55 protein-coding genes and 2 tRNA genes (1 of these 57 only partly in view) are annotated in these 55,305 nt (G+C 66.9%); 18 read left to right on the top strand and 39 right to left on the bottom strand.

The window, feature by feature from the left end:
• The 10 genes in view from FG323_RS01780 to FG323_RS01740 are tightly spaced (at most 22 nt apart) and all read right to left on the bottom strand, a layout consistent with a single transcriptional unit that may run on beyond the window.
• Nucleotides 1-188: the 5' portion of an acyl-CoA thioesterase gene (locus tag FG323_RS01780; protein ID WP_141452718.1), read on the bottom strand. The gene continues 235 nt to the left of window position 1, outside the view; 188 of the gene's 423 nt are visible here — the first part of the coding sequence; it begins with the start codon at nt 186-188; its stop codon lies off the left edge, out of view.
• Nucleotides 175-1,734, bottom strand: coding sequence for an aromatic amino acid ammonia-lyase (locus FG323_RS01775; RefSeq protein ID WP_141452717.1), 1,560 nt, complete (start codon nt 1,732-1,734; stop codon nt 175-177). Before FG323_RS01775 ends, FG323_RS01780 begins: the two co-directional genes overlap by 14 nt.
• Nucleotides 1,712-2,665, bottom strand: a complete 954-nt coding sequence (locus FG323_RS19585; protein WP_181444050.1) for an acyltransferase — start codon at nt 2,663-2,665, stop codon at nt 1,712-1,714. Before FG323_RS19585 ends, FG323_RS01775 begins: the two co-directional genes overlap by 23 nt.
• Nucleotides 2,662-3,414: a glycosyltransferase family 2 protein gene (locus tag FG323_RS19580; protein ID WP_181444049.1), complete on the bottom strand. Its 753-nt coding sequence runs from the start codon at nt 3,412-3,414 to the stop codon at nt 2,662-2,664. The genes FG323_RS19585 and FG323_RS19580 overlap by 4 nt, the downstream gene beginning before the upstream one ends.
• 3 nt (nt 3,415-3,417) lie before the next feature.
• Nucleotides 3,418-5,091 (bottom strand): AMP-binding protein, encoded by a 1,674-nt coding sequence (locus FG323_RS01765; protein WP_141452715.1) that lies wholly within the window; start codon nt 5,089-5,091, stop codon nt 3,418-3,420.
• Complete coding sequence (locus FG323_RS01760) at nt 5,084-5,638, bottom strand: hypothetical protein (RefSeq protein WP_141452714.1); 555 nt, start codon at nt 5,636-5,638, stop codon at nt 5,084-5,086. The genes FG323_RS01765 and FG323_RS01760 overlap by 8 nt, the downstream gene beginning before the upstream one ends.
• Nucleotides 5,639-5,656: 18 nt before the next feature.
• On the bottom strand, nt 5,657-5,911 hold the full coding sequence (locus FG323_RS01755; protein ID WP_141452713.1) for an acyl carrier protein: 255 nt from the start codon (nt 5,909-5,911) through the stop codon (nt 5,657-5,659).
• Nucleotides 5,912-5,933: 22 nt separating this feature from the next.
• On the bottom strand, nt 5,934-6,194 hold the full coding sequence (locus tag FG323_RS01750) for a phosphopantetheine-binding protein (protein ID WP_141452712.1): 261 nt from the start codon (nt 6,192-6,194) through the stop codon (nt 5,934-5,936).
• A complete protein-coding gene (locus FG323_RS01745; protein ID WP_141452869.1) occupies nt 6,181-6,996 on the bottom strand; it encodes a lysophospholipid acyltransferase family protein in 816 nt (271 codons plus the stop codon). Before FG323_RS01745 ends, FG323_RS01750 begins: the two co-directional genes overlap by 14 nt.
• The gene (locus FG323_RS01740; protein ID WP_249887933.1) at nt 6,962-7,708 is read right to left on the bottom strand and encodes a beta-ketoacyl synthase chain length factor; all 747 of its coding nucleotides are present in this window, start codon (nt 7,706-7,708) and stop codon (nt 6,962-6,964) included. Before FG323_RS01740 ends, FG323_RS01745 begins: the two co-directional genes overlap by 35 nt.
• Before the next feature lie 138 nt (nt 7,709-7,846).
• Between FG323_RS01740 and FG323_RS01735 the strand changes: the two genes are divergently transcribed.
• A tRNA-Ala gene (locus FG323_RS01735) sits at nt 7,847-7,922 on the top strand.
• Nucleotides 7,923-7,980: 58 nt separating this feature from the next.
• Nucleotides 7,981-8,056: transfer RNA gene (locus FG323_RS01730), tRNA-Glu, on the top strand.
• Nucleotides 8,057-8,282: 226 nt separating this feature from the next.
• Here the strand turns inward: FG323_RS01730 and FG323_RS01725 are convergent.
• Together FG323_RS01725 and FG323_RS01720 are read right to left on the bottom strand one after the other, a co-directional pair.
• Complete coding sequence (locus FG323_RS01725; protein ID WP_141452711.1) at nt 8,283-8,771, bottom strand: DUF1249 domain-containing protein; 489 nt, start codon at nt 8,769-8,771, stop codon at nt 8,283-8,285.
• A 130-nt stretch (nt 8,772-8,901) separates the two neighbouring features.
• Entirely contained in the window at nt 8,902-9,741 is an 840-nt protein-coding gene (locus FG323_RS01720) for a pyruvate, water dikinase regulatory protein (RefSeq protein ID WP_141452868.1), read from the bottom strand.
• A gap of 129 nt (nt 9,742-9,870) precedes the next feature.
• Here FG323_RS01720 and ppsA point away from each other — a divergent pair, with 129 nt between their 5' ends.
• Both ppsA and FG323_RS01710 read left to right on the top strand, forming a co-directional pair.
• Nucleotides 9,871-12,261 (top strand): phosphoenolpyruvate synthase, encoded by a 2,391-nt coding sequence (ppsA, locus tag FG323_RS01715; protein WP_141452710.1) that lies wholly within the window; start codon nt 9,871-9,873, stop codon nt 12,259-12,261.
• A 10-nt stretch (nt 12,262-12,271) separates the two neighbouring features.
• On the top strand, nt 12,272-13,219 hold the full coding sequence (locus tag FG323_RS01710; protein WP_141452709.1) for a mechanosensitive ion channel domain-containing protein: 948 nt from the start codon (nt 12,272-12,274) through the stop codon (nt 13,217-13,219).
• 308 nt (nt 13,220-13,527) lie between these two features.
• Here the strand turns inward: FG323_RS01710 and orn are convergent, their stop codons facing one another.
• Nucleotides 13,528-14,088, bottom strand: a complete 561-nt coding sequence (gene orn / locus FG323_RS01705; RefSeq protein ID WP_141452708.1) for an oligoribonuclease — start codon at nt 14,086-14,088, stop codon at nt 13,528-13,530.
• A 95-nt stretch (nt 14,089-14,183) separates the two neighbouring features.
• On the opposite strand from orn, the gene FG323_RS01700 reads away from it, so the two are divergent.
• Nucleotides 14,184-14,636, top strand: a complete 453-nt coding sequence (locus FG323_RS01700; protein ID WP_141452707.1) for a DUF2721 domain-containing protein — start codon at nt 14,184-14,186, stop codon at nt 14,634-14,636.
• Between the two features lie 18 nt (nt 14,637-14,654).
• Here the strand turns inward: FG323_RS01700 and tadA are convergent, their stop codons facing one another.
• On the bottom strand, nt 14,655-15,134 hold the full coding sequence (gene tadA / locus FG323_RS01695; RefSeq protein WP_141452706.1) for a tRNA adenosine(34) deaminase TadA: 480 nt from the start codon (nt 15,132-15,134) through the stop codon (nt 14,655-14,657).
• Nucleotides 15,135-15,526: 392 nt separating this feature from the next.
• Here tadA and FG323_RS01690 point away from each other — a divergent pair, with 392 nt between their 5' ends.
• The 7 genes from FG323_RS01690 (at nt 15,527) to FG323_RS01660 (ending at nt 22,158) form a co-directional block, all read left to right on the top strand.
• Entirely contained in the window at nt 15,527-15,823 is a 297-nt protein-coding gene (locus FG323_RS01690) for a hypothetical protein (RefSeq protein ID WP_141452705.1), read from the top strand.
• Nucleotides 15,820-16,122, top strand: coding sequence for a hypothetical protein (locus FG323_RS01685; protein ID WP_141452704.1), 303 nt, complete (start codon nt 15,820-15,822; stop codon nt 16,120-16,122). The genes FG323_RS01690 and FG323_RS01685 overlap by 4 nt, the downstream gene beginning before the upstream one ends.
• Before the next feature lie 57 nt (nt 16,123-16,179).
• On the top strand, nt 16,180-18,939 hold the full coding sequence (gene mgtA / locus FG323_RS01680; protein ID WP_141452703.1) for a magnesium-translocating P-type ATPase: 2,760 nt from the start codon (nt 16,180-16,182) through the stop codon (nt 18,937-18,939).
• 34 nt (nt 18,940-18,973) lie between these two features.
• The gene (locus FG323_RS01675) at nt 18,974-19,711 is read left to right on the top strand and encodes an MgtC/SapB family protein (RefSeq protein ID WP_141452702.1); all 738 of its coding nucleotides are present in this window, start codon (nt 18,974-18,976) and stop codon (nt 19,709-19,711) included.
• Nucleotides 19,712-19,802: 91 nt separating this feature from the next.
• Complete coding sequence (locus FG323_RS01670) at nt 19,803-20,858, top strand: ATP-binding protein (RefSeq protein ID WP_141452701.1); 1,056 nt, start codon at nt 19,803-19,805, stop codon at nt 20,856-20,858.
• A gap of 10 nt (nt 20,859-20,868) precedes the next feature.
• Nucleotides 20,869-21,513: a response regulator transcription factor gene (locus FG323_RS01665; RefSeq protein ID WP_141452700.1), complete on the top strand. Its 645-nt coding sequence runs from the start codon at nt 20,869-20,871 to the stop codon at nt 21,511-21,513.
• Between the two features lie 219 nt (nt 21,514-21,732).
• Nucleotides 21,733-22,158, top strand: coding sequence for a DoxX family protein (locus FG323_RS01660; protein ID WP_141452699.1), 426 nt, complete (start codon nt 21,733-21,735; stop codon nt 22,156-22,158).
• Nucleotides 22,159-22,174: 16 nt separating this feature from the next.
• On the opposite strand, the gene FG323_RS01655 is transcribed toward FG323_RS01660, so the two are convergent.
• From FG323_RS01655 to folD, 4 genes are all read right to left on the bottom strand, one after another.
• Nucleotides 22,175-22,603 (bottom strand): YciI family protein, encoded by a 429-nt coding sequence (locus FG323_RS01655; protein ID WP_141452698.1) that lies wholly within the window; start codon nt 22,601-22,603, stop codon nt 22,175-22,177.
• A 139-nt stretch (nt 22,604-22,742) separates the two neighbouring features.
• Complete coding sequence (guaA, locus tag FG323_RS01650) at nt 22,743-24,308, bottom strand: glutamine-hydrolyzing GMP synthase (protein WP_141452697.1); 1,566 nt, start codon at nt 24,306-24,308, stop codon at nt 22,743-22,745.
• 89 nt (nt 24,309-24,397) lie between these two features.
• Complete coding sequence (gene guaB / locus FG323_RS01645) at nt 24,398-25,855, bottom strand: IMP dehydrogenase (protein ID WP_141452696.1); 1,458 nt, start codon at nt 25,853-25,855, stop codon at nt 24,398-24,400.
• A gap of 73 nt (nt 25,856-25,928) precedes the next feature.
• Nucleotides 25,929-26,795, bottom strand: coding sequence for a bifunctional methylenetetrahydrofolate dehydrogenase/methenyltetrahydrofolate cyclohydrolase FolD (folD, locus tag FG323_RS01640; protein ID WP_141452695.1), 867 nt, complete (start codon nt 26,793-26,795; stop codon nt 25,929-25,931).
• A 115-nt stretch (nt 26,796-26,910) separates the two neighbouring features.
• Between folD and FG323_RS01635 the strand changes: the two genes are divergently transcribed.
• Nucleotides 26,911-27,207, top strand: coding sequence for a DUF1244 domain-containing protein (locus FG323_RS01635; RefSeq protein WP_141452694.1), 297 nt, complete (start codon nt 26,911-26,913; stop codon nt 27,205-27,207).
• The gene (locus FG323_RS01630; RefSeq protein WP_255469969.1) at nt 27,200-28,045 is read left to right on the top strand and encodes an alpha/beta fold hydrolase; all 846 of its coding nucleotides are present in this window, start codon (nt 27,200-27,202) and stop codon (nt 28,043-28,045) included. Before FG323_RS01635 ends, FG323_RS01630 begins: the two co-directional genes overlap by 8 nt.
• Here the strand turns inward: FG323_RS01630 and FG323_RS01625 are convergent.
• From FG323_RS01625 to FG323_RS01610, 4 genes are all read right to left on the bottom strand, one after another.
• Complete coding sequence (locus FG323_RS01625; RefSeq protein WP_141452693.1) at nt 28,020-29,858, bottom strand: monovalent cation:proton antiporter-2 (CPA2) family protein; 1,839 nt, start codon at nt 29,856-29,858, stop codon at nt 28,020-28,022. The two genes, FG323_RS01630 and FG323_RS01625, sit on opposite strands and share 26 nt — an antisense overlap.
• A 60-nt stretch (nt 29,859-29,918) precedes the next feature.
• Entirely contained in the window at nt 29,919-31,115 is a 1,197-nt protein-coding gene (locus FG323_RS01620) for a low temperature requirement protein A (protein ID WP_141452692.1), read from the bottom strand.
• A 20-nt stretch (nt 31,116-31,135) separates the two neighbouring features.
• Nucleotides 31,136-31,387 carry a hypothetical protein gene (locus FG323_RS01615; protein WP_141452691.1) on the bottom strand — a complete coding sequence of 84 codons (252 nt, stop codon included), beginning with the start codon at nt 31,385-31,387 and terminating at the stop codon, nt 31,136-31,138.
• Between the two features lie 125 nt (nt 31,388-31,512).
• Entirely contained in the window at nt 31,513-32,283 is a 771-nt protein-coding gene (locus tag FG323_RS01610) for an SDR family oxidoreductase (RefSeq protein ID WP_141452690.1), read from the bottom strand.
• Between the two features lie 104 nt (nt 32,284-32,387).
• Here FG323_RS01610 and FG323_RS01605 point away from each other — a divergent pair, with 104 nt between their 5' ends.
• Nucleotides 32,388-33,308, top strand: coding sequence for a LysR family transcriptional regulator (locus FG323_RS01605; protein WP_141452689.1), 921 nt, complete (start codon nt 32,388-32,390; stop codon nt 33,306-33,308).
• A gap of 48 nt (nt 33,309-33,356) precedes the next feature.
• Here FG323_RS01605 and moeB read toward each other — a convergent pair whose 3' ends face one another.
• From moeB to ndk, 9 genes are all read right to left on the bottom strand, one after another.
• Complete coding sequence (gene moeB, locus FG323_RS01600; protein WP_141452688.1) at nt 33,357-34,493, bottom strand: molybdopterin-synthase adenylyltransferase MoeB; 1,137 nt, start codon at nt 34,491-34,493, stop codon at nt 33,357-33,359.
• A 44-nt stretch (nt 34,494-34,537) separates the two neighbouring features.
• Nucleotides 34,538-35,764 carry a gephyrin-like molybdotransferase Glp gene (gene glp, locus FG323_RS01595; RefSeq protein ID WP_141452687.1) on the bottom strand — a complete coding sequence of 409 codons (1,227 nt, stop codon included), beginning with the start codon at nt 35,762-35,764 and terminating at the stop codon, nt 34,538-34,540.
• Nucleotides 35,765-35,775: 11 nt separating this feature from the next.
• Nucleotides 35,776-37,176, bottom strand: coding sequence for a ribosome biogenesis GTPase Der (der, locus tag FG323_RS01590; RefSeq protein WP_141452686.1), 1,401 nt, complete (start codon nt 37,174-37,176; stop codon nt 35,776-35,778).
• A 184-nt stretch (nt 37,177-37,360) separates the two neighbouring features.
• Nucleotides 37,361-38,686 (bottom strand): outer membrane protein assembly factor BamB, encoded by a 1,326-nt coding sequence (bamB, locus tag FG323_RS01585; protein ID WP_141452685.1) that lies wholly within the window; start codon nt 38,684-38,686, stop codon nt 37,361-37,363.
• Complete coding sequence (locus FG323_RS01580) at nt 38,683-39,318, bottom strand: tetratricopeptide repeat protein (protein ID WP_141452684.1); 636 nt, start codon at nt 39,316-39,318, stop codon at nt 38,683-38,685. The genes bamB and FG323_RS01580 overlap by 4 nt, the downstream gene beginning before the upstream one ends.
• Before the next feature lie 60 nt (nt 39,319-39,378).
• Nucleotides 39,379-40,200 (bottom strand): RodZ domain-containing protein, encoded by an 822-nt coding sequence (locus FG323_RS01575; protein ID WP_141452683.1) that lies wholly within the window; start codon nt 40,198-40,200, stop codon nt 39,379-39,381.
• The gene (pilW, locus tag FG323_RS01570; protein WP_141452682.1) at nt 40,197-41,015 is read right to left on the bottom strand and encodes a type IV pilus biogenesis/stability protein PilW; all 819 of its coding nucleotides are present in this window, start codon (nt 41,013-41,015) and stop codon (nt 40,197-40,199) included. The genes FG323_RS01575 and pilW overlap by 4 nt, the downstream gene beginning before the upstream one ends.
• A complete protein-coding gene (gene rlmN / locus FG323_RS01565) occupies nt 41,002-42,228 on the bottom strand; it encodes a 23S rRNA (adenine(2503)-C(2))-methyltransferase RlmN (protein ID WP_141452681.1) in 1,227 nt (408 codons plus the stop codon). The genes pilW and rlmN overlap by 14 nt, the downstream gene beginning before the upstream one ends.
• Before the next feature lie 7 nt (nt 42,229-42,235).
• Nucleotides 42,236-42,661, bottom strand: a complete 426-nt coding sequence (ndk, locus tag FG323_RS01560) for a nucleoside-diphosphate kinase (RefSeq protein WP_141452680.1) — start codon at nt 42,659-42,661, stop codon at nt 42,236-42,238.
• A 215-nt stretch (nt 42,662-42,876) separates the two neighbouring features.
• Between ndk and FG323_RS01555 the strand changes: the two genes are divergently transcribed.
• From FG323_RS01555 to FG323_RS01545, 3 genes are all read left to right on the top strand, one after another.
• On the top strand, nt 42,877-43,509 hold the full coding sequence (locus tag FG323_RS01555; RefSeq protein ID WP_141452679.1) for a TetR family transcriptional regulator: 633 nt from the start codon (nt 42,877-42,879) through the stop codon (nt 43,507-43,509).
• A gap of 26 nt (nt 43,510-43,535) precedes the next feature.
• The gene (locus FG323_RS01550; protein ID WP_141452678.1) at nt 43,536-45,908 is read left to right on the top strand and encodes a 3-hydroxyacyl-CoA dehydrogenase/enoyl-CoA hydratase family protein; all 2,373 of its coding nucleotides are present in this window, start codon (nt 43,536-43,538) and stop codon (nt 45,906-45,908) included.
• A 155-nt stretch (nt 45,909-46,063) separates the two neighbouring features.
• A complete protein-coding gene (locus FG323_RS01545; RefSeq protein ID WP_141452677.1) occupies nt 46,064-47,269 on the top strand; it encodes an acetyl-CoA C-acyltransferase in 1,206 nt (401 codons plus the stop codon).
• A gap of 78 nt (nt 47,270-47,347) precedes the next feature.
• Here FG323_RS01545 and FG323_RS01540 read toward each other — a convergent pair whose 3' ends face one another.
• The 8 genes from FG323_RS01540 to rpsA form a co-directional block, all read right to left on the bottom strand.
• Nucleotides 47,348-47,683, bottom strand: coding sequence for a tRNA-binding protein (locus tag FG323_RS01540; protein WP_141452676.1), 336 nt, complete (start codon nt 47,681-47,683; stop codon nt 47,348-47,350).
• Nucleotides 47,684-47,690: 7 nt separating this feature from the next.
• On the bottom strand, nt 47,691-48,590 hold the full coding sequence (gene galU, locus FG323_RS01535; protein ID WP_141452675.1) for a UTP--glucose-1-phosphate uridylyltransferase GalU: 900 nt from the start codon (nt 48,588-48,590) through the stop codon (nt 47,691-47,693).
• Nucleotides 48,587-50,503, bottom strand: a complete 1,917-nt coding sequence (locus FG323_RS01530; RefSeq protein WP_141452674.1) for a nucleoside-diphosphate sugar epimerase/dehydratase — start codon at nt 50,501-50,503, stop codon at nt 48,587-48,589. Before FG323_RS01530 ends, galU begins: the two co-directional genes overlap by 4 nt.
• A 17-nt stretch (nt 50,504-50,520) precedes the next feature.
• Nucleotides 50,521-51,462 (bottom strand): glycosyltransferase family 4 protein, encoded by a 942-nt coding sequence (locus tag FG323_RS01525; protein ID WP_255469968.1) that lies wholly within the window; start codon nt 51,460-51,462, stop codon nt 50,521-50,523.
• Nucleotides 51,463-51,485: 23 nt separating this feature from the next.
• Nucleotides 51,486-52,664 (bottom strand): lipopolysaccharide assembly protein LapB, encoded by a 1,179-nt coding sequence (gene lapB / locus FG323_RS01520; RefSeq protein ID WP_141452672.1) that lies wholly within the window; start codon nt 52,662-52,664, stop codon nt 51,486-51,488.
• Between the two features lie 3 nt (nt 52,665-52,667).
• Nucleotides 52,668-52,952: a LapA family protein gene (locus FG323_RS01515; protein WP_141452671.1), complete on the bottom strand. Its 285-nt coding sequence runs from the start codon at nt 52,950-52,952 to the stop codon at nt 52,668-52,670.
• A gap of 121 nt (nt 52,953-53,073) precedes the next feature.
• Nucleotides 53,074-53,379: an integration host factor subunit beta gene (locus FG323_RS01510; protein WP_141452670.1), complete on the bottom strand. Its 306-nt coding sequence runs from the start codon at nt 53,377-53,379 to the stop codon at nt 53,074-53,076.
• A 95-nt stretch (nt 53,380-53,474) separates the two neighbouring features.
• Nucleotides 53,475-55,154 carry a 30S ribosomal protein S1 gene (gene rpsA / locus FG323_RS01505; protein ID WP_141452669.1) on the bottom strand — a complete coding sequence of 560 codons (1,680 nt, stop codon included), beginning with the start codon at nt 55,152-55,154 and terminating at the stop codon, nt 53,475-53,477.
• Nucleotides 55,155-55,305 lie beyond the last annotated feature (151 nt).

Raw genomic sequence — 55,305 nt, 5'->3', positions numbered from 1 at the left:
TCCACCACCGGCCACAGGAAACCGGAAGCCTGCATCTGCGGATAGTCGTAGTCGAACCGTTGCAGCAGCGTGCAGCGGGCGATTTCCAGGAACTTGAAATAATTGCCATGCCAGACCACCTGCATCGGATCGCAGTCGTGGAAGGCCGGCGACAGCGCGATCTCGCAGGACAGGTCAGGCGTCGGCATACAGGCCCCAGCGCCGCTCGCGCACGTCCTCGCACAGCGCGCGCAACTCGTTGTCCAGCGCGCGGTCCTCCACGACCAGGGCGATGCGGCCGCGCAGATCCGCGTACATCGCCGCCGCCTGCTCGCCGAACACGGCCGAACCACCGGCGCGCGCGCGCAGTTCCACCGCCTGGCGGGCGGCGATCAGCATGGCCGCGACCACCTGTTCGGTCAGGGTGATCACGCGCAGGCAGTCGCGGGCGGCGATCGTGCCCATGCTGACCTTGTCCTGGTTGTGGCATTCGGTCGAGCGCGAGAACACCGAGGCCGGCATGGTCAGCTTGAGCGCTTCGGCGGTCCACGCGGACACGCTGATCTGCAAGGCCTTCAGGCCGTGGTTGATGGCCGCGCGCGGGCCGGTCGCGGCGGACAGGTTGGATGGCAGGCCGTGATTGAAGCGGGTGTCCACCAGCAGCGCCAGCTGGCGATCCAGCAGATCGGCCAGGTTGGCGACCGCGTTCTTCATCGCGTCCATCGCGAAAGCGATGTGGCCACCGTAGAAATGCCCGCCATGCAGGATCTGGCCGCGTTCGGGATCGATCAGCGGATTGTCGTTAGCGCTGTTGAGCTCGGTTTCGATCAACTGGCGGAAGAACGGCAGCGCATCTTCCAGCACGCCGATCACGTGCGGCGCGCAACGCAGCGAATAGCGGTCCTGCAGGCGCTGCTCGTTGCGTGGCGGACGATCGCTGTGCAGATCCTGGCGCAGGCGCGCGGCGGTCCGCGACTGGCCCGGATGCGGCTTGGCGTCGAACAGCACCTGGTCGAAATGGTGCGCGTTGCCGTCGCTGGCCAGCACATTGAACGCGGTCAGCCGGGTCGCCAGCCGGCCCAGGTAGTCGGCGCGCTCCCAGGCCAGGCAGGCCAGCGCGGTCATCACCGCGGTGCCGTTCATGATGGCCAGGCCTTCCTTCGGCCGCAGCTTGAGCGGGGTCATGCCGATCTCCGCCAACGCTTCGGCCGCGGGCCGGCGCACGCCGGCGTGGATGACGTCGCGTTCACCGCACAGCACCGCCGCCACGTAGGACAGCGGAGTCAGGTCACCGCTCGCGCCCACCGAGCCTTCGGCCGGAATCAGCGGCAGCACGTCGTGCCGGAGCAGGTTCTCCAGTCCGTCGAGCAGCCCCTGGCTGACGCCGGACATGCCGCGCGCCAGCGATGCCAGCCGCGCCGCGAGGACCGCGCGGGTCTCGCCGGCGTCAAGGAACCGGCCCAGTCCACAGCCATGGTAGGTGTAGAGGTGGTGCGGCAGTTCGGCGACCAGTTCCGGCGGAATGTTGACCGTGCAGGAATCGCCGTAACCGGTGGTTACGCCGTAGATGACGCCGTCCTCGCGCAGCACCCGATCCAGGAAGTCGGCGCCGCGCGCGATCCTTGCGCGGAAACCGGCGTCGTCGGACAGGCGCGCCTCGCGTTGCCGGCGCGCCAGCGCCGTCACGTCCTCGATGCGCAGCGGGGCATCGCCGAACCGGACCGCGCCGGCATCAGTCTCGTGGGGAAGCGTCATGCGGAACCTGATCCCAGAAGGGAAAGAAATTGAACCAGTCGTAAGGCGCGCCGACCAACTGGCGCTCCAGCCATTGTGCGAACCGCCCGGCGTGTTCGGCCAGCGCCGCGTCGCGCGAGCCGCGCGGCAGGCGGATGTTTTCGGCAAAGGGTTCGAAGCGCACTTCGTAACCATCGCCGGCGTGGGTGCAAGCCATCGTGAACACCGGGCAGCCCAGCGCCGAGGCCAGTGCATAGGCGCCAATCGGGAACGGCGCCGGATGGCCCAGGAACGGTACCCGCACGCTGCGCCCGCCCTGCAGGGGCACCCGGTCCCCGGCGATGGCGACGAACTCGCCGGCGGCAATGCGTTCGGCCAGCACCGTGGCGGTGGCCGGCCCCAACTCGGTCACCTGCATCAGGCGCACGCCGTTGGCCGGGTCCAGCCGATCCAGCAGGCGGTTGAAGCGGGCGGCGTGCGCGGTATGCACCAGCGCGGTCAGGCGGAAACCCGGCACCCGGTCGGCCAGTGCCTGGCACAGTTCCAGGCAGCCGATGTGGGCGGTGATGATCAGCCCGCCGCGGCGCTGCGCGACCATCGCCATCATCACGTCGCGATGGGTGATCACTTGCTGTTCGGGATAGCGGTGGCCCATCGCCAGGATCTTGTCCAGCAGGGTCTCGGCGAACATGAAGAAATGGCGCAGGCTGTGCCATGCACCCGGTTCGCCTCCGAACACGCCGCGATCGTGCGCGTGCAGCCGGCGCAGGTACTGCAGCGACGCCGCACGCGCGGTGGCGTTGCCCAGCCAGTGGAAGAACACGACCGGATAGGCGCACAGCCGGAACGGCCAGCGCCCGAGCCAGCGGTGCACGCCGCACAGGAAGCGCACGCCGGCCACCGAGGTGGACTCGGCGATGTCGGCCCAGTGCGGCTGTCCGGCGGCGCTCACGCGGGCACCGCCCGTCCACGCAGCAGCCAGCGCGGCAGGCGCCGCAGCATGCCGAAGAACAGGCGCGCGTGCATGCGGCTGATCCGGACGTTGTCGCGCCAGACATCGAAATGCGAGACGCCGTCGCTGGGATAGGTCACCCGGGTCGGCAGGTTGATCACCGCCACGCCGCGCCAGAACAGCCGCACGATGATCTCGATATCGAAATCCATCCGCCGGCCAATCGGCTCCTGCGCCATCAGCGCCAGCACCGGCGCCAGCGGATAGACGCGGAAGCCGCACATCGAATCGCGGATGGCGAACGACAGCGTGTTGATCCAGACCCAGACGTGGGTCAGGTAGCGGCCATACAGCCGTCCTTTGGGCACGCTTTCGTCGTATTCGGGCACGCCGCAGATGATCGCCTGCGGTCGCTGCCGCGACGCTTCGGCGAAACGCGGAATGTCGGCGGGATCGTGCTGACCGTCGGCGTCGATCTGCAATGCGTGGCTGGCGCCCAGCCGCGCGGCTTCGCGGAACCCCGCCATCACCGCCCCGCCCTTGCCCTGGTTGTGCGCCAGCCGCAGCAGCCGCACGCGCGGCGCATGCGCATCGGCCAACGCATCCAGCACCCGTGCGCAGGCCGGGCCGGATCCGTCGTCCACCAGCAGGCAGTCCAAACCGGAAGCGAGCACGCCGGTGACCATCGCGCCAATCGCGTGTTCGTGATCGAACACCGGGATGATCACCATCAAGCGATCGGCCGACATGGCTCAGCGCCCTTCCTGCGCCGCGAACACGACCCGGCCACTGGCATGCGGACCATGCGCGGAGGTGTACTGGAATGCCAGCGTCGATTTTTCCGCCGCCCATTGCAGGTGCAGGCGGATGCGATCGCCCGGACGCGCGACGCGCTGGAACTTCAGGGCTTCCATGCGCAGGAACCGGGGCGGCAATGGAAAGGCCTCCCGGCCGAAGCGGATCGCCCAGTCGAGCTGAGCGACCCCCGGCAGGATGGTGGCTTGGGGGAAATGACCGTCGAATACCGCCAGATCAGCGTCCAGATCCAGTTCCAGTTCGGCCGCCAGCGGTTCGCGTACCCGCCAGTGCGGTTCCGGACGTTCCGGCCGGAACAGCGCGGTCAGCGCCCGCTCGGTGACCTTGCCCTGCGGATTGACCGGCAGGGCGACCGCGTAACGCCAACGGCGTGGACGCACGACCGCGTCATGGCGCCCGGCCAGATGTTGCGACAACTGCTGCGAGAGCGCGCGGCGACCATGCCCGCGCAGGTAGTCCCAGCCGGTCTCGTTGGGCACCACCACCGCCACCAGCGCGTCGCGTGCGCCGGGCAGCACGCAGACGCGGGCTTCGGCGACCTGCGGATGGGCGGCGATGTCGCGCTCCAGGCCGTCCAGCGACACCCGGCGCTCCTCGATCTTGACGATGCGATCCGCGCGCCCCAGCAGGCGGAAGCCGTCTCCGTCGGCGCGTACCCGGTCCTCGCTGGTCCACCACTCCTGCGCCTGCGCCAGATGCGGCGAGCGCACCTGCAGGCGTTCGTCCTGGACCCGCCAGGTCACCCCGGGCAACGCGCGCCAGGCCGGTTGCTCGTCGTCCCAGCGCCGCCATGCGATGCCGCCGGTTTCGCTGCTGCCGTAGATTTCGGTCGGCGCCACGCCCAGCCGGCGGCGGGCTTCCAGCGCGGCCTCGGCCGGCAAGGCGCCACCGGAAGAGAACACCGCCCGCAATCGCCCGCCCAGCGAGGCCCAGTCCAGTTGCTGCGGCAGCCGCTTCAGGTGCGCCGGGCTGGCCACCAGCAACGCCGTCTGTCCGGCCAGGGCGGCCAGCAGGTCCTCGTGGAAGAAGGTGCGCGGCGCGATCGGCCGGCCGGCGGCCAGCGGCCACAGCACGCGGAACAGCAGCCCGTAGATGTGCTGGTGGGACACCGTGCCATGCACCGTCGCCGCGCCGAGGTCCGCGCCGAAAGCGGCTTCCAGCGCTTCCACCTCCCGCGCCAGCTGATCCAGCCGCTTCTCGATGGCGACCGGCTCGCCGGTGCTGCCGGAGGTGAACACCAGCAACCGGGTTGCGGCCTCGTCCAGCGGCGCGAGGCCCGCTTCCGGCACCATGCCGGCCGGCGCCAGGCCGCCATCGGGGAAGTCGCCTGCAAAGCCATCGACCTGCCCAGCCAGCCGTTCACGGGTGGCCGGCAGGTTGTCGGCGCACAGGAATACCCGCTTGCCGGCGTGCCAGGCGCCGAACAGGGCCGCGGCGAAGGCCGTCGCGTCCTCGAAGTACAGCGCCCAGTCATGCCCCCCGGCCCCGGCGAACGCCGCCCGCCAGGCCAGTACCCGGGCCCGGAACGCCGGGTGGTCGCAGTCCGGCCCGACCCACCGTCCCATCCGGGCATCGACCGCGACGCGGTCCAGCGGCAACCACTCACTCATGCCGGTGCGCCGCCCGCACGCGCTGCCGCACCAGCCACTCGCCGGCGAACAAGGCGCCCATCAACAGGTAGGCGATGCCGCCGTTGTAGAGCGCCCAGACGCGATCGGTGGTCCATAGAGCCGTTGCCAGCGCCAGTGCGCCATTGAAGATGAAGAACACGCACCACACCTGGGTGACCCGGCGGGTATAGACGACCGCGCGCGCCGGCAGATCCGGCTCGCTCACGCGGGCGATCCGCTCCACCACCGTGGGCGGGAAGCGCAGGCTCACCGCGAACACCACCAGCATCACCGCGTTGACCAGCGCCGGATACAGCTTCAGCGGCAGCGCATCGTTGAACACCGTGGTCAGCGCGGCCAGGACCGCCGCCCCGCCCGCCGCCGCCAGCCACACTGGCTGGCGGGTCGCCAGCGCGCGCAGCAGCGCCAGCGCCATCAGCAGCAGTGCCAGCCAGCGCGGCTCGAACCGGCCCAGCGCCAGGTAGACGACCAGCGGATAGGCCAGCGACAGGGCAATGAACAATGCCGCGCGGACCCGGTTCGCCATGAGCGCGCCGCGCCTTGATCAGGCGGCTTGGTCGCGGATCAGGCCATACAGCACGTCGACGACGTCCTGCACCGTGCGGACGGTCTTGAACGCGTCCGGTTGCAGGTTGCGGCCCAGCAGCGGCTTGAGCTGGACGATCAGATCGACCGCGTCGATGCTGTCGATGTCCAGGTCGTCGTACAGGCGCGATTCCGGCGTGATCTTCGCCGGATCGATTTCGAAGGTGTCGTGCAGGATCGTGGCGATCCGGTCGAATAGTTCGTTCTTGGTCATTTCAATCCCCTCGCCGCGCCCTTCACGCCGCCCGCTGCGACGCAACGAACTCGGCCAGCGCGCGCACGCTGGAAAAATGCTTGCGGGTTTCCTGCGAGTCCGCCGACAGGCTGACGCCGTAGCGCTTCTGCAAGGCCAGGCCCAGTTCCAGCGCGTCGATCGAATCCAGCCCCAGTCCCTCGACGAACAGCGGCGCCGCCGTGTCGATGTCATCGGGACCAATGTCCTCGAGGGACAGGGCGGCGATGATCAATTCCTTGATCTCGTGCTCAAGTGCCTGCACGCGTTTCCTCTCCAGAAAAATAATGCGTCAAATAATCGGTGAGCCGCCTGGCGGCTGCCGCGTCCCCTCCGGTTCCGGACTCGGCGGCGTTCAGGAACCGTGCGATCGGCAGGTCTTCCTGAACGTCCACCACCACATGGAACCGGCGCGTGGGCACACGATACCATTTCTCCCCTTTCCCCAGCGTCATCGGCGTGCAGCTCAGCCTTACCGGCGTGATGTCCAGGCGGCCGCGGACGGCGATGTTGGCGGCCCCGCGCTGCAGCTTCGGCGGTTGCCCGCGCACGGTCCGGGTGCCCTCCGGAAAAATCACCAGGTTGCCGCCCGCCTTCACCGCCGCGATGCAATCATCCACCAGCCCGGCGCCATCGTCGTTGGATACGTAACCCGCGGCCCGGACCGGCCCGCGCATGAACGGATTGCGCGCCACCGCCGACTTCACCACGCAATCGGCGTTGGGCAGCAGCGAGACCAGGAACACCACGTCGATCAGGGTCGGATGATTGGCCAGGATCAGCAGGCCATCGCGTTGCAGGCGCTCGTGGTGGCGGACTTCGTAAGTCAACAGGCCCAACCGGCGCATCAGTTCCACGTGCGCGGCGAAACTGCGCTGTACGGTGCGCCGGACCAGCCGCCGCCGGCGCGACGGGTCGCGCACGAACCATTGCATCGGCGGGAACACCAACACCCTCAGCACCAGCCCGCCGACGCCGAAGGCCAGGAAACTGAGGCCGGTCCCGAATACCCGCCACAGGTGGTCCAGGCGGTCACCCACCGTGGTGCCACTCCCATTGCCGCCCATCCGCCACATGCCGCAGCGTGCCGGAACCGGCCAGCAGGAACCGCAACACATCCAGGCTGTGCGGCAGATTCGCGGGTTCCGGTTCGCCGGCCTCCGCTGTCGCTGCGCCGCAGCCTAGGCCCACGGCGATGCCGTCACCGCGATCCGTCGGCGCGACCCGCCAGCACCAGGCATGGAAAGGATCCGGTTCGTCCCTGAAATCGGCATAGACCTCGGGCAGCGCGGCGTCGTAGACCACCACCAGCACTTCGGGCGAGCCATCCCCGAGCAATCCCGCCGCCTCCACCAGCGCCGCTTCCGGCGTGGCGTGTCCGGCGGCGAGCGCCAGATAGTTGCCACGCTCGCCGCGCACGATCGAATACAGCGCCGCGATCGCGTTGTGCACGGAAAGGCCGAAACTGGTGGGCGAAAGGGTTTCGCGACGGCTCAGCGATTCCAGCAATTCCACCGAGCAGGCCACGTCGCCGTGCCGCGAGGCGAACACGAACGGAATGCCTTCCGCTTCCGCGCGCTGGCACCAATAGGCGGTCTGGATCGCCATCCGCCCCAACCGATCGATTCGCCGCCGCTGCATTGGCGGCACCTCGCCCAGTGCCGGCGTGCCCTCGCCGTGGGGCGGAAACGGCTGGCGCGCCCATGCCCGCCAGGCATCGGCGGTTTCCAGCCCGGGCGCCCAGGCGGCCCATTCGGCGATGGTGAACTGAATCCTCACGATGCTGCGGTCCGGCCGGTTTCTGCGAGCGCCCTATTCCACCGGATGCGTTCCGAATCCGCCACCGTGAAATTTTTTTTTCACAGATGCTTGCAAGTCGGCAAAGCCCCCCCTACAATTTCGCTTCTCCCGCCGCGTGGGGCCATAGCTCAGCTGGGAGAGCGCTTGCATGGCATGCAAGAGGTCGCCGGTTCGATCCCGGCTGGCTCCACCAACTTTCCAGGCATTAGGCCGTCTGGAAAGAAAAATCCAAGCGGCAAAGTTTCAAACGCGTCCCCATCGTCTAGAGGCCTAGGACATCACCCTTTCACGGTGGCGACCGGGGTTCGAATCCCCGTGGGGACGCCAATTTTGAAGAAGCAATCAGGGCTCGGGAAACCGGGCCCTGATTGTTTTTGCGTTGCCGGAATAACGGGAAACTGGCTACGGAAAGATTCTGCACGGGCTGACGAAACCCGCTTGGTTCCTGCTACGCGGATGCGTGTTGTCCAACTCGTGATTCATTACCCGCGCAAGCGTTCATCCCGCCTCGCTCCACCTGCTCGCCCGCGCAGGAATCGGTTTCGATGTGCGGCTAAGCCGCGTCGAGCGCGGCGGTTTCCACCGCCTTCAACGTCGCCACGCCATGTCCCTGGTCGGCCAGGTATTCCAGCCATTTGCCGAGGAACGTATTCATGCGCATGCGGTGGCTGATCACTTCCGCCGGCGGCGGATACAGCCCGATCACGTCTTGCCAGCGACGGCCCACGTAGCAGTGCGTGGCCTCGGCCTGATGCGCATCGCGGTACAGGCGCACGAACGCGGATGGATCCGGTTCGCCGGTGAGCGGATCGCGCAGATCGTAGGTGAGCCGCAACTCGACCGTGTAGCGGTGGGTCTCGATCACTTCCAGGCGCACGTCCAGGCCGTCGCCGACCGAGGAAATGTAGGTTCCCGCGGTCAGGTGGTCCGGCGCGAACAACCGCATCAACCGCACGTGGTTTTCCGCATACAGCGCCATCAGCCAGCCGAAGCGGCTGAGCTTGGGAATGCGTGCCTGGCGGTCGGTGGCGGGAGGTTGCATGGAGCCGATGCTACACGCTGGCCGGCGCCGGCGGCAGCATTGACGGCATCGCCCGGGAAGCCTAAGTTAAGGTTTCCCGCCGCCGGAATTTCGCGGCGCGTCCTGGCCCCTTCCGGCCCGCCTCCCCGCCTCAGAACATCTCGCGCTGCAGCCCCAGCGTGGACAGCACCTTGCTGGAGATTTCCTCGATCGACTTGTTGGTGGTGCTGAGGGTGGGAATGCGCTCCACCTGGAACATCGCCTCGGCCGCGGCGACCTCGCGCTTGCAGGTATCCATCTGCGCATAACGGGAATTGGGACGCCGTTCCTGCCGTATCTGGTGCAGGCGATCCGGATCGATGGTCAGGCCGAACAGCTTGCGTCGGTACGGGCGCAGCCGCGGCGGCAGGCGATCGGTTTCCAGATCCTGATCGGTCAACGGATAGTTGGCCGCGCGCACGCCATAGTGCAGCGCCAGGTACACGCAGGTAGGCGTCTTGCCGGCACGCGACACCGCCACCAGGATGACATCGGCTTCCTCGTATTCCAGCGCGATACCGTCGTCGTGGGTCAGGGCGAAGTTCATCGCGTTGATGCGGCGATGATAGGTCTCGAAGTCGACCAGGCCGTGCGCCTGGCCCACCCGCGATTGCCGGGGGGTACCCAGCTCGCGCTCCAGCGGCTCGATGAACGGCGCGAACACGTCCAGCATCAAGGCGCCACTCTCGGCCAGCACCCCGCTCAGGGCTGGATCCACGCAGGAATTGACCACGATCGGCCGGGCCCCGAGCGCGACCCCGGCCCGACGGATGCGGTCGGCCGCGTCCCGGGCCTTTTCCTCGTCGTCGACGAAGGAAATCCGGTCGGTCTGGAAGCGGAAACCGGTGAACTGCGTCAACAGACTGTGACCGATGGTCTCGGCGGTGATGCCGGTACCATCGGAGACATAGAACACCGGCCGGGTCACCAGGCCGGGCTGGTCCGGATTCATCATGAAACCCCCTTCAGATCAAGCTTGTCTGCAATTGGTATTGCATAGCATCATATCGCCTCTTTCCCCACGGACACGGCCCGGCCGAGGGTCTCGGCGCGGCGCACGGTCAGCTTTGGAGCTTAACGCTTGAACGAGAACATCCTCTGGCTGCATGCGTTGCGCCTGTCCGATCTTGCCCGTGTCGGCGGCAAGAATTCCTCGCTTGGCGAAATGATCGGCCACCTGGCCGGCCTGGGCGTGTCCGTGCCGGGCGGCTACGCGACCACGGCCGAGGCGTTCAAGGCGTTCATCGCCCACAACGACCTGTCCAAGCGGATTTTCGACAAGCTGGCCACGCTGGATGTCGAGGACGTGCCGGCGCTGACCGCCGCCGGTCGCGAGATTCGCGGCTGGGTCATCGACGCCCCGCTGCAACCGGACCTGGATCAGGACATCCGCACCGCCTACGCGCAACTGTGCGCGGAAAACGGCGGCGGCGAAGTGGCGGTCGCGGTGCGCTCCTCCGCCACCGCCGAGGATCTGCCCGACGCCAGCTTCGCCGGCCAGCAGGAAACCTTCCTCAACGTCACCGGCGCCGATGACGTGGTCCACAAGGTGAAGGAGGTCTTCGCCTCGCTGTACAACGATCGCGCCATCGCCTACCGCGTGCACCACGGTTTCAAGCACGAGGACGTGTTCCTGTCCGCCGGCGTGCAGTTGATGGTGCGATCGGACGTGGGATCCTCCGGCGTGCTGTTCACCCTGGACACCGAATCCGGTTTCCGCGAGGTGGTGTTCGTCACCGCCAGCTACGGCCTGGGCGAGAACGTCGTGCAGGGCGCGGTGAATCCGGACGAGTTCTACGTCTACAAGCCCACCCTGGCGCAGGGCAAGCCGGCAATCCTGCGCCGCGCCCTGGGCAGCAAGCAGATCCGGATGGTCTATTCGGACAAGCCCGGCGAGCGCGTGCGCAACGAGGACACCCCGGCGGAACTGCGGAGCAAGTTCTCCATTTCCGATGCCGACGTGCAGGAGCTGTCGAAGCAGGCGCTGGTCATCGAAAAACACTACGGCCGCCCGATGGACATCGAATGGGCGAAGGACGGCGTCAGCGGCAAGCTGTTCATCGTGCAGGCCCGTCCGGAGACGGTGAAGTCGCGCGCCAAGGCCACCCAGATCGAACGCTACGCGCTGGAAAAGCGCGGCACGGTCATCGCCGAGGGCCGCGCGATCGGCCAGAAAATCGGCAGCGGCGTGGCCCGCGTGGTGCGCTCGCTGGATGACATGAACCGCGTGCAGGCCGGCGACGTGCTGGTCGCCGACATGACCGACCCCGATTGGGAGCCGGTGATGAAGCGCGCTTCGGCCATCGTCACCAACCGCGGCGGCCGCACCTGCCACGCGGCGATCATCGCCCGCGAACTGGGCGTGCCGGCGGTGGTTGGCACCGGCAACGCGCTGGACAGCATCGCCGACGGCGTGGAAGTGACGGTCAGCTGCGCCGAGGGCGATACCGGTTTCATCTACGACGGCGCCCTGCCCTTCGAGCGCACGACGACCGATCTGGACAACATGCCGCCGGCGCCGCTGAAGATCATGATGAACGTCGCCAACCCGGAGCGCGCGTTCGACTTCGGCCAGTTGCCCAACGCCGGCATCGGCCTGGCCCGGCTGGAAATGATCATCGCCAGCCACATCGGCGTGCATCCGCTGGCGCTGCTGGAATACGACCGCCAGGATCTGGAAACCCGTCGCAAGATCGACGCCAAGATGGCCGGCTACGCGGATCCGGTGAGTTTCTACGTGGATCGCCTGGCCGAGGGCATCGCGACCATCACCGCTTCGGTCGCGCCGAACCCGGTCATCGTGCGTCTGTCGGATTTCAAGTCCAACGAATACGCCAACCTGATCGGCGGCACCCGCTACGAGCCGCATGAAGAGAACCCGATGATAGGCTTCCGCGGCGCCAGCCGCTACGTCGACGCCTCGTTCGAGCCCGCCTTCGCGCTGGAGTGCCGCGCGGTGCGCAAGGTCCGCGACGAGATGGGCCTGGACAACCTGTGGGTGATGATCCCGTTCGTGCGCACCCTGGAGGAAGGCCGCAAGGTGGTCGAAGTGCTGGCCCGCCACGGCCTCAAGCAGGGCGATGGCGCTACTGCCGACAAGCCGGGCCTGAAGATCATCATGATGTGCGAGGTACCCTCGAACGCCCTGCTGGCCGACGAGTTCCTGGACATTTTCGACGGCTTCTCGATTGGCTCCAACGACCTGACCCAGCTGACCCTGGGCCTGGACCGCGATTCCAGCATCGTCGCCAACCTGTTCGACGAACGGAACCCGGCGGTCAAGAAACTGCTGTCGATGGCCATCCAGGCCGCGCGCGCCAGGGGCAAGTACGTCGGCATCTGCGGCCAGGGTCCGTCCGACCATCCGGATCTGGCCGAATGGCTGATGCAGGAAGGCATCGAGTCGGTGTCGCTGAACCCTGACACCGTGGTCGATACCTGGCTGCGTCTGGCGAAGCGAAAAGCGGCATAATCCGGGCCGCATGGCCCTGATCACCCTTCCCACCAAGACGCCCGCCGCGGCGTCCACGCCCCCCGCCACCCGCGCGTTCGACTGGAGTTCGATCGACTGGGTGGCGGTGCTCACCAACTGGGCGATCGCCGCCGCCATTGTCCTGTTGGGCTACTGGCTGTCCAAATGGATCAGCCGGATCGTCTACCGCGCGCTGACCCGCGGAGGGGTCGAGGCAACCCTCGCCGGCTTCCTGCGCAATGTCTGCTACGCGGTGATGATGGTGGTGGTGCTGATCGCCGCGCTGCAGAAGATCGGCGTACCCACCACCTCGGTGCTGGCGGTGGTCGGCGCGGCCGGCCTGGCGGTCGGCCTGGCGCTCAAGGACTCGCTGTCCAACATCGCCTCCGGGGTGATGCTGATCGTGCTGCGCCCCTTCCGCGACGGCGACCATGTGCAGGCCGCCGGACTGGAGGGTGTGATCGAGGAAGTGCGCATCTTCCAGACCCGCCTGCGCACCTTCGACAACCGCCTGATCGTGCTGCCCAACAGCATGATCACCACCGCCCCCATCATCAACTTCACCGCCAAGCCGCGACGCCGCATCGATATCCTGGTGGGCGTGGGCTATGACGACGATCTGAAGCAGGCCAAGGAAGTGCTGCTGTCGCTGGCGCAGGCCAACCCGCTGGTGCTGGCCGATCCCGCTCCAGCGGTCATCGTGAGCAAATTGAGCGAAAGCAGCGTCGATCTGACCCTGCAAGCCTGGGTGAAGACCAAGGACTTCGGCGATGCCCGCAGCCAGCTGACCGAAGCGGTGCGCACCGACATCATCGGCCACGGCCTCAATATCCCGTACCCGCAACGCGACCTGCACGTGTACCACCACAACGCCGACGGTACCCCGCTCACCCACCTCATCACCCGCGCCGTCGCCGATGACGGCGATGTGGCGCCGCCGGTGACGCCCGCGCCCTGACCCGCCCGTTCCTGTGGGAGCGACATCAGTCGCGATTACCTCAGCGGGCGACGACAGTCCGGTGTTGATGATCCATCGGGTCGCGACTGACGTCGCCCCTACAACCAATTGCCCCATGTAGGAGCGACGTCAGTCGCGATTGCACACCGGGCGACGAGGGTCGTCCGGCTGATGCTCCATCGGGTCGCGACTGACGTCGCTCCTACAACCAATTGCCCCATGTGAGAGCGACGTCAGTCGCGACCGGATACTTTCCGAACGGGGCCATCGCGACTCACGTCGCTCCCACAGCTACAGGGAAGGCAGCCTCAGCCGGCCAGTTCGGCCAGGTGCTTGCGGTAGTGGCGCAGTTCCTCGATGGAATCGCGCACGTCGCTCAGCGCGGTGTGCGCGGCCTGCTTGCGCACGCCCTCCAGTACCGGCGGCGCCCAGCGGCGCGCCAGTTCCTTCAGGGTACTGACGTCCAGGTTGCGGTAATGGAAGTACTTTTCCAGGCGCGGCATCAGGCGATGCAGGAAACGGCGATCCTGGCAGATGGAATTGCCGCACATCGGCGAGGCGTTGGCCGGCACCCATTCGGCCAGGAAGGCCACGGTCAGCGCCTCCGCCTGGCCCAGGCTGACCTGGCTGTCCAGCACCCGCTGCCACAGCCCGGACTTGCGGTGCTGGTTGCGGTTCCAGTCGTCCATGGCTTCCAGCGCCTCCAGCGGATGGGCGATGGCCAGTTCCGGCCCCTCGGCCAGCACGTTCAACTGCGAATCGGTGACCACCGTGGCGATCTCCAGGATGGAGTCTCCGCCCGTGTCCAACCCGGTCATTTCCAGGTCGATCCAGATGAGTCGGTCGTTGTTCGCGTTGCTGGCTGCCATGCACCTGTCCGTCGGGGAATGAGGCCGGGAATCCGGCGCGTTGCGGGAAATCCGCGTGATGTCATCATAACGCAGACGCCCACCACGACCGGCCCATGAACAATTTCGCGCACTATGCCGTCCTGACCGCGATGCTGGCGCCCGCGTTCTTCCTGACCGCCACCGCCTCCCTGCTGCTGTCGGCCAACAACCGCCTGGCCCGCATCATCGACCGCGCCCGCACCCTGCTGCGCGAGCTGGTCGACGTCGAGGACGAGCACGAACGCCAGCTCTACGAGATGCGCATCCGCCTGCAGCGTCGCCGCAGCCTGATCATCCTGCGCGCCGGCCAGCTCCTGTACGGCGCCATCAGCTGCTTCGTCGGTACCAGCCTGGCGGTGGCGGTGGACACCTTCCTCGAACACCGGCTGGGTAGCCTGCCCACCTGGCTGGCCGCGGTCGGGGTCCTGGCGATGCTCGCCGCCAGCCTGTTGCTGGCGCGTGAATCCACCCTCGCGGTGACCGCCATCAACGAGGAAATGGATCACCGCCATGTCAAACGCCGTTAGGGCGGAGCCTGCTCCGCCTTACAGGAGCGGACGCCCGCGCTTGGCGCGGAAATAGTTGGTCAGGCGGCGGCTGGCTTCTTCTCCCAGCACCCCACCCTGCACTTCCACGCGATGGTTGTGGCGCGGGTCGGCCAGCAGGTCGAACACGCTGCCGCAGGCGCCGGTTTTCGGATCGGCCGCGCCATAGACCACCCGCGCCACCCGCGCATGCACCAGCGCCATCGCGCACATCGCGCAAGGCTCCAGGGTGACGTACAGGGTCGTGCCGACCAGCCGATGGTTGCCCAGCGCCTGCCCGGCGCGGCGCATGGCGACGATCTCCGCGTGCGCGCTGGGGTCGTGTTCGGCCAGGTTGCGGTTCCAGCCCTCGCCCAGCACCTGCCCGTCGGCATCCACCAGCACCGCGCCCACCGGAATCTCGTCGTCCTCGCGTTCGGCCCGCTCGGCCAGCGCCAGCGCATGCTGCATCCAGCGGATATCGTCGTCGGGCGTGGCCATCTTGCGAGTGGATTTCGGCGAGAAGTTCGTCATCGTGATCGATGCAGGCCACGAACGTCAATGTGATGGCCGGTACGCGGCCCGTGGCACGCGCGCCACCGCATGCCATCCCCTATACGCAGGTATATCCCGGCCAAACCACCGCAGTCTGGGCCTGCAGTGATGTCGTGCGGATAATTTCACCGTCGCGCAACGGCGGTCGATGACCACGCCGAGGCGTCTCCCGCTTCCGCGCGCAGGTGCGCTTCCCGGAGATTTCCCATGGACCCCGACCCTGACGGGCGCTTCGCCGCGTCCCCGCCCACACCGATCCGCATACAACCGGCGCCGCTGCCGGGGTCCCGCCGCGCCTGATCGCCGGTGACTCCGCGGGCGTCGTCCCGGAGGTCACCATGAATCGTACGTTCCTCTATCCCGCGCTGCGCGGCGCCCTTTGCGCACGTGATGTCGTCGCCTTGCGCCGCCTCTATGCAGAGCATGGCGCCGCCGCTTTCGCCGGCGCGCTTTCCACCTGTTCCTCGCGCGTCTCGGCCGATGCGCTGTCGTTGCTGCCGCTGCGGGGCCGGATCCGCGTCCTGCCACACCTGCCGCCGCCAGCCCGCGCGCAGTTGGAATCGCTGTGCTGTCCCACGCGCGCCACCGCATCGCCCTCACCGTCCATCCGGCTTTCCGGTGGGTACGGGCCATGAAGACGCAGCCCTCGCAAGCGTCCGCCACCCCCGCGAACTTCCATTTCTTTCGCGTCAGCCTGCGCCTGCGCACCGGCTGGAGCGACACGGTCGAAGCACGGATCCGGCGCGCGCGCGGCCTGCACATCAGATTCGTGCACCGGCGCGAACAGGCCATCGTCCTCGGCATCGACGCACCCGGGGAAGCACGCCGCGAACTGGCCCGGCTGGTGCGGCTCATGTCCTGCCATCCCGGCGTGCGCGCGGTGCGTTGGGAAGTCGTGCCCACCACCGCCGATGCGTTCGAACCCCTCGCCTGAATCGTCCGGCCGACATCGCGTCGTCGTGCGATTGCCCTTCCCTTCCAGGAGTCTCCCATGAACCTGCTCAAGACTTGGTTCGATACCTTTCTGCGCAGCCGCCGCGCCGCCGGCCTGTTCGGCCGTCGCGCCATGCCCGAGGCCGGCTTCGGCCGTACCGATGCGCGCATGCCCCCCCTGCTCCCGTCCCGTACCCTGATGCAGGTGGCGCGGGACGACCTGCCTGCCGCGCTCTCGCGGCTGGAGTCCCACGAGGACGGCCTGAGCATGGCCGAAGCCGTGGCGCGCCGCGCGCGCTTCGGTCCCAATGAAGTCGATCATGAAAAGCCGCTGCCGTGGTGGCGCCACCTGTGGCAGTGCTACCGCAACCCCTTCAACCTCCTGCTGACCGTGCTGGCGGCCGTGTCCTACCTCACCGAGGACGCCAAGGCGACCGTGGTCATCGGCACGATGGTGTTGCTGTCCACCCTGATCCGGTTCGTCCAGGAAGGGCGCTCCAACCGCGCGGCCGAGCGGCTCAAGGCACTGGTTGGCAACACCGCCACCGTGATCCGGCGCGATCTGGGCACCGAGGCGGCCGATGTCGCCGAGCGCTACTTCGGCACCCGACTGCATTCGCGCCGCCCGCCCCACCGGCAGGAACTCCCGATCCGTGATCTGGTCCCCGGCGATCACATCGTGCTGTCGGCCGGCGACATGATTCCCGCCGACTGCCGGGTGCTGGTCGCCAAGGATCTGTTCGTCGCCCAGGCGGCGATGACCGGCGAATCGCTGCCGGTGGAAAAATTCGCCGACGTCCGCGGCGACGAAGGCGGCGTGCTTGAACAGAACAACCTGCTGTTCATGGGCACGAACGTGGTTTCCGGCACCGCCACCGCACTGGTGGTGGCGACCGGCGCGGAAACCTGCTTCGGCGCCGTCGCGCATCGGGTCACCGCCAGCGACCATGCACCCACCGCGTTCCAGGCCGGCGTCAACAGCGTCAGCTGGCTGCTGATCCGTTTCGCCCTGGTGATGGTCCCGTTCGTGCTGCTGATCAACGGCTTCACCAAGGGCGACTGGATGGAGGCGTTCCTGTTCGCCCTGTCGGTCGCGGTCGGGCTGACCCCGGAAATGCTGCCGATGATCGTCACCTCCACCCTAGCCAAGGGTGCGGTATTGCTGGCGCGGCGGAAAGTCATCGTCAAGCGGCTGGACGCGATCCAGAACTTCGGCGCGATGGAAGTGCTGTGCACCGACAAGACCGGCACCCTGACCCAGGACCGGATCGCGCTGGAACGCCACACCGACGTGTTCGGGAACGATTCGGAGGACGTGCTCAAGTTCGCCTACCTCAACAGCCACTACCAGACCGGCCTCAAGAACCTGCTGGATCGTGCGGTGCTGGAGCATGTCGAACTGCAGACCGAGCTTCGGCTCGCCCAGGACTACCGCAAGGTCGACGAAATCCCGTTCGACTTCGAACGCCGGCGGATGTCGGTGGTGGTGTCCGAACGCGAGGATCACCATGAACTGATCTGCAAGGGCGCGGTCGAGGAAATGCTGGCGGTCTGCACGCAGGTCCGCGACGGCGACACCGTGGTGCCGCTGGATTCCCGGATGCTCGCGCGGGTCCGCCGGGTCACCCAGGAACTCAACGAGGAAGGCCTGCGGGTGGTCGCGGTGGCGATGAAGGAAACCCCGCCCGCCCGCGACGCCTATTCCGTCATCGACGAACGCGATCTGATCCTGGTGGGCTACGTGGCCTTTCTCGATCCGCCCAAGGAATCGGCGGCGCCGGCCCTGCGCGCCCTGGCCGACCATGGCGTGGAAGTGAAGGTGCTGACCGGCGACAACGAACTGGTCGCCGCCCGGGTGTGCTCGCAGGTCGGCCTGGAAGGCGACGCGGTGATCACCGGTCCACAACTGGACCGGATGACCGATGCCAGCCTGATCGCCGCGGTCCAGCGCTACCGCGTGTTCGCCCGGCTCACCCCGCTGCACAAGGAACGCCTGGTGCGCGCCCTGCGTGGCCAGGGCAAGGTGGTCGGCTTCCTCGGCGACGGCATCAACGACGCGCCGGCGCTGCGCGCGGCCGACATCGGCATCAGCGTGGACGGCGCGGTGGACATCGCCAAGGAGGCCGCCGACATCATCCTGCTGGAAAAGAGCCTGATGGTGCTGGAGGAAGGCGTGATCCAGGGCCGCCGCACCTTCTGCAACATGCTCAAGTACATCCGCATGACCGCCAGTTCCAACTTCGGCAACGTGTTCTCGGTGCTGGTGGCCTCGGCGTTCCTGCCGTTCCTGCCGATGCTGCCGCTGCAACTGCTGGTGCAGAACCTGCTGTACGACGTGTCGCAGATCGCCATCCCGTTCGACCACGTGGACGAGGAACTGGTGCGCCGGCCGCTGAAGTGGAACCCGGGCGACATCGGCCGCTTCATGGTGTTCTTCGGCCCGATCAGCTCGATCTTCGACATCACCTGCTTCGTGGTGATGTGGCATGTGTTCGCCGCCGACACCGTGGCCGAACAGGGCCTGTTCCAGTCCGGCTGGTTCGTGGTCGGCCTGCTCACCCAGACCCTGATCGTGCACATGATCCGCACGCCGCGGTTGCCGTTCGTGCAGAGCCTGGCCGCGCCCGCGCTGCTGGCGATGACCGGTGTGATCATGCTCGTCGGCGTGCTGCTGCCCATGAGCCCGTTGGCCGGCTACTTCGGGCTGCAGGCCCTGCCGACCGGCTACTGGCCGTTCCTGGTGGCCATCCTGCTGGGCTATGCGGTCCTGACCACGTTGCTGAAGCGTTTCTACATCCACCGCTTCGGCTGGCAATGAGCGGGTGGCCACGCCGTCCGCTGGCGAGCACGACATGAACCTGGATCCCCATCTGCCCCCGTTCGACGCGGGTGCGACCCTGAGCTCGCTGATCAGCCTGGGCACGGCCTTCCTGCTCGGCTCGCTGATCGGCTTCGAACGCCAGATCCGCCAGCGCACGGCGGGCTTGCGCACCAATACCCTGGTGGCGGTGGGCGCGGCCGTGTTCGTCGATCTGGCGGTGCGCTTCCACGCCCTTCACGGCGGCACGCCCACGCCGTTGCAGGTGGTGGCCTATGTCATCTCCGGCATCGGCTTCCTCGGTGCCGGCGCGATCATGAAGGAAGGCGTGCAGGTCTCCGGCCTCAACACGGCGGCGACGCTGTGGGGCTCGGCCGCGGTCGGCGCCTGCGCCGGCGCCAAGCTGTTGCCGGAGGCGGCGATGGCGGCACTGTTCGTGCTCACCGCGAATACGGCCCTGCGTCCGGTCGTCAACCGCATCAATCGCCGACCGGTGCAGGAGGAATTCAGCGAGGCGACCTACGTCGTGCGCGTGGTCTGCCGGCACGCCGCCCAGGTCGGCGTGCTGCAGCGGACCGCCGACCTGCTGGAGGCCGCGCACTATCCAATCCGCTCGATCGAGCAGCAGCCCTTCGGCAGCGAGGAAATCGAGCTCGAAGCGGTCCTGTACGCGACCGCCGTGGATGCCGACGAACTGGACGCCGTGATGACGGCCATCTCGCGCCTGCCGGGCGTGACCCAGGCGTTCTGGAACGCCAGCGCCGAGGAGTGAACCCGGCAAAGCGATGCGCGGTCCGGTCAAGGGCCCCGGTGCTATCCTGCGCCGGCCTGAGCATCGCCACGGGGACACGGACACCGGGATCATGCGCGTCAATTCTTCCCGCCTGGGCCTGGGCGTCGCCGTCGCGCTGGCGGTCATGGCCGCCATCTTCGTCGCCGATACCTCCACCGACTATGCGGTGGCGGCAGCGGGTTTCTACACGGTGGTGATCCTGGCGGCCGCGCGACGATTGTCGGCGCGGCAGCTCATGGTCCTGGCCTGCGCCTGCATCCTGCTGACCCTGCTGAGCTTCGCCCTGTCCGGCTTCGGCAACTACCGGGTCGGCCTGATCAACTCCGGCATCGGCATCGTCACGATCCTGGTCACCACCTACCTGGCGCTGAAGATGGAAGCGGCACGGGCCGACGCCCAGGAAGCGCAGGCCAGGCTGCTGCGAGTGGCGCGCGCTTCCACGCTGGGCGAGCTGACCACTTCCATCGCCCACGAGGTCAACCAGCCGCTGGCCGCAATCGTCACCAGCGGCAACGCCTGCCAGCGCTGGCTGGCGCAGGCGCCGCCGAACCTGGACAAGGCGCGGCAGGCGGTGGAGCGCATGCTGGACGATGCGCGGCGTGCCAGCGACGTCATCGTCCGCGTCCGCGGCATGACCCGCGGGCAAGCGCAGCAACCGTACGCCTTCGCCATCAATCCGGCCATCGAGGAAGTCCTGTCGCTGGCGCGCGCGGAACTGGAGCGTCACGGCATCCCGGTCACGCTGGAGCTGTCCGAGGAACTGCCGCCGGTGTTCGCCGATCGCGTGCAGATCCAGCAGGTACTCGCCAATCTGGTCCTGAACGCGGTGGAGGCGATGTCGGCCACTCCGCCAGGCCGGCGCTCGTTGCGCGTGGGCAGCGCACGCGCGCCCGACGGACAGGTGCGCATAAGCGTGGCCGACACCGGCACCGGCCTGCCCGCCACGATGGATGACCAGCCTTTCGAGGCGTTCTGGACCACCAAGACCGACGGCCTCGGTCTGGGCCTGAGTATCAGTCGGGGCATCGTCGAGGCCAGTGGCGGCCGTATCCGCGCGACGAACCGCGCGCAAGGCGGCGCCGAACTGGTATTCGAGCTTCCTCCCGCACCGGGGACGTCCGCATGAGGACAGTGGCATGAATCGAGCCCGTCCCCCCGCCGCTCCGGCCCCAGCTCCGGAGCCGATCGTTCATGTGATCGATGACGATCGCTCGGTGCGCGCGGCGCTCGAGGATCTGCTGGCCTCGGTGGGCCTGCGGGTGCGCGCTTTCGCTTCGGTCGGCGACTTCATCGCCGCCCCTCGCGAGGAAGCCCCCGGCTGCCTGATCCTCGATGTGCGCATGCCCGGACAGAGCGGCATGGATTTCCATCGGCAGATGGGCGAACTGGGCATCGCCCTGCCGGTCATCTTCATCACCGGCCACGGCGACATCGCCATGGGCGTGGAAGCGATGAAGAATGGCGCGCTCGAATTCCTGACCAAGCCCTTCCGCGATCAGGATCTGCTGGATGCGATCCAGCGCGGCATCGAGCAGGATCGCGCGCGCCGCACGGAAGAAGGCGCCATCGACGAACTGCGCCGGCGATGGGCTTCGCTCAATGCCGGCGAGCAAGCAGTGATCCAGGGCGTGGTACGGGGCCGGCTCAACAAGCAGATCGCCGCGGATCTGGGGGTCAGCGAGATCACCGTGAAGGTCCGGCGCGCGCAGTTGATGCGCAAGATGCAGGCGAAGACGCTGGTGGATCTGGTGCGGATGTACGACCGCCTGCAGGCGTCCTGAGGATTGCGCGGCGGCGCTTGCCGGGCAGGCTTACTCCGGATACGTCCTGGTCATCGACGAAGCGCGGGGGCCCGCCCACTCGCGAAACATGCGTGCACGCGCTTGACCTCAAGTCCACTTGAGGGCCGACACTCGCCTGAGATGCGGCCGCCGGACGTTTGTTTCCTGCACCGGCATTGTGCCGGCCGCGCGCTTTCCCCCTCGCGAAAAGAAACCGAGATGCCGAAGATCGTCACCGCCCTGCTCGAAAGTCCGATCCTGTGGTTCATCGCCCGCCTGGCCCTGGCGGTGGTGTTCGTCTCCTCCGGCCTGGCCAAACTGATTGATTTCGACGCCGGCATGCAGGAGATGCGCGGCGCCGGCCTGGAACCGGCGCTGTTCTTCAACCTGGCCACCATCGGCGTACTGCTTGGCGGCGCGGCGCTGATCCTGCTGGATCGGTTGGTGTGGCTCGGCGCGGCGGTGCTGTCCGTGTTCCTGGTCCTGACCATCCTCGTCGTGCACACCTTCTGGAACCAGAGCGACGGCCAGGCGCAACTGTCGCTGTTCTTCGCCCTGGAACATGTCTCGGTCGTCGGCGGGCTGATCGCCGCCGCGGTCGCCAGTCACCAGAGGCATCGCGTGAACCTTGCGGCGCCGCGTTGACATACCGCCGGTGGATTCAGGCGACGCCTAGCTTCCCACGCTCTCCCTCGCGAGGCGTCGCGAGTTCCTCCGGGCTCACGAAATCGGCCAGATCCGCCGCCTCGTAGAACGGCCGGATTTCGACCTCGCTCGGACCCGACATCGGCGCGCGCCTCGCCCAGGCCATGGCCTCGTCGATGTCCTTGACCTCCCAGATCGAGAAGCCGGCGATCAGCTCCTTGGTCTCGGCGAACGGCCCGTCGGTGACCGTCAGGTGGGCGCCGTCGTAACTGAGGCGCTTGGCCTCGGTGTTGTTCTTCAGGCCGGCGGCGGCCACGAAGATGCCGGCCTGGACCAGTTCCTCGGTGAACCGGTCCATCGCCGCGAAGGCCTCAAGTGCCTCCGGGGTGGGATCGCCGATTTTGTCGCCGCCCTCGATGGCTTTCACGAAAACCAGTACGCGCATGTCTGTCTCCTGATGGAGTCCGCCCCATTGGCGGCTCATCTGGACGACGAGTCAACGAAGCAGCAATCGACGCGCCTCGAAATCTTCTCAGAAACAATCGATAAACCATTGTTCCATAAGGTAGAAGCCGTGCAGCGGATTACTCCCACTCGATAGTGGCGGGCGGCTTCCCACTGATGTCGTAAACGACACGAGAAACACCGCGCAACTCATTGATAATCCTGTTGGAAACGGTGCCCAACAACTCATACGGCAGGTGTGCCCAATGGGCGGTCATGAAATCGATGGTCTCGACCGCGCGCAGCGCGATCACCCACTCGTAGGCGCGGGCGTCGCCGACCACGCCGACCGACTTGACCGGCAGGAACACCGCGAACGCCTGGCTGACCTTGTCGTACCAGTCGGCCTTGCGCAGTTCCTCGATGAAGATGGCATCGGCGCGCGCCAGCAGGTCGGCGTACTCGGCCTTGACCTCGCCCAGGATGCGCACGCCCAGGCCCGGGCCCGGGAACGGGTGGCGGTAGACCATCGTGCGCGGCAGGCCCAGCTCCACGCCCAGCCGGCGCACCTCGTCCTTGAACAGTTCGCGCAGCGGCTCGACCAGGCCCAGCTTCATGTGCTCGGGCAGGCCGCCGACATTGTGGTGGCTCTTGATGACATGGGCCTTGCCGGTCTTGCTGCCAGCCGACTCGATCACGTCCGGGTAGATGGTGCCCTGCGCCAGCCACTTGGCGTTCTTCAGCTTGTTCGATTCTTCCTCGAAGATTTCGACGAACAGGTTGCCGATGATCTTGCGCTTGGCTTCCGGATCGCTGACGCCTTCCAGCGCCTTGAAGTAGCGCTCGGCGGCATTGACCCGCACGATCTTCACGCCCATGTGCTCGGCGAACATCGCCATCACCTGGTCGCCTTCCTGCCAGCGCAGCAGCCCGGTGTCCACGAACACGCAGGTCAGTTGTTCGCCAATCGCCTTGTGCAGCAGCGCGGCGACCACCGAGGAATCGACGCCGCCGGACAGGCCCAGGATGACCTCGTCGGAACCGACCTGCTCGCGCACGCGGGCGATCTGATCGTCGATGATGTTGGCGGCGGTCCACAGGGTCTTGCAGCCGCAGATCTCGGCGACGAAGCGGCGCAGCAGGGTCTGGCCCTGCTTGGTGTGGGTGACTTCCGGATGGAACTGCACGCCGTACCAGCGCTTTTCCTCCAGCGCCATCGCGGCAACCGGGATGCGATCGGTGACGGCGGTAATCGTCCAGCCCGGTGGCGCCTTGGCGACGTGATCGCCATGGCTCATCCATACGTCGATGCGCGGATCGCCATCATGGTCGGTCAGCCCGCCGAGCAGCGCGTCATGCGCCACCAGCTCGACTTCGGCGTGGCCGAATTCGCGGGCGTCGGCCGCTTCGGTCGCGCCGCCCAGTTGCGCGGCCAGGGTCTGCATGCCATAGCAGATGCCGAGAATCGGCAGGCCGGCGTCGAACACCTGCTGCGGCGCCTTCGGCGCGCCCGGCAGCGTGGTGGATTCCGGGCCACCGGAAAGAATGATGCCCTTGGCACCGAACTTCGCGATTTCCTCGGGGTCGTGATCCCAGGCCCAGATTTCGCAGTAGACACCGATCTCGCGAATGCGGCGGGCAATCAGCTGCGTGTACTGCGCGCCGAAATCAAGGATGAGGATTTTGTCGCTGTGCAGATCGGTCATGGCGCCCGCATTCGGAGTGGAGTCGGGAACGGATGCGGCCATGCTGGGGGTATCGATTCCCGATTCCCGATTCCCCATTCCCGGATGGATCACCCCATCCGGTAGTTCGGCGGTTCCTTGGTGATCTGCACGTCATGGACGTGGCTCTCGCGCTGGCCGGCGCCGGTGATCACCACGAACTTCGGCTTGCTGCGCATCTCCTCGATGGTCGCGCACCCCACGTAGCCCATGGTGGCGCGCAGGCCGCCGACCAGTTGATGGATGATGCCGCCGACCGAGCCACGGTACGGGACGCGGCCTTCGATGCCTTCCGGCACCAGCTTGTCGGCGTCGCTCGCGTCCTGGAAATAGCGGTCCTTGGAGCCCTTCTCCATCGCGCCCAGGCTGCCCATGCCGCGATAGCTCTTGTAGCTGCGGCCCTGGAACAATTCGACCTCGCCCGGGGCTTCCTCGGTGCCGGCGAACAGGCCGCCGATCATCACCGTGGAGGCACCGGCGGCAATCGCCTTGCCGATGTCGCCGGAATAGCGGATGCCGCCGTCGGCGATCAGCGGGATGCGATCCTGCAGCGCCTCGGCGACCATGTCGACCGCGGTGATCTGCGGCACGCCCACGCCGGCCACCATGCGGGTGGTGCAGATCGAACCCGGGCCCACGCCGACCTTGACCGCGTCGGCGCCGGCGTCCATCAACGCCAGCGCGGCATCACCGGTGACGATGTTGCCGCCGATGACCTGCAGCGACGGGAACCGCTTCTTGACCCAGGCCACGCGATCCAGCACGCCCTGCGAATGGCCGTGCGCGGTATCGACGATGACCACGTCCACGCCGGCCGCCACCAGGGCTTCCACGCGCTGATCGGTATCGCCGCCCACGCCCACCGCGGCGCCGACGACCAGCCGGCTGGCGCTGTCCTTGGCGGCGTTGGGGTTGTCGGTCTTCTTCTGGATGTCCTTGACGGTGATCAGGCCGCGCAGCTCGAAGCCGTCGTTGACCACCAGTACCTTCTCGATGCGGTGCTTGTGCAGCAGCTGCAGCACTTCGGCATCGCTGGCACCTTCGCGGACCGTGATCAGCCGGTCCTTCTTGGTCATGATGTGGCGGACCGGATCGTCGAGCTTGGTCTCGAAGCGCATGTCGCGACTGGTGACGATGCCGACCAGCTGGCCGCCGTCGACCACCGGCACGCCGGAGATGTTACGCGCGCGGGTCAGCTTGAGGACTTCGGCGATCGTCGTCTCGGGACCGACGGTGAACGGCTCCTTGATGACACCGGCCTCGAACTTCTTGACCTTGGCCACTTCCGCGGCCTGCTGTTCGACGGTCAGGTTCTTGTGGACGATGCCGATGCCGCCCAGCTGCGCCATCGCGATGGCCAGGCGGGCTTCGGTGACGGTATCCATGGCCGCCGAGACGATGGGAAGGTTCAGGCGAAGGTCGCGCGTGAGGCGCGTCCCCAGGCTGACGTCTTTCGGCAGGACGATGGAATGGGCGGGGACGAGCGAGACGTCGTCGTAAGTCAGTGCTTCAGCCTGGATGCGGAGCATCGGCGGACCCGGAGTGTGGGGAAGCGCGATATTGTAGCCCGTTACGGCCCTGATTGTCAGCGGCCAGCGGGATTCAGCGTGCCGCGAGCGCGGCTTCCGCGGCTTCCAGGGTGTTCTGCATCAGCGTGGCCACGGTCATCGGCCCCACCCCGCCCGGCACCGGCGTGATCCAGCTGGCCCGGGCGGCGGCCTCGTCGAAACCGACATCGCCAACCAGCCGCCCGTCATCCAGCCGGTTGATGCCCACGTCGATGACCACCGCGCCCGGCTTGACCCACTGCCCCGGAATCAGCCCCGGCCGCCCCACCGCCACCACCAGGATGTCGGCGTCGCGGACCCGCGCTTCCAGCACGTCCGGCGGGGTGAACTTGTGGCAACTGGTCACCGTGCAGCCGGCGATCAGCAGTTCCAGCGCCATTGGCCGGCCAACGTGGTTGCTCACGCCCACGATGGTGGCGTTCTGGCCGCGCACCGGCCGGTCCGTGTAGGCCAGCAGGGTGGTGATGCCGCGCGGCGTGCACGGACGCAGGCCGAACTGGCGCAGGGCCAGGTGGCCGACGTTGGCCGGATGGAAACCGTCCACGTCCTTGCGCGGGTCGATGCGCTCGATCAGCCGGCTGGCGTCGGGAATGCCCGGCAGCGGCAACTGCACCAGGATGCCGTGGATCTTCGGATCCGCGTTCAACTGGTCGATCAGCGCCAGCAGTTGCGCCTCGCTGGTGCCAGCGGGCAGATCGTAGTCGTAGGCGTGGATGCCGACCTTTTCCGCCGCCCGGCGCTTGTTGCGCACATATACGGTGGAAGCGGGATCGCCGCCCACCAGCACCACCGCCAGCCCCGGCCGGTCGCCGCCCGCGGCCAGGCGCGCGTCCACCCTCGCCTTCAGTTCGTCGAGCAGGTTTTCGGCAACGCGGCGGCCGTCCAGGATTCGGGCAGTCATCGGGATCGGAGGGGATCGGAGCGGTGTAGAGTCCGCATATTCTCCCCGATTCCGGCTTTCCTGTGTGAGCGGCGACGCGCGGCCGCCCCGCGGAAACGCCGCCACAGGAACCCGCATGAACGACACCATCGCCATCGAAGCCGCCGCTTTCCGCCGCCTGCTCCAGCACCTGAACGAGCAGCGCCCGGACGTGCAGAACATCGATCTGATGATCCTGGCCGGCTTCTGCCGCAACTGCCTGGCCGACTGGTACCGCGAGGCGGCCGCCGAGCAGGGGCAGCCGATGGACAAGGAACAGGCGCGCGAGCGCGTCTACGGCATGCCGTTCGCCGAATGGAAAGCACGGCACCAGCCGGAAGCCACTCCGGAGCAACTGGCGGCATTCGAAGCGGCCCGGAAGCGGCATGGCTGAGGGACGCGGGCGGCGCATGTGGCCGTGGCTGGCCCTCCTCGCCCTGCCGGTGCTGGCCTGGCTGGCGCTGTGCGCCGGCATGTACGCGCAGCAGCGTCATTTCATCTATTTCCCGCAGGCCACGCGCACGCTCGTCGCCGGCACGGACTTCGAACTCCGCCGCGATGACCTGACCCTGCACGGATGGCGACTGCATCCCGATCAGGCCGATGCCTTGATCTATTTTGGCGGCAATGCCGAGCGCGTGCAGGACAATGCCGCCGACTTCGACCGCGCGCTGCCGGACTGGAGCATCTACCTGCTGCCATATCGCGGCTACGGTGCCAATGCCGGCAGCCCTGACGAGGCCAGATTGGTAGCCGATGCGCTCGCCTTGTACGACGATGTTCGCAAGCGTCATCCGCATGGCCGTATCGCAGTGATCGGGCGCAGCCTCGGCAGCGCGATCGCGGTGCAGGTCGCGGCGCGGCGGCCGGTCGATCGGCTGGTGCTGGTCACGCCCTTCGACAGCCTCGCCGCCGTGGCCGGCACCCACTATCCCTGGCTGCCGGTGCGATGGCTGCTGCGTGACCGCTACGAGTCGGTCCGTCACCTGCCCGCGCATCGCGGCGAATGGCTGCTGCTGCGCGCCGGACACGATGCCGTGGTGCCGCCCGCGCACACGGATCGGCTGGTCGCGGCGGCGGCGACACCGCCGCGCGTGATCGCCTTCGCCGATGCCGGACACGATGACCTGTCCGCATCGCCGCGCTACTGGTCGGGCATCGCCGATTTCCTGCGCGAAGGCTCGCCAGTCCCCGCGGGTCGGGAAACTACTCCTCTTCCTCTTCGCCGATGACCTGGGCGGCCTCGTCGTTGAGCGCCCGCGCCTCGCGCCGCGGCGGCGTGAACGGCGTGGGGCTCGGCTTGAACGGCTGGTTGCCGCGCATCAGCGGGATGCCGGCGCGCACATCGCCCGCGGCGATTTCCAGTTCGAACCGCTCGGCGTCGAGCCGGCGCACTTCCTCGGCGATCTCGGCCGCCTCGTCCTCCGGCACGCCCAACTGGATCAGGGCCGCTTCGCCGAAGTTCACCGCCGACTCGAAGGTCTCGCGGATCTGGTAGTCGACGCCGGCGGCGACGAGCGCCAGCGAATGCTCGCGATCGAAGGAGCGGACCAGCAGCTTGGCCTGCGGAAATTCCTGCCGGGCCAGTTCCACGATCCGGCTGGCCGACTCGCGCTTGTCGATGCAGACCGCGATGGCGCGGGCGCTGTCGGCTCCGGAGGCATGCAGCACATCCAGGCGGGTGCCATCGCCGTAGTAGATCTTGAAGCCGAATTCCTCGGCACTGCGGATCATCTCGATGTCGTTGTCGATGATGGTCACGTCCACGTCGCGCGCCAGCAGCGACTGGCTCATCACCTGGCCGAAGCGGCCAAAGCCGATGATCAGCACGCTACCGCTCAGGCCCTCGGCCTTGTCCACGCCTTCCAGGTTGGCCTGGGTCTTGGGCGCGAAACGGCGGAACAAGGTGGCGAACAACGGCGTCAATGCCATCGACAGCACCACGATCGCGGTCAGGTTGGCGGCGATCTCCGCATCGATGACGTGCGCCGCGGCGGCGGCGCCGAACAGCACGAAGGCGAACTCGCCGCCCTGCGCCATGACCACCGCGCGATCCAGCGCCTCGGCATGGCAGGTCCGGGTCAACCGCGCGACCGCGTAGATGGCGATGGCCTTGACCAGCATCATCGCCAGCACCGCGCTCAGGATCAGCGGCCAATGGCCCCATACCACGCCCAGGTCCAGGGCCATGCCCACGCCCAGGAAGAACAGGCCCAGCAGGATGCCGCGGAAGGGCTCGATGTCCGCCTCGATCTGGTGGCGGAAGGTGGATTCGGACAACAACACGCCGGCGAGGAACGCGCCCATCGCCATCGACAGGCCGCCCAGTTGCATCAGCAGCGCCGCGCCCAGCACCACCAGCAGCGCGGCGGCGGTCATCACCTCGCGCGCGCGCGCCGCCGCCAGGATCCGGAACAGCGGGTTGAGCAGCCAGATGCCGGCCGCGACCAGTCCGGCCACCGACGCGGCGGCGATGCCGATGCCGAGCCAGCGCGACTCACCACCACGGGCGGCGACATCCGGCGACATCAGCGCGACCACCGCCAGCAGCGGCACGATCAGCAGATCCTCGAACAACAGGATGGACACGATCCGCTGTCCGCGCGGCAATGCAATGTCACCGCGCTCGCCCAGCAACTGCATGACCACCGCGGTGGAGGTCAGCACGAAACCCATGGCACCGATGAAGGAAACCGGCAGCGAATAGCCGAAGGCCAGTCCCACGCCGGTCAGGGCGATCCCGCAGGCCAGGATCTGCAGCGTGCCGAGCCCGAAGATCTCGCCACGCAGGCTCCACAGGTGCGAAGGCCGCATTTCCAGGCCAATCACGAACAGGAACATCACCACGCCCAGTTCGGCCACATGCAGGATGGCCTGGGCATCGGAGAACCAGCCCAGCCCGAACGGACCAATCAGCAAACCGGCGGCGAGGTAGCCCAGCACGGAGCCCAGGCCGAGGCGACGGAAAATCGGCACGGCGACGACGGCCGCGCCCAGCAGGGCGACGACCTTGACCAGGTCGCTGGTGGTGGATTCGACTGACATGGCGGCCAGTCTAGCGTTACCCACCCCTGTCCGTCGTCGCGATCAACTCATCGGCCGTGTTCAGGCCTCGGATGCATGGCCTGGCGCCCTGCCCCGGCGCAGCGCCCGCGTTTCCCAGATCGCCACCGTCATCATCACCAGGGTCGTGCCAATGCCCAGCGACAGCGCAGAAGGATGCGCCAACGCGACCCAGCCACCCATCAGCGCCAACAGGACCAGTCCGGCCAGATGCGAAAGCGGCGGGAAACGACGCTCGCGGGTAAGCCATTTGAACAGCGCGTTGCCGCTCAGGTAGAGCGCGGGACCGCCCAGGATCGCGACGGTCCCCGCCGGCGAAGCGTGATCCGGATGCACCAGCACCAGTTCGTCGGCCACCGCGCAGACGATGATGCCCGCGACGATCAGCAGGTGCGTGTAGGTATACGCCACCCGCGCCAGGCGTCCGGGATCTTCGGAGTGCGCGATGCGGTGGCTGGCATGTTCCGCGCCCGAGTCGAAGTACACCCACCACATCGCCACGCTGCCCAGGAAGGCGGCCAGGAAGCCCGCCACGGTCGCCGGTGTCCAGGCCAGGCCGGCAAAGGTGGCGCCGGTGACCAGCAACGACTCACCCAACGCGATGATCACGAACAGCATGCAGCGTTCGGCCAGATGCGCGCCGTCCACGTCCCAGTCGCTGGTCCGCGACCGTCCCAGGCCCGGCACACGGAAGTACATCGCGGGCGCCGCGTACTCGATGCCCAGCGCAACCAGCCAGCAGATCAATCGCTGCTGGTCTTCCAGCAAGCCGCCGGCAAGCCAGAACGCACCGGACAGCAGCAGCCACAGGCTCATCCGCAGGAAGTTGTCGCGCTGGTCCCGGTGTCCACGAAAGGCGCGCACCATGAACAGCGAACGTCCCACCTGCATGACGGCGAACAGCAGTCCGAAGGCCAAACCCGTCGCGCCGAATGCCTGTGGAATCGACGAGGACAGCACCAGCCCACCCAGCATCAGCGCGAACAGCAGCAACCGCACCGCGGTCGTATCCGGATTCAGCCAGTTGGTGCACCACGAGGTGAAGATCCACAGCCACCAGATCGCCAGGAACAGCGCCGATGTACGCAGGAACCCACCCAGGTCCAAATGCTCTAGCAGCGTATGCGACAGCTGGGTTACCGCGAACACGAATACCAGGTCGAAGAACAGTTCGGTCATCGAGACCTTGCCGCTGTCCCGCTGGCCACGCGTGCGCAGCCATGAGCCGTTCGTTTCCATGCGACGCTTCCTTGGCGGATTCAGTGGGAACGCGTACGCAGCCACCATGCCAGTGCGGTGGCGACCGGCACGGCATAGATGAGCAACTGGATGGGCAGTTCCTCGCCCAGCGAATAGCCATGCGACAAGCCGGTGCGCAGGTTCCAGCCCACCACGCCCAGCCAGGCCAGCGCGAAGCCGCCGGCCCACAGGCCCCGCTTGCCGGCTGGCGAGAAATGCATGGCCAGCGCGGCCAATACCAGACCCAGTACGATCAAGATCAGCGTGCGCATCCCGTTCCCCTTCGAAGTGGAGACTGCCGTGGGCGGCCGTGGCGTCCGGGCGGACGCCACGGTGCGAACATAACCCAAGGTCCGCCGCCCGTGCCACGGCCGCAGCGGCGAACCTTGTCGGCGCGTCAACGCGTGGTGTAGCCGCCGTTGGCGAAGATCGTCTGGCCGGTGATCCACCAGCCATCGGTGACCAGGAAGCGCACGATCGGGGCGATGTCCTCGATATCGGTCAGGCCTTTCTTCGAGTAGGCGCTGAGCGCGGCCGCGGTGCTGTGGTAGGCGGTGGACTCGGCGGTTTCCTGGCCGTAGAAGAACGGCGTGTCCATCGGTCCCGGGCCGATCGCGTTCACCGAGATGCCACGCGCGCCGAACTCCTTGGAGGCGGCACGGGTGTAGTGCTCCACCGGCGCCTTGCTGCCCGGATAGACCGCGTAGAACGGGGTGTAGGCGGCCAGCAACGAGCTGACGATGGTGACGATCTTGCCACCGTCCGCCAATGACCTGCCGGCCTGCTGGATGAAGAAGAAGGCCGCTTTCGAGTTGACGTCGAAACTGCGGTCGTAGTCGTCTTCGGTGACCTCCAGGATCGGCTTCTTGATGACCAGGCCGGCGGTATTGACCGCGATGTCCGCGCGACCGAAGTGCTGCACGGTGCGCTCGAACAGTTCGACGTTGTTGCCGACCACCGACAGATCGCCCTGGAACAGGATGGCCTCGGTGCCGCCCGCTTTCAGCTCGGCGGCGGTGTGCTCGGCGTCGGCGCGGGAAGCGTCGCTGTTGTAGTGGATGGCGATGCCGGCGACGCCCGCTTCCGCGAACTGGCGGGCAATCAGGGCGCCCAGGTTCTTGCCGCCGCCGGCGATCACGGCGACCTTGCCTTGCAGGGAATGGCTCATGACGTGCTCCAGGAGTGAGGGGAGCCGGCAGTTTGAATTCTCGGATTTATCTGATAAACAGAACCCAATCTCAAAGTCTTTTCGGGGAAACCGAACAATCGATCATGGATCTGCTCCAATCCCTGGCGATCTTCCAGCGCGTGGCCGAGACAGGCAGCTTCACCCGCGCCGCCGACGGCCTGGGCCTGGCGACGTCCTCGGTATCCGCCGCCATCCAGAAACTGGAGGAGCGATTGGGCGTGGGCCTGTTCCAGCGCACCACCCGCCGGGTCCACCTGACCGGCGAAGGCGAACTGCTGTACGAACGCGCCGGCCGTCTGCTCTCGGATGCGGGCGAGGTCGATGGCCTGTTCCGCGCCGAGCAGCCGCCCGAAGGACTGCTGCGGGTCGAGGTGCCGGCGCGCATCGCCCGCCGCCTGATCGCGCCGGCCCTGCCCGAATTCCTGCGCCGCTATCCGGATGTCCGGTTGGAACTGGGCAGCACGGACAAGTTCAGCGATCTGCTGGAGGAAGGCATCGACTGCGTGCTGCGGGTGGGCGAATCAGGCGAGCAGGATCTGGCCAGTCGCCCCCTGGGCCGGCTGCCGCAGACCACCTGCGCCAGCCCCGCGTTGCTGGCCGAACATGGCATGCCCACCGATCTGCAACGGCTGGCCACGTTGCCCGCGGTCCATTTCGGCCGCGTCGCCGCGGGCAAGCCGGAACTCTGGGAGTATCTCGACGACCGGCACGGGCGCACGCACGAATTGTCCATGAAGGGGCGCGTGGCCGTAAGCAACGCCGAAGCCTATATCGCCTGCTGCCTGGCTGGACTGGGCGTCATCCAGGTGCCGCGCTACGACGTGGCGCACCTGATTGCGCGCGGCGAACTGCTGGAAATCCTCGTCCCCGGCTTCCACCCGCCCAGCCTGCCGATCGCGGTGCTGTATCCCCCGCGCCGGCGCCAGTCACGGCTGCTGCGGTTGTTCGTCGACTGGCTGGAGTTGCAGATTTCGCCGCATACGCAGCCACCGTCCTCGGCCTGATCCGGGCGTTGAATCCGCGACACCCGGCGCCATCGCGATGGCGCGCGCTCAGCCTACCCCGCAGAACCTGGCGTAGTCGATGTAGCCGGGGAACGCCACGCCGGGCGCGCAGACCGGGCAATGCGGATCGGCGCGCAGGCGGGTCTCGCGGAATCGCATGCCCAGCGCATCGAAATGCAGCAGGCGCCCGCTCAGCGGTTCGCCCGCGCCCAGCAGCAGCTTGATCACTTCGGTCGCCTGGAGCAGTCCGATTACCCCCGGCAAGACGCCCAGCACACCGGCTTCAGCGCAGTTGGGGGCGAATTCCGGCGGCGGCGGTTCCGGGAACAGGCAGCGGTAGCACGGCGCCTGCCCACGCTGGCGGCCCGCATCGAACACGCTCACCTGCCCCTCGAAACGTTGCACCGCGCCGTAGACCAGCGGCTTGCCCAGCTTCACGCACGCATCGTTGAGCAGATAGCGCACCGGGAAGTTGTCGGCGCCGTCCAGCACCACGTCCACGCCTTCGAGCAGGCGCTCGACGTTGGCCGAAGTGACCCGTTCCTGCACCGTTTCGATCCGCGTGCCGGGGTTGAGTGCATTGAGCGTGGCCTGGGCGGAATCGACCTTGGCCTGGCCGATGCGCGCCTCGGTATGGAGAATCTGCCGCTGCAGGTTGCTGCGATCGACGACATCGTCGTCGGCGATGCGCAGATGGCCGATACCGGCCGCGGCCAGGTAATAACCGGCTGGCGAGCCCAGCCCACCGGCGCCGATCATCAAAACCCTCGCCTCGCGCAGGCGGCGCTGCCCTTCCACCCCGACTTCCGGCAACAGCAGGTGGCGCGAGTAGCGGTCGTAGAAATCGGCGGCTTCCGCGTCGAGTTGTGGTTTGACCACCGGCAACCCTTCGTCGATCCAGCGGCCGGTTCCACCCGCGACCGACAGCAATCGCGCATACCCGGCCGCCTGCAACGATCTGGCGGCATCCATCGAGCGGCCGCCACGCTGGCAGATCAGGACGACCTCGCGTTGCGGATCGGGAAGGTGACGGGACGGGTCGGCCAGCAGATCGCCCTTGGCCACGCCGATGGCGCCTTCGGCCTGGCCCCCCACGCGCTCGTGTTCCTCGCGCACGTCGATGAAGACGGCGCCGTGGGCCAGATGCTCACGCACCTGCGCCGGGGTGATTTCACGGATGTCCATGCACGGATTATCGCGCAGTTCGCCGGCGCCGGCGTCCACGCCGATCAGTACGGCAGGATTTCCACCACGTCGTCCGCGCCGTAGTCGTGTTCGCCGTCCGGCAGCACGATCAGTGCGTTGCTGTCGGCTGCGCCGCGCAGGCGATGCGAGGCGTCGGCGGCATTCGGAACCACGCGCAAAACCCCGTCCGCATCCGGTTGCAGCCGTCCGCGCAGGAACTCGTGGCGAACGTGGTTTTTCCGCCAGGGCGCGGCCAGTCGCGCATGCCAGCGTGGCCGGCCTTCGCTTCGACCCTGCAGGCCGTCCAGCAACGGAACGCCCAGGGCAAGGAAGGTCGCCAGCACCGAGACCGGATTGCCCGGCAGCGACAGGAATACCGCCTGTTTCCGTTCGCCGAACAGGACCGGCATGCCCGGCTTCATCCGCACCCTCCAGAAATGGACCTTGCCACTCTCGGCGAGAAAGCCGGGCAGGAAGTCCTTCTCGCCGGCGGAAACACCACCGCAGGTCAACACCACGTCGAACGCCGAGGCGGCGTCTTCCAGTTGGATGCGGACCCTTTCGGGATCGTCCGGCAGCGTTGGCCAGGCGGTCGGCTCCAGTCCCTGCTGGCGGAGCAATCCCATCAGCAGTTCGCGGTTGCTGTTGTAGATGCGCCCCGGCGGCAGCGGCATCCCGGGTTCGACCAGTTCGTCACCGGTGGTGAACACCGCCACCGTCGGTCGACGCGTCACCGCGACGTCCGCGATGCCCAGGGCCGCCAGCAGGCTGGTCCGGACCGGGCTCAGCACCTGACCCGCGGCCAGGATCGGTTCGCCCGCCGCGACATCCTCGCCCGCGCGCCGGATGTCCGCACCGGCGACCGGTGCATCCTTCAGTTCAATCCATCCGCCGTCTTCGCGGACGTCTTCTTTCATGACGACCGTGTCCGCGCCGGCCGGCAACGCCGCGCCGGTGGTGATGCGCACGCAGGTTCCCGCGGCGATCGGCGCATCGCTGCCCTCGGCACCGGCATACTGCTCGCCGGCGATGCGCAGGCGCGCCGGCTGTCCGGCGCCGGCAAGATCGGCATGACGCAGCGCGAATCCGTCCATCCGGCTGTTGTCGAATGGCGGCAGCGCGATGGGCGCGGTGATGGCCTCCGCCAGGATCCGCCCTTCGGCGCGTCGGACCGGGATGCGTTCGATCCCGAGCATACGCGCCGTGGCCACGCTGCGGACGATCGCCAACGCTTCATCGAACGCGAGCCTGCCGGGAATGTCCGCGCGCATGCTCCGATGGCCTACTTGCCGCGCTTGACGTGGCGGATCAACCGGCGCTTGCGCGCGATCTGGCGATCGGTCAGCTCGTTCTTCTTGCCCTCGTAAGGGTTGGTGCCTTCCTTGAACACGAACCGCACCGGCGTGCCGACGAGCTTGAAGCGCTTGCGGAAGAAGTTCTCCAGATAGCGCTTGTACGAGTCCGGCAGCACCTTCAGGCGGGTGCCGTGGACGACGAAAGTCGGCGGATTGCTGCCGCCCGGATGCACGTAGCGCAGCTTGGAAACATGGCCGCGGATGCTCGGCGGCGGATTGGACTCGTATGCCACCTCCAGCGCCTTGTTGATCTCGCTGGTGGCGAACTCGCGGGTCGCCGAGGCATGCGCGCGGTGGATGGCGCGGAACAGCTCGCGCAAGCCGGAACCGTGCTTGGCGGAAATGCGTACCGCCTCGGCCCATTCGACGAAATTCAGCTTGCGCGACAGCAGGGCTTCGGCCTGCTCGCGCTGGTAGGTGGTCAGTCCATCCCACTTGTTGATCGCCACGACCAGCGCGCGGCCGGCGTCGAGGATGGCGCCGAGCACGCTGGCGTCCTGGTCGGTGACGCCCTCGCTGGCGTCCAGCAGCAGCACCGCGACCTGGCACTGCTCGATGGCCTGCAGGGTCTTGACCACGCTGAACTTCTCGACCGCCTCGTCGACGCGCGATTTGCGGCGCAGGCCGGCGGTGTCCACCAGCCGGTACTGGCGTCCGTCGCGTTCCAGATCCACCGCGATCGAATCGCGGGTAGTCCCGGGCACCTCGGAGGCGATCATCCGCTCCTCGCCGAGCAGGCGGTTGACCAGGGTCGACTTGCCCACGTTGGGGCGGCCGACGAAGGCCACCCGCATCCGGTTGGGATCGTTGTCGAGGGTCTCGGCCTCGCCCTCTTCCGGCAGCCGCTCCAGCACCTGTTCGAGCAGGTCGTCGATGCCCTGCCGGTGCGCGGCGGAAATCGTCATCACGTCGTCGAAGCCGTAGCGGGCGAACTCGGCGCGCGCGCCGGGTTCGTCCACGCCGTCGATCTTGTTGATCACCAGCAGGGTCGGCCGGGCCGCCTTGCGCAACCAGCGCAGGATGTCGTCGTCCAGCGCCGACGGGCCCTCGCGGCCATCGACGATGAACAGCACCAGATCCGCCTCCTCGGCCGCCGCGCGCGCCTGCCGGGCGGTGGCGCCGGCCAGGCCTTCCTCCTCGCCCGCGATGCCGCCGGTGTCGACCACCACGAAGGACTGCTCCGCATCGGGTCGACAAACGCCGTAGTGGCGATCGCGGGTCACGCCCGGCTGGTCGTGGACCAGGGCGTCGCGGCTGCGGGTCAGCGCATTGAACAGCGTCGATTTACCGACATTGGGACGGCCCACCAGGGCGACGAGCGGAAGCATGGATTGAACCGGAAAAGGATGGGAAGGCAGGAAAACGGGGATGAAGGGCGGCGGGGCCGAAGCCTTCCGGCCCCTGCCGGGCCGGTTCCGCATGATGCCGAGCCGGCCCGGAAAAGGGAACTCGTAAACGGAAAGCGGCCCGGCGCATTCGCTCCGGACCGCCTTGGTTCGGTACCGCGCTGGCTTACTTGAAGCGGAACGCGGTCAGCTCGCCCTCGACGTTCTGGATGAGCAGGATGCCGTCGGCCACCACCGGCTTGGCACGGATGGCCTTGCCGCCAGCACGCGCGCGCGCCGCTTCCTCGCCATTGTCCAGTTTCAGCCAGTGCACGTAGCCGTCGAAATCGCCCACCACCGCGTAGTCGCCGTGAATCGACGGTGCGGTCAGCGAGCGGCGGAGCATTTTCGGGTTGGACCAGGTGGCGTTGCCGCTATAGCGGTCCAGGCCCCACACCGTGCCGCCCTGATCGGCGACCACGACATAGCTGCTGGTCACGCCCAGGCCACCCGGGCCACCGTTGTCGCGCTGCCACAGCGGCCGCCCGCTGGGACCTTCGATCGCGACGGTTTCCTTCTTGTAGCTGGTGGCGAACAGGGTGGTGCCGTCCAGTACCGGCGGACCGTCAACGTCGGCCATGCGATCCAGCTCGCTGCGGCCGTCCGCGCTGCCCACGGTCTGGCTCCAGACCTGGCGCCCGTCGCGCAGCGACAGTGCCGCGACCGTGCCGTCGTCGTTGCCGACGAACACCACGCCCGGTCCCAGCGTCACCGGCGCATTGCCGCGCACGGTCAGGCTGGGCAGTTCGCTGGTCCAGAACCAGCGACGCTCGCCGCTGGCGGCGTCAAAGGCGGTCACCCGGCCATCGTTGGTACGCACCAGCACGTAGCCCTGGCCGACCGCCGGCGCCGTGATGACCTCGTTGGGCACCTTGGCGCGCCACTTCTCGGTGCCATCGTTGGCGTCCAGCGCGATCACGCGGCCGTCCAGCGTGCCGATCACGACCAGGCCGTCACCCGCGCCGGGGCCGCCGGAGAAGCGCCACTCGATCTTGCGCTTGGCCGCCTTCTTGGCCAGCTTGGCGGCTTCCTTGCGGGCGCGCTTGGCCGCCTTGGTTTCCTCTTCGCCCGACGCCGGTTCCTCGGCGACCTGATCGGGCTGGGCGGCATCACCCGCCCGGGTCTTCTCGGGCTTGAAATGCCAGACTTCCTTGCCGGTCTGCAGATCGAGCGCGCGTACACCGCCTTCCACGGCGGCCGCGTACACCCGGCCATCGGCGACCACCGGTCCCTGCTGCAGGCCCAGGCGATCCTCGCCCTTGCCCACGTTGGCGCTCCAGAGCTTCGCCACTTCCACCGAGGGGGTGAACTCGACCAGTTCGGCCGGCTCGGTCGGCTTCTCGTCCTTCTTGTTGCCGCCGAACCAGCCCTTGATGGTGCTGCAGCCCGACAGGACCAGCACCAGGGCCGCCATCGCCAGCAACCGCTTGCCCGTTGCGTTCCTTGCCATCATGCAGACTCTCCGGTCTTCGGCGGAGTGCCGCCCGCGTCGGTCAGTTTCAGTTCCACCAGGCGGCGCTGCGGCGAGGCAACGTCGAGACTGGTCAGTGCCTTGGTATAGGCGTCGCGCGCCTCGGCCGCCTTGCCGCTGGCCATCAACGCGTCGCCGCGGATTTCCAGGCTGGTCGAATCCTTGGCATCGGCCAGCAGCTTCAAGGCCTCGTCGTGCTTGCCGGCGTCCACCAGCAGGCGCGCCAGCCGCTGCTGGACAATGGCGTGAAGCGAGGAATCGGCCTGGATCGCCCGCAACGTGGTGATGGCGGCATCGCGTTGTCCGGCGTCCACCTGGGCCTTGGCCAGCTGCAGCGCGGCCAGGTCGCCATAGACCCCGTCCTTGCCGCCCAGCGAGGCGACCGCCGCTTCGGCCTTCTTCAGATCGTTGGCGGCAATGCCGTCGATCGCCTTCTCGTAATTCAGGTTGGCCTGCTCGTCTTGCTGCTGGCGGTTCTTCTGCCACCACTGGCCGCCGAAAATCACCGCCAGTCCCAGCGCGACGCCGCCAATCAATCCGGCGCCATTGTTCCTCAGCCAACTGCGGACGCGTTCGCCCTGTTCGTGCTCGTCGAGCAGATCATCAATCGCCATGCGTACTCTCGCCCCGTCCGAGCGGGGTCTTGATTTTGGTTGGACAAACCCGCGCTCGGGTCAGTCGGCGACCGGTGCGAGGGAACCGTCAGAGGATACCGTAAAGCGCGCGACATTCGCGCGCCGGTACGGCGTCAGGTCCACCGTACTACCGGCTTGCTGAACCTCGACCGCCGCCGCGTTGCCCAGGACAATCCGCCCGACCTGGCCGGCCGGATAGCTGCGCTGGTCCCCCGCTTTCAGCAGGGCCTGCTCGATGCCGCTGCCATCCGGAGCGACGATCTGGACCCAGCTGTCGCCCTTGAACACCAGGCTGAGCGCCGCCTCCGGTGCCCGGCTGATGGGTGGGGTCAACGACGCCACGTAAGGCGTCGCGGCCGGACGCTGCGCGGGCGCCGCGGTACCGCCGGCGGTACCGGTGACCGCCGGCTTCTGCGGGATCACGTCCAGCGACGCGGTGGTCTGGCCGCCGTTGCCGCCCAGGTGCGGCCGGGTCGCCATCCATACCGGCGTGGCGATGACCGCGGTGATGACCACGTACACGGCCCGTCGCTTGGCGCTTTCGAACAGGCGCTGCGCCTTGGGCGTGTAGCTGTGGCTCACCAGTTCCGCCGGACGGACGGTTTCCAGATCGGCCTGCGCAAGGAAGGGAGCGATGTCGACCTTCAGCAGGCGCGCATAGCTGCGCAGTTGCCCGCGGACGAACACCGGTGCCCCGAGCTGCGACCACTGTTCCCCTTCCAGGGCCTGCAGCACCTTGAGCGGCATCTTCAGCCGATTCCCCACGTCCTCCAGGCTGAGACCCGCCTTCTCCCGCGCGTCCCGCAGGAACGCGCCGCAGCCCTGCAGGTGCTGCGTATCAATCGAGTTGGAACCCGTCATTGTTCTGCCTTTCCCCCAGTTTGAGCGTCTGACGCGTCGGGGAACTCCGCCCGAAGTTGCTGAACATATCGACCGGCAGCAGCCCTGTCGCCGAGTCTTTCTTCGATTTGTGATGCAAGTTTTAGCACGTCGGCGCTGGCGGGTGCAGCCGCCAGCCTGCGCTCGACGAATGCCCGGGCTTCGAAATAACGCCCGGCACGGTACTCGTGTTCGGCCATGGAAAGCAGCCCGAAGGCATTGCGTGGATCCAGTGCCAGCGCCTGCCGCAGATCGCGCTCGGCCCGCTCGCCCTGCCCCGCCTTGTCGGCGCACCCGCCCGCGTTGGCGAGCACGGCGGCCGGGGTCTCGTATTCGCTGTCCTGCAGCGCACGGTCGAACCACACCAGCGATTCGGCCGGATAGCCGTTCGCGCAGAGCCAGGCACCGTAGTTGTTCTGCTCGGCGCCCCGCCCCGGCGCCAGTTCGGTGGCCCGCCGGTAGTGCTCGCCCGCCGCCTTGGCCTGGCCGCGCTGCTCGGCCACGACGGCCAGGATGGTCTGCGCGTCGGCGGACTGGGGATCGCTCTTCATCGCGGCCCGGGCACCGCGCTCGGCAACCTCGAGGTCGCCGGCCTGCAGCCGCTGGGTCGCCAGGGCCAGGGCACGCTCGACTTCCATCCGGCGCTTGGTCTCGGCACTGTCGCTGATCTGGTAGGTCGGCGCGATCTGCTCGCCGTCCTTGCGTTCCACACTGGGTCTGATGAAAGTCAGCCGGCTGCAGCCGGTCGCCACCAGCACCAGGCCCAGCAGCAGCAGCCAGGGCTTATGCGGCCGCATCACCGATGCCCTGTTCCTGCAACTGGCGGCGGAACTCGGCCTGGCGGCGGGTGCGATCCATCACCTGCCCTTTCAGCTGTCCGCAGGCCGCATCGATGTCGTCGCCGCGGGTCCGCCGGACCATGGTCAATACATGCGCGTCCAGCAACAGTTTCTGGAACGCGCGGATCTCTTCCTCGCCCGAGCGCTCGTAGCGCGTGCCCGGGAACGGGTTGAACGGAATCAGGTTGACCTTGCCCGCATCCTTGAGCTGGGTCGCATTGCTGAATTTTCGCATCAACTGGGCGAGCTGGCGCGCATGCTCGGGCTGGTCGTTGACATCCTTCATCAACGTGTACTCGAAAGTCACCGAGTCGCGCTTCTTGTTGGCGCGCAGGTAACGCGCGCACGAGGCCATCAGTTCCGCGATCGGATACTTCCGGTTGAGCGGCACCAACTGCTCGCGCAGCGCATCGTTGGGCGCATGCAGCGAGACCGCGAGCGAGACGTCGGTTTCGGTCGAAAGCCGATCGATCATCGGCACCAGTCCGGACGTCGACAGGGTCACGCGCTTGCTGGCCAGGCCGTAGCCCAGGTCGTCGCGCATGATGTTCATCGCGCGCACGACGTTGTCGAAATTGAGCAGCGGCTCGCCCATGCCCATCATCACCACGTTGGTGAGACGGCGGTTCTGCGCCGGCACGTTGCCCAGGTGGCGCGCGGTGATCCAGACCTGTCCGATGATTTCGGCGGTGGTCAGATTGCGGTTGAAGCCCTGGGTCGCGGTGGAACAAAACGTGCAGTTGAGCCCGCAGCCCACCTGCGAGGACACGCACAGCGTGCCGCGGTTCTTGTCGGGGATATAGACGGTTTCGACCGCGTTCTTGCCGTCCACGCCCATGCCCAGCAGCCACTTGTGGGTGCCATCGGCGGAAGGCTTGTCGAACACGACGCCGGGGACGACGACCTCGGCATGTTCCTGCAGCTTGGCGCGCAGGTTCTTGCCGAGATCGGTCATCTGCTCGAAATCGGTGACGTAGCGGTGATGAATCCACTTCATCACCTGGTGGGCGCGGAACTTCTGCTCGCCGAGTTGTTCGACGAAGAAATGCTCCATGCCGTCCCGATCGAGGTCCAGCAGGTTCTGTTTCGCAGGCACGCCCGCGCCGATCACCGCCGGCTGCGCATCCGCGGCCAGCTTCAGTTCAATCGGCGCGAGTTCGTGGCTGCTCATCGCTGGCTCAGCGCGAGAACACTTCGGTGGCGGCGAAGAAGTACGCGATTTCGATGTTCGCGTTCTCGACCGAGTCCGAACCGTGCGCCGCATTGGCATCGATGGAATCGGCGAAGTCGGCGCGGATCGTGCCCGGCGCGGCTTCCTTCGGATTGGTGGCACCGAGGATCTCGCGATGCTTGAGCACCGCGTTCTCGCCTTCCAGCACCTGGATGGCGACCGGACCGGAGATCATGAATTCAACCAGCGCGTTGAAGAACGGACGCTCGCGATGCACGGCGTAGAAACCTTCGGCCTCGCGACGCGACAGGTGCTTCATCTTCGCGGCGACGATCTTGAGACCGGCCTTTTCGAAACGGGCATAGATTTCGCCGACGACGTTCTTGGCAACGGCATCGGGCTTGACGATCGACAGGGTGCGCTCCAGCGCCATGGGGATTTCTCCGTTGGGCGGGCCACTTTCGGCCCAAGGTTAACATGAAAAAACCCGCGTCGAAACACGGGCTTAGCCTGAATTGCGGAGCGAGATTCTAACGTATTGGCCGCAATTGCGCACCTGGCCGAGACCAGATTGCTGCAGAGCAGCATGACATCCATACGTAAGCGGATGGACAATCAAACAAGCGTTTGATTAGCAGGTCCGACCGCATGGGCAATACCCCTCACTTCTCCACCAAGGAGCGCATCCTCGGCGCCGCCGAGGAACTGTTCGCCCAATACGGCTTCGCGGGAACATCCCTGCGGCAGGTGACCAGCCGGGCCGACGTCAACATCGCCGCCGTCAACTACCACTTCGGCTCCAAGGAAAACCTGGTCAACGAAGTCTTTCGGCGGCGCATGGACGAAATGAGCGGCCAGCGGCTGGGCCAGCTACGGGCAGCCCTGGAGCAGCGTCCGGGCGAACTGGAGCCGATCCTGGCCGCCTTTGTCGAGCCCGCCCTGGCCCTGGCCCAGGATCGCCACGGCGGCGGCGCCTTTGTCCGGGTCATCGCCCGCGCCTATGCCGAGAAGAACGACGGCCTGCGCAAATTCCTGTCCGACCACTACGGCCATGTCCTGCGCGAGTTCGGCAAGGCCATCGCCGGCTGCGTGCCCGGCCTGAGCAAGGAAGAGCTGTACTGGCGGCTGGATTTCCTGTCCGGCGCGCTGACCTATGCCATGGCTGACTTCGGGCTCATCAAGCGTCCCCATGGCGTCACCGAGGCGGTGCACCGTGAGCGGGCCGCCCGCGAACTCATCCGTTTCGCCGAGGCCGGCCTGCGCGCCGACCACGTCAAATAACCCCCTGACATCCAAGGATTCCCGAAATGTCCAATCCATTGCTTGTGCGCAAGGCGGCCGTGCTGGGTGCCGGCGTGATGGGCGCGCAGATCGCCGCCCACCTGACCAACGCCGGCGTCGACACGGTGCTGTTCGACCTGGCCGCGAAGGAAGGCCACCCCGACGGCGTCGTGCTGAAGGCCATCGCCAACCTGGGCAAGCTGAGCCCGGCCCCGCTCGCCAGCAAGACGCTGGCCGAGGCGATCAGCCCGGCCAACTACGATACCGGGCTGGACCAGCTGAAGGACTGCGACCTGATCATCGAGGCCATCGCCGAACGGATGGACTGGAAGCAGGACCTCTACAAGAAAATCGCCCCGTTCGTCGCCGAGCACACGGTGCTGGCGAGCAACACCTCGGGCCTGGGCATCAACAAGCTGGCCGAAGTACTGCCGGAACAACTTCGCCATCGTTTCTGCGGCGTGCATTTCTTCAACCCGCCGCGCTACATGCACCTGGCCGAACTGATTCCGGCAAGGACCACGGAAGCTGCCGTGCTGGAGGGGCTGGAAACCTTCCTCACCACCACCCTGGGCAAGGGCGTGGTCTATGCGAAGGACACCCCCAACTTCATCGGCAACCGCATCGGCGTGTTCTCGATCCTGGCCACCATCCACCACACCCAGCAGTTCGGCCTGGGTTTCGACGAGGTCGATGGCCTGACCGGGCCGCTGGTAGGTCGTCCCAAGTCGGCGACCTACCGGACCTCCGACGTGGTCGGCCTGGACACCATGGCCCACGTCATCAAGACCATGGCTGACACCCTTCCCGATGATCCGTGGCACGGCTACTTCAAGTCGCCGGCCTGGCTGGACGCGCTGATCGCCAAGGGCGCGCTCGGCCAGAAGGCCGGGGCCGGCATCTTCCGCAAGGTCGGCAAGGACATCGTGGTGCTGGATCTGCAGAAGCAGGACTACCGTCCCGCCGACCGCTCCGCAGCGGCGGAAGTGGTCGAGATCCTCAAGCTGAAGAACCCGGCCGAGAAGTTCGCCCGCTTGCGCGAAAGCCAGCATCCACAGGCGCAGTTCCTGTGGGCGGTGTTCCGCGATCTGTTCCACTACAGCGCCTTCCACCTGGCCGACATCGCCGAAACCGCGCGCGACGTCGACCTGGCCATCCGCTGGGGCTACGGCTGGTCGCTGGGGCCGTTCGAAACCTGGCAGGCCGCCGGCTGGAAGCAGGTGGCGCAGTGGATCGCCGACGACATCGTCGCCGGCAAGAGCATGAGCAATGCGCCGCTGCCGGACTGGGTGTTCGATGGTCGTGAAGGCGTGCACGCCGCCGATGGCAGCTACAGCCCGGCGCGCAACGCCAAGCTGCCGCGTTCCGCGCTGCCGGTGTATCGCCGCCAGCGCTTCCCGGATCCGCTGCTGGGCGAATCCTTCCCGCAGGGCGAGACGGTGTTCGAGAACGACGGCGTGCGCCTGTGGACCGATGGCGACGGCGTGGGCGTGGTCAGCTTCAAGACCAAGATGAACACGGTGTCCGATGCCGTGCTGGAAGGCGTGCAGCAGGCGGTGGCCATCGCCGAGCAGAAGTTCAAGGGCCTGGTGATCTGGCAGCCGAAGGAGCCCTTCTCCGCCGGCGCGGATCTGGCCGGTGCGCTCGGCGCCTTGCAGGCCGGGAAGATCGCCGAGTTCGAGGCCATGGTCGCCAATTTCCAGGCCACCAGCCAGCGCATCAAGTACTCGCTGGTGCCGGTCGTGGCCGCGGTGCGCGGCCTGGCGCTCGGCGGCGGCTGCGAGTTCCAGATGCACAGCGCCCGTACCGTGGCTTCGCTGGAAAGCTACATCGGCCTGGTCGAAGCGGGCGTGGGCCTGCTACCTGCCGGCGGCGGCCTGAAGGAAATCGCGGTACGCGCCTCGCAGGCGGCCGGACCGGGCGGCGACGTGTTCGCCGAACTCAAGCGCACGTTCGAGACGGTGGCCATGGCCAAGGTCTCGGCTTCAGCCGTCGAAGCCAAGGAACTGGGCCTCATGCGGGCGAACGACCTTGTCGTGTTCAACGCCTACGAGCAGTTGCATATCGCCAGGCAGCAGGTGCTGGCACTGGCCGAAAGCGGCTATCGCCCGCCGCTGCCGGCACGCCGCATCCAGGTCGCCGGCGATGTCGGCATCGCCACGTTCAAGATGCTGCTGGTCAACATGCTGGAAGGCCGCTTCATCAGCGAATACGACTATGAAATCGCCACCCGCATCGCCACCGTGCTGTGCGGCGGTGAAGTGGATCGCGGCGCCCTGGTCGACGAGGAATGGCTGCTGGCGCTGGAGCGCAAGCATTTCGTCGAACTGGCCCAGCAGGAAAAGACCCAGGCCCGCATCGCGCACATGCTGAAGACGGGCAAGCCGCTTAGGAACTGAGAATCGGGAATGGAGAATGGGGAATCGTGAAAGCGGGTCCCCTCTCCATACCTTCACTAACATTGCCGGCAGAGGGAAATGACGGGAACAAGCGGAAACCAGTTTCGCGATTCCCGATTCTCGATTCCCCATTCCCGGCTTTCGGAGAAAGCCAAATGAGCAAGCAAATCCAGGACGCCTACATCGTCGCCGCCACCCGCACCCCGGTCGGCAAGGCGCCCAAGGGCGTGTTCCGCAATACCCGGCCCGACGACATGCTCGCGCACGTGCTGAAGTCGGTCATCGCGCAGGCGCCGGGCATCGACGTCAACCGCATCGATGACGCCATCATCGGCTGCGCGATGCCCGAAGGTGAGCAAGGCATGAACGTGGCCCGCATCGGCGTGCTGCTGGCCGGGCTGCCCAACACCATCGCCGCGCAGACCATCAACCGCTTCTGTTCCTCCGGCCTGCAGGCGGTGGCGATGGCCGCCGACCAGATCCGGCTGGGCAATGCCGACCTGATGCTGGCGGGCGGTACCGAGTCGATGTCGATGGTGCCGATGATGGGCAACAAGGTCGCGCTGTCGCCGTCCGTGTTCAAGGACGACCATGTCGCGATCGCCTACGGCATGGGCATCACCGCCGAGAAGGTCGCCGAGGAATGGAAGGTTTCCCGCGAGGAACAGGATGCCTTCGCCCTGGCGTCCCACCAGAAGGCGCTGGCGGCTATCGCCGCCGGCGAATTCAAGGACGAAATCTCGCCCTATGAGGTCCTGTCGCACCTGCCGGATCTGGCGGGCAACACCATCCGCCTGAAGAAGCTGCTGGTCGAGAACGACGAAGGTCCGCGTCCCGACACCTCGCTGGAGGGTCTGGGCAAGCTGCGCCCGGTGTTCCGCAACGGCCAGTTCGGTGGCAGCGTGACCGCGGGCAATTCCTCGCAGATGAGCGATGGTGCCGGTGCGGTGCTGCTGGCGTCCGAACAGGCCATCAAGGACTACGGCCTGACGCCGTTGGCGCGTTTCGTCAGCTTCTCGGTTGCCGGCGTGCGCCCGGAAGTGATGGGCATCGGTCCGATCGCGGCGATTCCCAAGGCGCTGAAGCAGGCGGGGCTGAGCAAGGATCAGCTGGACTGGATCGAACTCAACGAAGCGTTCGCCGCGCAGGCGCTCGCCGTCATCCGCGACAGCGAGCTCGACCCGGCCAAGATCAACCCGCTGGGTGGCGCCATCGCGCTGGGTCATCCGCTGGGCGCCACCGGTGCAGTCCGCACGGCCACCATCGTCCATGGCCTGCGCCGTCGCCAGCAGAAGTACGGCATGGTGACGATGTGCATTGGCACCGGCATGGGCGCCGCCGGCATCTTCGAGTCGCTCTGACGCCCCGATCCCGCTACTCGGAAAAACAAGAATGGCGCCACCCGGCGCCATTCTTTTGTCCGTGTTTCACCATGAGCCTCAAGCCAGGCGGGTACCGTTGGGAACCGTGCGCTCCAGCGTGGTGATCACGACGCCTTCCTCGGTCGGAAAGCCGGTGAGCAGGAACTCGGAGATGAAGGGACCGACCTGCTTGGGCGGGAAATTGATGACCCCCACGATCTGGCGGCCGACCAGATCCCCCTCCTCGTAGAGTGCGCGTATCTGCGCGCTGGTCTTGCGCACGCCGTGGACTCCGAAGTCCACCCACAGCTTCCAGGCCGGCTTGCGTGCCTCGGGAAATGGCTCGACACGCATGACCGTGCCCGCACAGAGCCATACCTTCTCGAACTCGGCCCAGGTCAACGTGGCATCCACCCGCGCGCTACTCCAGATCGGTCACACCCAGTTCGCTCAGCGCATCCTGCATCATGTTGCGTGCGGCGTCGCTCAGCTTTTCGTGATCCAGCGCATAACGGATGGTGGCCTCGATGAGGCCGATGTGGGTACCGCAGTCGAAGCGCGTCCCCTGGAAACGGTAGGCGTGGACCGGCTTCTGCGCGAGCAGGGTCGCGATGGCGTCGGTCAGTTGGATTTCCCCGCCGGCTCCCGGCGTGGTGTTCTCCAGCAGATCGAAAATGCTGCCGTCCAGAACGTAGCGCCCCACCACCGCCAGTGTGCTCGGCGCCACTTCGGGCTTGGGCTTCTCAACGATGGCGTTGATCCGGCCGGACCGGCCCGAGAACGCATCCGTGGCGACGATGCCGTAGCTGCCGGTCTGCTCCCGGGCAACGTCCTGCACCGCGATCATGCTGGCACCGGTCGCCTCGGCGGCGTCGGCCATCTGTTTCAGCGCTCCCGCGCCCCGGTTCCAGATGAGATCGTCTGGCAGCAGGACCGCGAACGGTTCGTTGCCCACGATGGGCTTGGCGCATAGCACCGCATGGCCAAGTCCCAGTGCTTCGGCCTGGGTGACGAACACGGCGCGCACCCCCTCGGGCAGCACGTTGCGGACCAGTTCGAGCTGCTCGCGCTTGCCGGCGCGCTCCAGCTTCTGCTCCAGTTCGTAGGCCTTGTCGAAGTAGTCAGCCACCGCGTGCTTGTAGCGGTTGGTGACGAAAATCAGGGTATCGCAACCCGCTTCGATGGCTTCGTCCACGGCATACTGGATCAGCGGCCGATCGATGATCGGCAGCATTTCCTTGGGAACGGTCTTGGTGGCGGGAAGAAAACGGGTTCCCAGGCCTGCAACGGGAAATACGGCCTTGCGGATGCGTCCAGTCATCGGGTCCTGCGGGCTTCGCGAGCGGGGAAGGTCACGATGGTAGCCGAAGCGGGTTCAAGAGATTGTTCAAGCGGCGAGAACTCGGGTACCGCGATGCGCAGGATCTCCTGCATCTCGTCGACATCGTAACGGCCATAGGCGGCCCGCAGGCGCTGCAAGGCCAGTTCGATGAAATCGGCCGACACGGTGCGTGCCTCGGCCTGCATGATCTTGGAATGGGAGGTGGGCCGGTAGGCCTCATCCGCGTGGAACAGGTTTTCGTGCAGCTTCTCGCCCGGACGAAGACCGGTATAGACGATGGCGATGTCGCGGCCCGGCTGCTTGCCCGCCAGCCGGATCATCTGCTCTGCCAGCAGCCGGATCGGCACGGCTTCGCCCATATCCAGCGTATAGATGGCGGCATGCGCCGCACCGGCCGCCGCCTGCAGGATCAATTGGCTGGCCTCCGGAATCGTCATGAAGTAACGGGTCACTTCCGGGTCGGTCACCGTCACCGGCCCACCCTTGCGGATCTGCTCGCGGAACAGCGGCACCACGCTGCCGGCGGAATCCAGCACATTGCCGAAGCGGACGGTGACGAACCGGGTTCCGCCAGCATGGCCATCGTCCGTGGCCTGGCAAACCATCTCGGCGAGCCGCTTGGTCGCTCCCAGGACATTGACCGGGTCCACTGCCTTGTCGGTGGAGATCAGGACGAACGTCCCTACCCCGCTGCGGCGGCAGGCCTTGGCCACCATATCCGTGGCCAGCACGTTGTTGCCTACCGCTTCGCGCAGGTGCTGTTCCAGCAGCGGGACCTGCTTGTAGGCGGCGGCGTGGAAGACCGCATCCGGTTCGGCCAGTGCCAGCGCGTGTTCGACGACCGCGGGATCTCCGCAGTTACCGAGCACGGGAAGGATCTCCAGATCCGGAAACGCCCGTCGCAGATCCGCCTGGATGGTGATCAGGGCCAGTTCGTCGATTTCGAGCAGGGCGATGCGCTGGGCGCCATGGCGCGCGCACTGCCGACACAGTTCGGATCCGATCGAGCCACCGGCGCCCGTCACCAGGACGGTCCGGCCACCCAGCCAGCCGCGGATCAGTTTCCAGTCCGGGGTCACCGATTTCCGCCCCAGCAGATCCTCGATGGCCACCTCCTTGAGGTCGCCCGGCATGGCATGTCCCTCGAGGACATTGATCAGCCTCGGCACCATGCGAAACGGCAGGCCGGTACTTTCGCAAATGGCGACGACCCGTTGCATGCTCGGTGCGTCCAATGACGGCATCGCAATGACCAGCATCCGCGCCGCGCTCTCGCGGGCGACGCTGGCCGCCTGGTCCAGGCTGCCCAACACCGGCACCCCCATCAGCTTGGAGCCGTGCAACTTGACCGCATCGTCCAGGAAGCCGATTGGCTGGTAGACCCCCGTCCTGCGCAGTTCGCGGACCAGCGCCTCGCCCGCCCGGCCCGCACCGAGGACGAGCACACGCGAGGCGTTCTCATGCAGCCGACTGGTCTGCAGGTCCTTCCAGGCCCGATACAGCAGGCGCGGCAAGCCCAGGAAAGCGACCAGCGCGAACGGATAGAACGCCAGTACCGCCCGCGGCAACGAGCCGAAGCGGTTATAGAAGAACAAGCCGACCACGATAGCCAGGAACCCCAGGCCGCTGGCCTTCACGATGTTCCAGAGATCCGGCAGGCTGGCGAAGCGCCACAGCCCCCGATAGAGCCCCATCCACCAGAACACCAGCCCCTGCCCGGCGACCACGATGGCGACTTCATTCGACCAGAAGGGATAACCGGGCGACTGCGGCAGCATGGCGTAGCGCACGAAGTGCAGCAGTTGCCAGCACAGCCACACCATGAACAGGTCATGGGTCGCCACCAGCAGGCGCGGTAGGAATGCCGTCGTCCGGTCCCGCCAAGATTGCATGCAACTCCTCCCTGACCCTATGCCAATCCCTTGCGCGACCATCCCCAGAGCGCAAGCGCGAATGCGTACCAAGCCACCAAAGCAATGAGCCCTGACCCGGCCCCGGCATTAGACAGCATCCACATTAACAAGAGCGTAACACCACTGAACAAGCCATAGAGCGAGGTTACGGCTACATGACCGTAACGCCGGGCGGCGCGCTGGTAGACATGTGTGACATGTGGGGTCCACCAGCGCTCGCCGTTAAGAATGCGCGTAGCGAGCGTGAAGCCGGCGTCGACAAGGAACGCGGCCAGCGGCAGCAGCAAGAGTATCGACGGGGTCGCCGAGTCCCTGGAAGCAACGCTCAGGAGTACCGCCAATGCGAATCCCAGCGCCCCGCTGCCGACATCCCCCAGGAAAATCCGCGCGCGGGGAAAGTTGAACGGCAGGAAACCGCAGCACGCCGCGAACAGGGCGGCAGCCAGCCAGGACCACGGTCCCTGGAGGAAGAACGCGCCCGCCAAGCCGGCGATCAGCGCCTGGCTCGTGGCCAGGCCATCTATCCCGTCCATGAAATTCCAGACGTTGACCAGGCTTACGATCGCGATGATGGCCAACAGCCCCTGCCAAGTCGGCGCTCCCTGGCGATACAGGGCGACGGCAAACACGAGGGCGGCGATCACATGGACCAGCAACCGCCAGGACGCCGGCAGCGGACGATGGTCGTCCCACCAGCCCACCCCGGCAACCATTGCCAGGCCGACCCCGAACGCGGCGAACAGTTCACGCTCCCCCGGTGTCCGCCAGCCAAGCATCACCGCGGCCAGCAGCAGCGCCACCACAATGGCGATCCCGCCCCCTCGCGGCGTGGCAATCGAGTGGCTTCGGCGTTCGCCGGGCTGATCGACCAGACGGCGGTGCAGCGCGTAGCGGCGCGCCAGCCAGGTACCTGCCGCCGCCGCCACGAAGTGCAGCATCAGCCAGGGGATGAATCCGGGCATCAGACGACGGCGTAGTTCAACAACGGCTTGATGCTGCCCCACTCCTTGCAGCTGGGGCATTGCCAGTGGTGGGTGCGCGCGCCGAAGCCGCACCGGGTGCAGCGGTAGCTGGGATTGCGGACCAACAACTGGTCCGTGATGTGCTTGAGATCGTGCAGGGTCGCGGCCGGATCGGCGCCTTCGGCCAAGGTCAGGTCGATGAGGGCCGCCTCGCCCCGCACCGAAGGCCGGTCCTTGAGTTGTCTCGCCAGGTAGGCGCGCGCGGCGGCGACGCCGTCTTGCCCTTCCACCAGCTTGGTCAATGCCAGCACCGGCGCGATGCCGCGGTAGTGCTCGCTCATTTCCGACAGGAACGTCCGCGCACCGGACAAATCGCCGACCTTCTCGTAGTTGGCCAGCAGTCCTGGCAGGACTTCGGGCAGGTAGTCCGGGTCGTGGCGCGCGGCGCGCTCGTAGGCCCGGATGGCCGCTTCATGGTTGCCGGCATCCGATTCCAGACGCCCTTCCAGGATGCCCGCGCGCACGCAGCCCGCATCGGCCTGGTAGGCGCGCGCGATGGCCGCCCGAGCGGCCACGACATCATTGGCGGTGCGATGACGCTCGGCCAGTTCGCACTCGAACTGCGCGACCAGCTTGCCCATCGCCTCGCCGGTGACTTCCTCGTAGCGCATCGCGTTGTCGATGGCTTTTTCCCAGTCGCGCTCGGCCTGGTAGATGCCGATCAGGTGCTTGAGCGCCTGTGGCGCGCGCTGGTCGATGCGGGCCAGATCACTGAACACGGTCTCGGCCCGATCCAGCAGGCCCGAGCGCATGTAGTCCTCGCCCAGCGCCAGCAGGGCCTGGACCTTTTGCTGGTCGCTCAGATCCGGGCGCTGTACGAGTCCCTGGTGCAGGCGGATCGCCCGATCCACCTCGCCACGGCGCCGGAACAGGTGCCCCAGCGCGACCTGGGTCTCGAAGGTTTCCTTGTCCAGTTCGGCGATGTGCAGGAACAGCTCGATGGCCTTGTCCGGCTGCTCGTTGAGCAGATAGTTCAGGCCTCGGAAATAGGTGCTGGAAAGACGACTGACCTGGGTGTCGCCATGGCGCTGGCCGCCGCGCCGGCCAATGATCCAGCCGCTCAGCGCGGCCAGTGGCAGGAACAGGAAGAACCAGAACCACTCGTTGAGGAATTCCATCGATCAGGGGCCCGTGCCGGGAGTTGGCGGGAGAGAAGAGGAGGCCGCGGAGGCCTGGACCTTGTTCGCCTTGCGCAGGCGCGCATAAAGCGGCAGCACCATGGTGGCCATGACGATCAGGCCGCCGATGAGCACGCCGAACAGCAGCGAGAGGATGATCGCGACACCGGACGAGGTCGGAATCTCGGTGAACAGCAGTTTCAGCACGATTGGCTGGGTGTTGAGCACACCGATCACCAGACCGGCGGCGAGAAAAATCAATGCGACAACCAGGCGGATGGTACTCATCGGGCGACTCCCTGCGCTTGCCAGTCGGCGCTAGCTTAGCCGAGCGTTGGCCTTGTGCGCAGCAGTGCATGGCGCCGGCTTGCGGTTCCGGCCCGGCCGGACGTCGCAGGAAACGGAAGAATCAGTCCGCGCTTTCTTCCACTGGGGTGACGTCGCTGACGCGTTCGCGCAGCTCCTTGCCCGGCTTGAAGTGGGGGACGTGCTTGGCCGGAAGGGCCACGGAATCACCGGTCTTGGGGTTGCGGCCCATGCGCGGCGGGCGGTAGTGCAGCGAGAAACTGCCGAACCCACGGATTTCGATGCGATCGCCCTGCGCCAGCGCCCCGGCCATCATTTCCAGCAACGCCTTCACGGCCAGGTCGACATCTTCGGCCTTGAGGTGCGGCTGGCGGCGGGTCAGGATTTCGATGAGTTCTGATTTGGTCATCGCGCAGGCTTTCGGACGGATACGTTCCGCACCGGCCCGGGTCATTGACCCGGGCCGGCCGGAAGCTTGTGTTGCTTACAACGGACTTGCTTGGCTTACTCGGACTTGTTGCCGTCCAGCTGCGCACGCAGCAGCGCGCCCAGCGTGGTGGTGCCGCCCGACGCGGACTGGTATTCCTCCAGCACTTCGCGCATTTCGGCTTCGTCCTTGGCCTTGATCGACAGCTGCAGGGTGCGGCCCTTGCGATCCATGCCGATGAACTTGGCTTCGATCTTGTCGCCGACCTTCAGGTGCTGGCTGGCGTCGTCGATGCGTTCGTTGGCGATGTCGCGGGCCGACACGTAGCCTTCGATGCCGTCGGCCAGTTCGACCACGGCGCCCTTGGCGTCGACTTCCTTCACCACGCCCTCGACCTTCGAGCCCTTCGGATGCGCGGCCATGTACTGGCCGAACGGATCCTGCTCCAGCTGCTTGACGCCCAGGCTGATGCGCTCGCGCTCCGGATCAACGGCCAGCACCACGGCTTCCAGCGTGTCGCCCTTCTTGAAGTTGCGCACGATGTCTTCGCCGGTGGTGTTCCAGCTGATGTCGGACAGGTGGACCAGGCCGTCGATGCCGCCGTCCAGGCCGATGAAGATGCCGAAGTCGGTGATCGACTTGATCTGGCCGGACACCTTGTCGTTCTTCTTGTGGGTGGCCGCGAAGGTTTCCCACGGGTTGGCGGCAACCTGCTTCATGCCCAGCGAGATGCGGCGACGCTCTTCGTCCACGTCCAGCACCATCACTTCGACCTCGTCGCCGACCTGCACGACCTTGGACGGGTTGACGTTCTTGTTGGTCCAGTCCATCTCGGACACGTGCACCAGGCCTTCCACGCCCGGCTCGATCTCGACGAACGCGCCGTAATCGGTGACGTTGGAGACCTTGCCGAACACGCGGCTGTTGGCCGGATAACGGCGGGCGATGTTGTCCCACGGATCCTCGCCCAGTTGCTTCAGGCCCAGCGAGACGCGGTTGCGCTCACGGTCGTACTTGAGCACGCGGACGTCCAGTTCCTGGCCGACCTCGACCACTTCGGACGGATGACGCACGCGCTTCCACGCCATGTCGGTGATGTGCAGCAAGCCGTCGATGCCGCCCAGGTCGACGAACGCGCCGTAGTCGGTGAGGTTCTTGACCACACCCTTCAGCACCACGCCTTCCTGCAGCTTGTCCATCAGCTGCTCGCGCTCTTCCGAATGCTCGCTCTCGACCACCGCGCGGCGGGAGACGACCACATTGTTGCGCTTGCGATCCAGCTTGATGAGCTTGAACTCCAGCTCCTTGCCTTCCAGGTAGCCCGGATCGCGGACCGGACGGACGTCGACCAGCGAGCCCGGCAGGAACGCGCGGACGTCCTTGATGTCGACGGTGAAGCCACCCTTGACCTTGCCGCTGATGCGACCGGTGATGGTTTCGTTCTTCTCCAGCGCCTGCTCCAGCTCGTCCCACACCATGGCGCGCTTGGCCTTCTCGCGCGACAGGACGGTTTCGCCGAAGCCGTTCTCGATCGAGTCGAGGGCCACCTTCACTTCGTCGCCCACGCCCACGTCGATTTCGCCGGCGTCGTTCCGGAACTGTTCGATCGGCACGATGCCTTCGGACTTCAGGCCGGCGTTGATCACCACCACGTCGTTGCGGACTTCCACGACGACGCCGGTGACGATGGCGCCCGGCTTCAGCTTGGCCAGTTGGGTCTGGCTCTGTTCAAACAGTTCGGCAAATGATTCGGTCATTGTTGATTACTCGGTTGGACACACGGACGGTGCTCGCCTGGCGGCGTTCCCCCGTCCACCCTTTCGGCACATGGGAAAAGTGCCGTGTGTAGTTGAAGTGGAAAAACCGTCGCCCCGGTGCGGACACCGGAGAACGGGGCTGTTTCTGCTG

The sequence above is a fragment of the Pseudoxanthomonas sp. z9 genome (assembly GCF_006542425.1).
Classification (GTDB): Bacteria; Pseudomonadota; Gammaproteobacteria; order Xanthomonadales; family Xanthomonadaceae; genus Pseudoxanthomonas_A.
Note: the sequence above shows the minus strand (reverse complement) of the source record. Positions and strands in the feature narration are given on the sequence as shown.

Coding starts and splice junctions, on each gene's coding strand:
- FG323_RS01775 (WP_141452717.1), bottom strand. CDS start 1,734: ATGACGCTTCCCCACGAGACTGATGCCGGCGCGGTCCGGTTCGGCGAT.
- FG323_RS19580 (WP_181444049.1), bottom strand. CDS start 3,414: ATGTCGGCCGATCGCTTGATGGTGATCATCCCGGTGTTCGATCACGAA.
- FG323_RS01765 (WP_141452715.1), bottom strand. CDS start 5,091: ATGAGTGAGTGGTTGCCGCTGGACCGCGTCGCGGTCGATGCCCGGATG.
- FG323_RS01760 (WP_141452714.1), bottom strand. CDS start 5,638: ATGGCGAACCGGGTCCGCGCGGCATTGTTCATTGCCCTGTCGCTGGCC.
- FG323_RS01755 (WP_141452713.1), bottom strand. CDS start 5,911: ATGACCAAGAACGAACTATTCGACCGGATCGCCACGATCCTGCACGAC.
- FG323_RS01745 (WP_141452869.1), bottom strand. CDS start 6,996: ATGGGCGGCAATGGGAGTGGCACCACGGTGGGTGACCGCCTGGACCAC.
- FG323_RS01725 (WP_141452711.1), bottom strand. CDS start 8,771: ATGCAACCTCCCGCCACCGACCGCCAGGCACGCATTCCCAAGCTCAGC.
- FG323_RS01720 (WP_141452868.1), bottom strand. CDS start 9,741: ATGAATCCGGACCAGCCCGGCCTGGTGACCCGGCCGGTGTTCTATGTC.
- FG323_RS01710 (WP_141452709.1), top strand. CDS start 12,272: ATGGCCCTGATCACCCTTCCCACCAAGACGCCCGCCGCGGCGTCCACG.
- orn (WP_141452708.1), bottom strand. CDS start 14,088: ATGGCAGCCAGCAACGCGAACAACGACCGACTCATCTGGATCGACCTG.
- FG323_RS01700 (WP_141452707.1), top strand. CDS start 14,184: ATGAACAATTTCGCGCACTATGCCGTCCTGACCGCGATGCTGGCGCCC.
- tadA (WP_141452706.1), bottom strand. CDS start 15,134: ATGGCCACGCCCGACGACGATATCCGCTGGATGCAGCATGCGCTGGCG.
- FG323_RS01690 (WP_141452705.1), top strand. CDS start 15,527: ATGAATCGTACGTTCCTCTATCCCGCGCTGCGCGGCGCCCTTTGCGCA.
- FG323_RS01685 (WP_141452704.1), top strand. CDS start 15,820: ATGAAGACGCAGCCCTCGCAAGCGTCCGCCACCCCCGCGAACTTCCAT.
- mgtA (WP_141452703.1), top strand. CDS start 16,180: ATGAACCTGCTCAAGACTTGGTTCGATACCTTTCTGCGCAGCCGCCGC.
- FG323_RS01675 (WP_141452702.1), top strand. CDS start 18,974: ATGAACCTGGATCCCCATCTGCCCCCGTTCGACGCGGGTGCGACCCTG.
- FG323_RS01670 (WP_141452701.1), top strand. CDS start 19,803: ATGCGCGTCAATTCTTCCCGCCTGGGCCTGGGCGTCGCCGTCGCGCTG.
- FG323_RS01665 (WP_141452700.1), top strand. CDS start 20,869: ATGAATCGAGCCCGTCCCCCCGCCGCTCCGGCCCCAGCTCCGGAGCCG.
- FG323_RS01660 (WP_141452699.1), top strand. CDS start 21,733: ATGCCGAAGATCGTCACCGCCCTGCTCGAAAGTCCGATCCTGTGGTTC.
- FG323_RS01655 (WP_141452698.1), bottom strand. CDS start 22,603: ATGCGCGTACTGGTTTTCGTGAAAGCCATCGAGGGCGGCGACAAAATC.
- guaA (WP_141452697.1), bottom strand. CDS start 24,308: ATGACCGATCTGCACAGCGACAAAATCCTCATCCTTGATTTCGGCGCG.
- guaB (WP_141452696.1), bottom strand. CDS start 25,855: ATGCTCCGCATCCAGGCTGAAGCACTGACTTACGACGACGTCTCGCTC.
- folD (WP_141452695.1), bottom strand. CDS start 26,795: ATGACTGCCCGAATCCTGGACGGCCGCCGCGTTGCCGAAAACCTGCTC.
- FG323_RS01635 (WP_141452694.1), top strand. CDS start 26,911: ATGAACGACACCATCGCCATCGAAGCCGCCGCTTTCCGCCGCCTGCTC.
- FG323_RS01630 (WP_255469969.1), top strand. CDS start 27,200: ATGGCTGAGGGACGCGGGCGGCGCATGTGGCCGTGGCTGGCCCTCCTC.
- FG323_RS01625 (WP_141452693.1), bottom strand. CDS start 29,858: ATGTCAGTCGAATCCACCACCAGCGACCTGGTCAAGGTCGTCGCCCTG.
- FG323_RS01620 (WP_141452692.1), bottom strand. CDS start 31,115: ATGGAAACGAACGGCTCATGGCTGCGCACGCGTGGCCAGCGGGACAGC.
- FG323_RS01615 (WP_141452691.1), bottom strand. CDS start 31,387: ATGCGCACGCTGATCTTGATCGTACTGGGTCTGGTATTGGCCGCGCTG.
- FG323_RS01610 (WP_141452690.1), bottom strand. CDS start 32,283: ATGAGCCATTCCCTGCAAGGCAAGGTCGCCGTGATCGCCGGCGGCGGC.
- FG323_RS01605 (WP_141452689.1), top strand. CDS start 32,388: ATGGATCTGCTCCAATCCCTGGCGATCTTCCAGCGCGTGGCCGAGACA.
- moeB (WP_141452688.1), bottom strand. CDS start 34,493: ATGGACATCCGTGAAATCACCCCGGCGCAGGTGCGTGAGCATCTGGCC.
- glp (WP_141452687.1), bottom strand. CDS start 35,764: ATGCGCGCGGACATTCCCGGCAGGCTCGCGTTCGATGAAGCGTTGGCG.
- der (WP_141452686.1), bottom strand. CDS start 37,176: ATGCTTCCGCTCGTCGCCCTGGTGGGCCGTCCCAATGTCGGTAAATCG.
- bamB (WP_141452685.1), bottom strand. CDS start 38,686: ATGATGGCAAGGAACGCAACGGGCAAGCGGTTGCTGGCGATGGCGGCC.
- FG323_RS01580 (WP_141452684.1), bottom strand. CDS start 39,318: ATGGCGATTGATGATCTGCTCGACGAGCACGAACAGGGCGAACGCGTC.
- FG323_RS01575 (WP_141452683.1), bottom strand. CDS start 40,200: ATGACGGGTTCCAACTCGATTGATACGCAGCACCTGCAGGGCTGCGGC.
- pilW (WP_141452682.1), bottom strand. CDS start 41,015: ATGCGGCCGCATAAGCCCTGGCTGCTGCTGCTGGGCCTGGTGCTGGTG.
- rlmN (WP_141452681.1), bottom strand. CDS start 42,228: ATGAGCAGCCACGAACTCGCGCCGATTGAACTGAAGCTGGCCGCGGAT.
- ndk (WP_141452680.1), bottom strand. CDS start 42,661: ATGGCGCTGGAGCGCACCCTGTCGATCGTCAAGCCCGATGCCGTTGCC.
- FG323_RS01555 (WP_141452679.1), top strand. CDS start 42,877: ATGGGCAATACCCCTCACTTCTCCACCAAGGAGCGCATCCTCGGCGCC.
- FG323_RS01550 (WP_141452678.1), top strand. CDS start 43,536: ATGTCCAATCCATTGCTTGTGCGCAAGGCGGCCGTGCTGGGTGCCGGC.
- FG323_RS01545 (WP_141452677.1), top strand. CDS start 46,064: ATGAGCAAGCAAATCCAGGACGCCTACATCGTCGCCGCCACCCGCACC.
- galU (WP_141452675.1), bottom strand. CDS start 48,590: ATGACTGGACGCATCCGCAAGGCCGTATTTCCCGTTGCAGGCCTGGGA.
- FG323_RS01530 (WP_141452674.1), bottom strand. CDS start 50,503: ATGCAATCTTGGCGGGACCGGACGACGGCATTCCTACCGCGCCTGCTG.
- FG323_RS01525 (WP_255469968.1), bottom strand. CDS start 51,462: ATGCTGCACTTCGTGGCGGCGGCGGCAGGTACCTGGCTGGCGCGCCGC.
- lapB (WP_141452672.1), bottom strand. CDS start 52,664: ATGGAATTCCTCAACGAGTGGTTCTGGTTCTTCCTGTTCCTGCCACTG.
- FG323_RS01515 (WP_141452671.1), bottom strand. CDS start 52,952: ATGAGTACCATCCGCCTGGTTGTCGCATTGATTTTTCTCGCCGCCGGT.
- FG323_RS01510 (WP_141452670.1), bottom strand. CDS start 53,379: ATGACCAAATCAGAACTCATCGAAATCCTGACCCGCCGCCAGCCGCAC.
- rpsA (WP_141452669.1), bottom strand. CDS start 55,154: ATGACCGAATCATTTGCCGAACTGTTTGAACAGAGCCAGACCCAACTG.